Raw genomic sequence first — 56,631 nt, forward strand, 5'->3', positions numbered from 1 at the left:
CGACAGCTGCTGTGAAACCATGGTGGAAGGCATGATGGGGCATTTTCTCAAGGCCGCGGGCGCGCGCAACGTGGCGGAAGGGAAGGTGCCGGGTGTGAGCGGGGTGCTGAACCTGGAATACCTGATCAGCAACCCGCCGGACTACTATGTGGCGACCGCTATCGGCTCCCGCAAATACACCACCTCGGAATCCGACTACAGCTACGTGATGCTGGGCGCTGGTATCGATACGGCGACAGCCCGGGCTTCACTGGCACAAGCCACTGATCGACCCGGACTGCGAGCGGTAGAACCCATCCGCGAAGGCAGGGCCATGGCCATTTGGCACCACTTTTATAACACCCCCATGAACGTCGTCGCAGTGCAGGCACTGGCCCGCTGGTTTCACCCGGAAGCCTTTTCGGAACTGGATCCGGAGGCCACACTGGCGGAATTCTACCAGCGCTTTCAGCCGATCGAACTGGGTGGTATCTACTGGGTTCGCGCCCGGGAGCCAGCTGAATGAGTTCAGTGTCTCCGGCGCAAATGACTAAATTGGGCGACTCTGCCCCTCGCACAACACTGGCAAGCGAATACCGGCGTTTTGTCTTGCGCCGTGTTGTGTGTCTGGTGGCTTTGGCAGTGGTGGCGGTGGTGGCCTTGCTGGTGGACATAGCCAGTGGGCCCTCCATGCTGGGCTTGGCCGATGTGGTTCATGGTTTGTTGAACCCTGAAAGCATCGACGCCGGTACCCGCGTCATCATTGAGGACATTCGTTTGCCTTATGCCTTGATGGCCGTGGTGGTAGGGGCTTGTTTAGGCCTCGCGGGGGCAGAGATGCAAACGGTGTTGAACAACCCGCTTGCCAGCCCCTTTACCCTGGGTGTGGGGGCGGCGGCTACGCTTGGTGCGTCGCTGGTGATCGCCTTCAATCTTTCCTTTCTTGGGCTGGCGGCCCATATTTTGTTGCCGTTGTCGGCATTTGTGTTTGCGGCCGTGGCATCGCTGTTGATTCTGATTCTGTCGCGCTCTCTGGGCGCCTCGGTGCATGCAGTAGTGTTGTTCGGCATTGCTCTGCTGTTTGGTATTAACGCCGTGGTGGGGTTGATCCAGTTTGTTGCAGATGCCGAATCAGTGCAGCAAATTGTGTTCTGGACCATGGGCAGTCTGGCCCGGGCGAGTCTGGATAAAGTACTGATTGTGGCGTTGGTGCTGGCAATCTGTTTGCCCTTTTCATTGCGTAATGCCTGGGCCATGACTTTGTTGCGCAGCGGTGAAGAACAGGCCCGGAGCCTGGGTATTCGCGTTGAGCGGCTGCGCCTGACGGTGTTGATGCGCGTCAGCCTGCTCACTGCGGCAGCCATGTGTTTTGTGGGGGAAATAGGGTTTATTGGCTTGGTGGCGCCCCATATTGCCCGCCTGATGCTGGGCGAAGACCATCGGTTTTTGCTCCCGGGCAGTGCCCTTGCCGGTGCGGTGCTGCTGTCGCTGTCATCCATTGCCAGTAAATTGCTGGTGCCGGGCGTAGTGTTGCCGGTGGGCATTGTCACCGCATTGGTGGGGATTCCGCTGTTTATCCTGCTGATCATTGGCCGCAGCCGGAGGGTCGCCTTGTGACCCTGAAGCTGAAGTCCGTTACCGCAGGCTATCGAAATCACGCTGTATTCAGCAACCTGTCACTGCCGGAAATACCTGCGGGTGCATTGGTGGCCGTGATTGGGCCGAATGCGGTGGGTAAGTCGACATTGCTGAAGTCCATCGCGGGTTTACTGCCCATCTCCGGCACCATGACCTTCGCCGGGGAAAATCTGGCGGGGCTCACATCCCATCAGCGTACCCGCCGTGTTGGCTATCTGCCTCAGCCGTTGCCGCAAGCTATCCCGCTGGTGGCCTACGAAACCGTGTTCAGTGCCTGCCGCTCGGCCCGGGGCGACTGGTCCCGCGAAGAGACCGAACAGGCCATCGAAGAGGTGTTCGACACGCTGGGCATTCGCCAGCTCGCCCTGCGGCGGCTATCGGAAATGTCGGGAGGTCAGCGGCAAATGGTGGGCTTGGCGCAGGTATTGGTGCGCCAGACGCCTTTGATGCTTTTGGATGAGCCCACCAGTGCGCTGGACCTGCACTGGCAACTGAACGTGCTCAACGCCGTGCGCGATGCCACCAATCAAGAACGATCTGTGGCGTTGGTGGCGTGCCACGACCTTAACCTGGCGTTGCGTTATTGCGACCAGGTGTTGGTGTTATCGCCCGGCGGTCAGGCCGAACTCGGCACGCCGGAACAAGTGTTAACGCCGGATTTACTGGCCCGCACTTACGGCATTGAAGCCCGTATTGAACGCTGTTCGCAAGGCCAACCCATTGTGCTGGCGGACCGCCCCTTGCCCGCCGGTGTTCGCTGAATCCAAGGAGATTGTTATGCCGTTTATGAACGCTCAAGTATCCACTGCAAACCCCAGCCGTTTGATTAACCGCTTGTGCAAACATTTCAGCCACAAGATTGAAGCCGAGTGGACGGAAACCAACGGCTTACTTACCTTCTCCATCGGAGAGTGCCGGTTGAGCACTCTGAACGGAGCGCTGGCGCTGGAATGCCAGTCACCCACGGTGGAAGAACTGGAAGAGCTGGGGCAGGTGGTGGCGTCCCACCTCATCCGCTTTGCTGGCGATGAGGTGGCCGAGGTTCAGTGGAACCCCGCGACTGCCTGATGCTGAGTGCATTGCTCTGCCAGCACCTTGCGTAGCTGGCGGAGATCGCTGTTCAGTACCCGGTAGCTGTCTGCCCCGAACCATTCCAAAGACACGTCTAAGTCGATGCCTTCCGATTGCCAAGCCCCCAGCTCCGCCAGTATGGGGCGGTAGTCACACGCTCCCTCCAAGACCGGCACCATGCCCTCACGCGTACCCGCCGGCGAATACACGTTGGCCGGGGCAAACACGCCAAGCTGGCTGTGTTGTTGAATGTTCTTGAAGTGACAGTGGTGTACCCAGGGCGCCAGCTGCTTTAGCGCGGCCAGCGGGTTGGCACCGGATTCCCAAACGTGCAGAACGTCAAAATTGATCCCTAACGCCGGGTGATCGATGTCGCTTAACAGTTCGAGGGTGGAGCCCACGGTGTCGGCCAAGGTGCCCGGGTGAGTTTCCAGCATCAAAGAAAGACCTTCTTCAGCCACGTACTGGGTCAGCGTTTGCAGCCGCCGGGTCATAGCCTGGCGCTGGCTGGGCGAAACCTCGTCACTGCCCAAGGGCCCGGCAAAGGTGCGCACCTTGTTTGCGTGCCAGCGCTTTGCCAGTTGACAGGCCTCCCGGGTTTTACGAAGTGCTTCGGCTTCGCTGCCATCCAGCGGCAGATAATCGCTGACCATCGGAATGCGCAGCCCCTGGCGTTCTATCCAATGGCCGTCCAAAGCGGGTTGCCGGTCCAGATGGCGCGCGTGCACGGCCCAGAGTTCAATGCCGTCGAAGTCGTTGCGTTTGGCCCAGTCGGCCAGCTCCGGTAACGACACCAGATGGTGCCGGAACGAGATGGTACACAGGTGAAAACGGATCATCACAGCACCTCCAGATGGGCGTGTTCGGTATCGGTTCGTGGCACACCGATGTTGCGGTAACGCTGCCAGTCATCGAACAATCCCAGCAGGCTGGCTTTGATGGCGAACTCCCGCTCATCCTGTTCATTAAACAGTTGCTCAACACTGGCCAGCAGGTCGTTATTGCCGGACATCACCAGCTTCAAGGCGCGGAATTGGATCTGCGTGTAGGTTTTCACGAGCCGTTCGATATCTTCACAGATCGATTCAAACCAGGGCGCGCCTTCCGCTTGTTTGCCTTGGTCTTCGAGTAGCCAGGCGAAGGCGTGTTCATAGGCGTACTTGCGAATCGCCATCACCGGAATTTCCCGGAAGGCGTGGGGCAGGTTTGCCAGCGGTTGGCTGGCGTCTGGCCCGGTATGGGCACGAAGGATGCGCCGCAGGGCATCGGTGAACGGGTTGTGGTTGGTCTTCATGCATTGCGCGAAATAAGCGGCAACGGTTTCCGCCGGGGTGTGACGTATGGCCAGGCCATCAAAATAGAAGCCACCGGCGGCAGCCGGAGACCGCACTGACTCCAGAATCCGGGCTTTTGGCAATACCCCTTCCCAACGGAAGTCCGGGTCAGACATGAACCATTCATCGGGGTTGTCGGTGGTTTCCAGCATCACGTAGTGCGGAAACGGATTCTGGTGAAACTTGTTTTCCCGTTCGGGCAGCCGGTACAAGTCGAGCATCACCATCACCTGCCGATCCGAGGGCCGGTTTTCCACCAGCGACACCAGCGTTTGAATGTTGGTTTCTTTGTCGGCCTCATGGTTGTACCAAGGCTCAATGCTGATGCCGTACAACAGCTTGTACCAATCTCGGAATTCGTTATGGCGGGTGTGGGGTGAGTGGTACGACAGCTCCATGGCATCATTCACCGAAAAATCGGCATCCCAAACGCCGAAGTAAAACGGGCGGTGGTCTACCCCGGGCGTGCGTTTGATGATTTCGCACACGCAACTGACAAAACAGTGCACCTTGATCACAGGGACGGCTCCTTGTGGTCGTTAGCAACCAGCAGTCCGGCCAGATCATCCACGCTTTCCAGTTGGTGGGTCAGTAAGGTTTCCTCCGGCAGGTTGAGGCCGTGTTCCAACTCAAGATGCACGATTAGCTGCAACAGCATGATGGAATCAATGGCCAAGTCGGCGTTTAGCCGGGCACTGCCCGTGAAGGCGGACAGTCGCGCGTTGGGCAGATGCTGCTGGAGAACGGCCTTGATGGCAGCGTGGCGGTTGGTGCTCATGCGGGCACCTCCTCAGCAACGGTATTGGCGGGTGCTTCGCTCAGCAGCCGTCGGCTGACCTTGCCGTTAGGCAGGCGCGGAATGGTTTCGACCTGCTCGATGAAGGCGGGCACCTGATGAGGCGACAGGTGTTCACGGCTCCACTGTTTCAGCTGATCGATATCCAGTTCGGCATCGGCCACGAAACGCAGGCACACCCGCTCACCGGCAAAGCTGTCGGCTTGCTTATAGGCCACCGCTTCCCTTATGCCCGGATAGCTCAGGTATACGTCTTCCACCGCGCCGGGGTAAACGTTGATCCCCGCCACGTTAATGGTGTCGTCGGTGCGCGCCAGAAAGTGCAGTTGGCCGTGGGCGTCGAAATAGCCCAGATCCCGGGTATAAATCTGCTGGCCGCTGCCTTTGATGGTAATTAGCACCTCGTCGGGCTGCTTTGCGGAGGTGCCCGCAACCATAGAGACATGGGGCAGGGGCGTGCCCAGCAAGTCGGGCTCGGTCACGTTCGCCGTGAGCGCAACACAACCGGCTTCCGAGCAACCGTATTGCTGGCACAGCCGTTTGCAGCGATCCCTGAGCTGATTCAATACCGGGGCAGGCAAAGGCGCGCCGGACAGCATCACGGTATGCAGCGTCTCGCTGGGCGGCAGTATGCGGATCAATAAACTGACCAGTGTTGGGGAGGCGTAAAGCAGATGTTCCGGCACCGAGCGCAGCCGGGACAAAATGAACCGGGGGTTCAGATTGGTCACCACATGCGGGGTGGCACCCCGTTCCAGTGCTGCTAATACGCCACAGATCAAACCGTAGGAATGGGTAACCGGGCAGGCCACCACCGGTGTGAGTGGCTGGGCTTCGGTGAAGTGGTCAACGTAGGCCGTAAGCTCTCGGTCAATATCCCGCCAGGAGCGGGTAATGGTCTTGGGTTTACCGGTGGTACCAGAGCTCAGCTGTATTAACTCGCCACCGTTGCTTTGGGTCGGATTCGTGGGAGCTTCTAGGGCCTCGGGAGTGGCATCGCGCAGGTTGTCCCCGAACAGGAAATGGCTACAGCCGGTGTCGATGGCCAACGCTTTTGCCGCTTGCCGGGGCGTGCCCGGATGAATGGGCAGCACGCTGGCGCCTAACGGTTTCAGCCAAAGGCATAAGGCCAGCCAGTGGGCGGTGTCTTGCAGGCACACCGCCAAGCGGCAGTTGGTGGGGTCTTGAAACGGGCCGGAGTCAGCCAGTGGCGCCACAATACGGTCGCAATCGTCTTGGCTGTAAGGGGTGTTATCAACGTAAAACAAAGTGTTGGTCACGATAGCCTCGCTTGCTGGTGATCTGTGAAAGGCGTGGGGGAGCCGGTCAGGGTGATGGCCAAGGGGTTGGGTACCCAATGGCTCTGGTTGCCGGTGTCCGGCTGCAGCTTTCGGGTTAATAACGATTCGGTTTTCAGTCTTGGCTGGTCCCAGCCAAGCTGCGTCAGTCGGTGCTGAAGTTCCGGGTGGTGTTGGGCGTATTGGTCCAGCAGCCTGCGAACCCGCGCCCAGAACCGGGTTTCTGCAAACCCGTAAGCGTCTTCGAGCAGCAGGGCCAGTTCGCTCAGGTTGTAGATGAACAGAGTGTCCACGGCCAGCTCCCGCAGGGCTTCGGGGCCGGTCATGCGGTAATAGAGATCATCCGGTGCCTGGTCGTAACCGGCTTGGCGTTCGCCCAGATCCGGCTCTGGCGTGGTGGATGGTAGATAGTTGCGGGCGTACTCCACGCTGTCGTGAAAATCCCGAAGTAAGAGCGCGTTGGGCCAGCCGTCTCGCATCACCAGAAGGCTGTTTTGCGCGTGGGCCTCCAAGCCAGCGCCGTGGGCGACCAGCATGTGCCAGACCGGCAGAATCAGAGCCGAAAGCGTGGCGTTCAGCCAAGGTTCAAAGCCGTAACGTTCTACCCAAGGCTCAATGAACGGCTGGCCGTCTGGTTGCCATTGAAACAGCGCGTTCAGCGGCACCGCCTGTTCGCCCTCGTGCAACCGCGAACTGAGGCTGGTGCGCCAGATGGCGGCCAGCTCGCCTTCAAGCGGGTGCTGCCCGGGCAGAGTGCCGGGCTGCGCGGTAAAGCTCAGGCTGGCGTATTCCGGTAACAGCCGCAGCGGGTAATCCCCGGAAAGCCTTGGGTCTGATTCAACAATCGCTTCCAGCCAGCGGCTGATGGCGGGAGCCGACGGCACCGAATGCGGCTCCAGATGCCGGCGCGACGAGGTGTTGTGAATGCCCAGTGGCAGCTTGAGGCAGGCCTTCTCGGGGCGGTTCATATTGAACAACGAGCGCAGGGACTGGCTGGGCTGGTAGCGGTCGCCCAATGGCCCGAGATCGCGTATATCGAAATCCCCAAGCTGTTTTGTCAGCGGCCCGGTACTGAGGTGTCGCCATTGCCACGGATGCATCGGCACTGCACCGTAGTCTTGCCAATTAATACCCACCCGATGAAACGCTGCGCGCAGCAAAAAGGCGGGTTCCTCGCCTAGCTCCGCTTGCCAGAATGCCAGATCTGGCGCGGGCAGCTGGCTATCCAGATAGCGGCGGGGTACGGCCACCCAATACAGCCGGAAACCGGGGCTGGTTTCCGGGCTATAGCGCATCAAATCGTCGGCGCCAAAGCCCAGCCGGCTTTTGAAACACGGGTGGTAGGGGTGCCCTTCATGAATGGCCCGGTCCAGCGCTTCGCCGTGCAGCGAGCGCCGATTGTGTAACCTGAGGGTTTGATGGCTGTTGCGAAGCTGTTCTTCGTTCGCGAGGGTGGCGGCCAGTTCTTCCAACAGTATCTGGTGCTGTGAGCGGGAACCGGGTAACTCGTGAATAAGTGCTGGCAGGTCTACCGTTACCGGACGCTCATTGCGGTAAAAACTCAGGGTGTCGATGTCCAAACGTACGCGGCTGAAGCCCCGCACCCGGCCTCGGCAGTGGGCCTGCAAAGTGCCCACCGGAAAGTTCAGCCACTGCCAGCCCTCGCTGCGGAAATCGGTGTTGCAGCAGGGAGTAATGCCTTCAAACAGCAAGGCTTCCAACAACTGCCGAAGCACCCGTTGCCTGGGTGATTCCGAACGCGCAGGTGTCAGGGCCGCCTCGGCAACCGGGTTACGCAGCGCCATGGTGCACCTCAACAGATCGCTTGCGATGTTCGCTGGGCGATGCGGCTTGGGTGCGACGGCACAGCGGGTTGGGGATGCTGGTATACACTGCCATCTCCAGTTTGGCATTCAGCTCATCAACATCGTGCACGCGGGTCAGCAGGTTGCCTTTGTAGGGTAGGCAGCTGGCTTCGAGCAGCATGGCCACCAAGGGGCGCGCCGGACCATCAAGCCGCAAAAGTTCCGACTGCAGGAAGCCGCGCAATTGCCGCAGCAGCGCCGCCTCAGAAACCAGCCCATCTACACCAAAGCGTGCGATCACTGAAAACAGCTGATTCACGATCAAGTAGTAGCAAAAGCGGTCGCGAATCATCGCGTCCCTATAGAAGAGTTCCGGGGTGTGGCTAACATCCGGGCAAAGATCGGTCAGTAATTCGCGACGGCTTTCCGACAAGTAGTAACCTTGGTTATCCCGGTAATAATAGGTGTCCGGGTAACCGCCCCGCAGGTCAAGAAGGCTGTTCTGTTGGTGGGCTTCCAGCGCGATACCGTGCTCGTCATAGAGCCGAAGAGCGGGTGCGATGGCGCAGGAGAAGTAATGCTGGAACCAGTCCTGACTGACCGACGCCAGGCTTCGGTTTTCATTCAGTGCCAGGCCTTCGATCAGGCTTAACAACCGGGAATTGCGCCCCGGGAGCGGGTCTTGCGTCAGGGCCGCAATGCTGATCACATCCTGGTTCTGCCCCTCAACGAACGGGTTTTCCCGAAAAATCACTTCAAATCCGCTTTCGGCCTGCCCGGGGAGGTTCACCGTTAAGTAGGCTGGGTCTTGCAGGATACGGAACCCAGGCTCGCTTTCGGCAAAGCCGGTTTGTGCCAGCAGCCGGGCCATCACTACGCCAGCGCGAAGTTCGGGGACCTTGTTCACCCGCAAGGAGTTGGTCACTTTGACCGGAATGGAGAACTTCAGCATCCAGTCCGTTTGCTCGCTGTACACCGTCCGCACGGAAGACGTTGCAGAGAATTCCGGCCCCAGCGCCCCTAGAGGGAAAATTACACCAGCTTGAATGGCGGCTTGGACAGCGGGCTGTAGCAATAACCACTGGGCTTGCAGCGGGTGGGCGGGTATCAGAATGTGGTTGTCGGGCAGGTTCAGTGTGGGGTGGCCGCCGTTGATCAGCATCTCAGCCATCGCGCTAGCTGGCACAGCGGCTGCGGAATCTTCCACCACGCAGGATTTGTGAGCCATGAAGTAATGCAGCTGAAACTGGTCCGCCAATTCCGGGGCGTAAGCGTCTTGCTGCCATTCCGACATGCCTTGCCGGCTTTTTGGGGTGGGATGGCTGGCGTGGCCGAACAGCAGGGATTGTTCGGTCTCAAGAAAGCGGTTCAGGTAAAGGCGTGGGTCGTGCTGGCGTTTGGCAATGTAGCGGGTCATCACGCCGTAGCTGTCGGTCAGCCGGTGCAGTAGCTCCAGTTCCCGCAGTTTGCGGAGCTCTGGCACCATGCCCGCCGAACGAGCGTAGAGCTCCCGTACCAGCAGGCACATGGCCTGAAAAGGTTCAATCTCGGCCCAGCAATAACGGCCGTTCAGCCACTGGTGCACCTTGCCGTAGCGGTGGCGACCCAGGTCGGAATGATAAAGGATATCGATGGTGAGGCGGGAGCGCTGGGTTTCAAGCGACAGCTCGCAAGTCCATTGGCCAGACTGGCGAGTTGAAATGGTATTTTCCCGCCACTGGCCGGGGTCTATCTCTTGCAGATAGCCATGAAGAAAAGCCTGCAAGCTGGCTTGTTCGGCAATCGCGCGGGCGGACGGTCCCATGTCGACACTCCAAAGTCAGAATTTGGAGTAAATCTAAATGAGAACCATGCGCAGTTGAAACTTATTTACATCTTTTACATTTGGTATCAGGCCGTGGGTGACATGATCAAACGCTGGGGTCGAAAACGAACAAACAGCGCCAACGCCAGGCCAAAGGTCAGCCATTCCGCTATCGGCAGCGCCAACAGCAGTGGCCAGTCCGGCGCAAAGCGGGCGATGCCCACCAGTAACAAAGCCGGTAGAACCAGGCTGCGGGAGAAGGCCACCACCGCGGAGGGCAGGGGTTGGTGGGTGGCAGTGAGATACACTGATAGCAATACATTGATGCCGTTCACCAGGAACAGCGGCCAGAGGATGACCAGGTACTGATCGGCCAGCTGCGCCGTGGCCGGGTCTGCGGAGGTGTCGAGGAACAGGCGAACGACATCATTGCCGAATAGCCAGACAGTGCCCACCAGTGCCAGGGCCAGAGTTATAATCACCGTGGCACCGCAACCCATAAACCGGCGAATGCGCTCGGCGTTGCCGGCCCCCAGATTGTGGCTGATCAACACGTGCATGGCGTCTGAAATGCCGTAAAACACCATCAAGCTGAGGAATATCAGGTAATTCACCACGGTGAACGCGGCTACACCGGCCAGCCCCTGCGAACTCATCAGCAGCCAGTTTATCAACAACATCACCAGCCCGACCGACATCTCGTTGATCCACTCTGATACGCCATTGGCGAAGGCTTTGGTCACTTCGCGCCAGTTCTGTTGCCGCAACCGGAACGTCAGTTTGCGCGCGGGCTTGGCAAAGTAAAGCGCCAACACGGAGAGCTGCAGCACCTGGGCTATGCCGGTGGCGATGGCTGCGCCGCGCAGGCCGTAATCGAGATACCCTACCAGCAACGCATCCAGTGCGATGTTGGCCGCCGCACCCAGCACCAGTGCCGTGGTGGCCAGCCCTGGAAAACCGTCTACCCGCACAAAGTAATACAGCACCATGGTGAACAGCTGCAGCACCATCACCCAGATGATCACCAGATAGTACTCGGACATCAGCGAGAAGATGTTGGGAGAAGCCCCGAGCAATCGATAAATGGGTTCATGGAACAGCAGCCCGACGAGTGCGCCGGTTAAAGCCAGCGCCAGAGTTACCGTTATACATTTGCTGAAGATTGCAGACGCGGCAGCCCGGTTCCCTTCACCGAGATAACGACCGGCCCGCACAGTGCCGCCAATGGCCAGCGCCAACGCCAGCCCGAACATTAACGTAAACCAGGGAATCTGCAGGTTTAGCGCCGCGAGCGCGTCAGCACCGGCAAAGTTGCCGATGAAAATGCCATCCACGATGCTGGCGGTGGTCAGCGCAAGCAACCCGGCCACTGAGGGTAGGGCATAGCGGAAAAAGGCCGGCCAATAGGGGCCGGCCAGGATCGGATCGTTGGCTTGGTCGCCAGGGTGAGTCATGGGGTTGCCGTGGTTCGATGAATCAGCTGAACAGCTCTTGCAGCTTCTCGCCGGGTTCCGGCGCACGCATGAACGACTCGCCAATGAGGAATCCGTAAATACCGCGCTCGGTCATGGCCTGCACGTCTGCGCGGGTCATAATGCCGCTTTCGGTAATGGCCAACCGGTCAGGGCCAATGCGCTGATGCAGATCGAAGGTGGTGTCCAGCGACACGTCGAAGGTGTGCAAGTTGCGGTTGTTGATGCCCACCAACGGCGTACTGAGGGTCAGGGCGTCATCCATTTCTTCGCTGTTGTGCACTTCGACCAGCACATCCAGCCCAATTTCATGGGAGATACCTTCCAGTTCCTGCATCTGGTCTTTGGTAAGGCAGGCGGCAATCAGGAGGATGCAGTCGGCGCCAATGGTGCGGGCTTCATATATTTGATAAGACGCGACCATGAAGTCTTTGCGGATGACGGGCAGGCTGCAGGCGTTGCGGGCGGCTATCAGGTAGTCTTCGTGGCCCTGGAAGAAGTCGTGGTCAGTGAGTACTGACAAGCAGGCGGCGCCGCCTTTTTCGTAGCTTTCGGCGATTTTGGCGGGCTCAAAGGGGTCGCGAAGTATGCCTTTGCTGGGTGAGGCTTTTTTGATTTCGGCAATGACGGCTGGTGTGCCGGCTTCGATGCGCCGGCGCAGGGCGTTGGCGAAGCCCCTTGTCGCAGGCTGGTCGCCAGACATGGCCTTGAGATCTTCCAGGCTCGTTTGCCGTTTGCGAAAGTCGATTTCTTCCCACTTTGTTTCTACGATTTTGCGCAGGATGGTGGGGGTTTTGTCGTTTTGCTTGTTCATTAGAATTTCCTGGCTCAGAAGCAGTGTGAAAAGTCTGCCAGTTCCGCGAGTTTTCCGGCCGCCAGGCCAGAGCCCATTGCGTCCAAAGCCATTTCCACGCCCATTCTGGCGGTCGGAGCCAGGCCGGCTACATAGATGGCTGCGCCGGCGTTCAGGGCGATCATGTCGCGGGCTTTTTCGGCCATTTCATCGTGGCCTCGGCCGAAGGCGGCTTTGATCAGGTTCAGGGACTCTTCTGCAGTATCCACGGACAGCCCCACCAGAGTTTGGCTCTTTATGCCGAGGTCTTCCGGGGTGATCTGGTATTCGGTGATCTCGCCATCTTTCAGTTCTGCCACATGGGTAACGCTGGCCAGGCTGATTTCATCCAGGCCGTCTTTGGAGGCCACCACCATAATGTGTTCGGAGCCCAGCTTGTGCAGTACTTCGGCCATGGGGCGGCAGAGGGCTCGGCTGAATACACCAACCAATTGCCGTTTAACGCCCGCCGGGTTGGTCATGGGGCCCAGTATGTTGAACAGAGTGCGGCAGCCCATTTCTTTGCGCGGGCCCACGGCGTGTTTCATTGCACCGTGATGGCTTGGGGCGAACATGAAGCCGACGCCGATTTGTTCTACGCAGCGGGCGACCTGTTCAGGCGTGAGGCTCAGGTTGATGCCTGCTTGTTCAATCAGGTCGGCACTGCCGCTTTTGGAGGACACCGCGCGGTTGCCATGTTTGGCAACAAAGCCGCCAGCGGCAGCAACAACGAAAGCGGAGGCAGAGGAAACGTTGAACAGGTTGGCGCCGTCACCGCCGGTGCCCACGATATCAACCAGTGGCTCGGCTTTGATGGTTACGCCGGAGACCAGCTCGCGCATGACTTCCACAGCGCCGGTGATTTCATCAACGGTTTCACTTTTTATCCGCAAACCCATGAGCAGGGCGCCGATCTGGGCGTCGGTGGCTTCGCCGTTCATCACGATGCGCATCACGCTTTTCATTTCTTCCCGGGACATGTCGAGGTTTTCGGCAACCCGGTTCAGTGCGTCTTTCATGTTCATTAGCTGTTGCCTTCTTATTGGGTTCGCAGGAAGTTGCGCAGCAGTTCGTGGCCCTGTTCGCTCATGATCGATTCCGGGTGGAACTGCACGCCCTCAACGGCCAGGGTTTTATGGCGCACGCCCATAATCTCTTCCATGCTGCCGTCGCTGTTGCGAGTCCAAGCGGTTACTTCCAGGCAGTCCGGCAGGGTGTTCTGATCAATCACCAGGCTGTGGTAACGGGTGGCTTGCAGCGGGTTATTCAAACCCCGGAAAACGCCCGTGTCTTTGTGATAAACCGCGGACACCTTGCCATGCATCACGCGCCCGGCGCGAATTGTATCGCCGCCAAATACCTGCCCTATGGACTGATGGCCCAGACAAATGCCCAGAATTGGAAGCTTGCCGGCAAAATGACGAATCGCTTCCATGGAAATACCCGCATCGTCAGGTGTGCAGGGGCCGGGTGAAACCACCAGCCGTTCCGGATTCAGTGCCTCGATTTCCTCAATGGTGATCTCATCGTTCCGGTACACCTGAACGTCGGTACCCAGCTCGGCAAGATACTGGACAATGTTGTAGGTGAAGCTGTCGTAGTTATCAATCATCAGCAGCATAGCGATCGGGACCGTATGTTCTAGCAGTGGATGTGTTCGCCATGCGGGCGGCGCTGTTTAAAAGGAGATATACAGCGCACCTTGCCTGAGGTTTGGCGCAAACAAGCAGAGGATTATTGCAGTCCCCCGCCTTGGGTACAATATCGGGCGGGGTGGGAGGCCTTTATTAAGCCTGCGCCTGAAGAGCAAAATGCCGTGCTTAAGCGCACCGTGTTCGCTGGTGGGCATGATGAACGCGCGAGCGGGTGCAGGCGTGGCAATTCGCACCATGCTGGTTGCCTCTGGTGAAGGTTACTGTATTGGTTGGGAGCCAGTTCTCAGGCTTTACTGAAAAAAGGCGTCACTGTTAGTAAGCTTTTGATATGGTTGCTGGAGTGAAGCGCTGGTTCGAATTTGGAGGGGCGGAGTTATACGAACGCATTCGCAAAACTCCAGAACTAATCAGGGGAAAATACGGTAACTAGCTGATAGGGATTGAAATTTGAAACGGGAAGGGTGGAATTATACGGCCATGGTGGATTCGGTAGTAGCTAATAAAGGGCGTATAAATCCGGCGGCAGTCGTGATGGCAAATCCTCAAGTGGCTGTTTTAATTGAAGAAGGTTTTGTTTTTGGGCGTGCGTTCTAATGGGGTTTTACGAATGCGTGATATAAGAACTCGTTCGTATAATTAGCTGTTAATCAACCAAACGGAGGAAGGTTTGGCAATTTCAGACCCGGACACCAAAATGCTATGGGGAAGAGCCGCAGGCATCTGCTCTAATCCCACTTGCAAAGCTGACTTAACCGGCTTGGTTGAGCAGGGAAACTACAATGTGGGAGAAATGGCTCACATTATCGCCAAGAGTGCAAAAGGCCCGAGAGGAGCGGGTGCGGGCGGGAGTGACTCTTATGACAATCTGATTTTGCTTTGCCCCACTTGTCATCGCCACATTGATAAATCACCAGATGGGACGTACACGGTCGAGCAACTTCATGCTTGGAAAAAGCAGCATGAAGACACGATCAGAGCTCAAGCTTCTGAGCTCCGATTCTCTGATCGTAATGAGCTTGTAGAAGCGGTTTCAAGGCTATTAATTGAGAATCGCAGTATCTGGATGGAATACGGTCCGGAATCCATCCCGGCCCAGAATGATCTTGGCTCGAATGCTCATAGAATTTGGAACTTACGAAAGTTAGACACTGTGATTCCAAATAACAATAAAATCATCAACATGATTGAAAATAACTCTAGCCTGATAGATGCCGCTGACTACCAAGAATTTATAAACTTCAAAAATCATGCTAAATCTTTTGAGCAGAATCAATATACTAGGTTGGATCACTACGTAACATTTCCTCAAAGTTTTGCAAAGGCTTTTAGTTTATGAACAACGGAAGTAATAACTGGAACGTGCCCTACAGCCAGATTACCTGGTTTTCAAGTTTGCTCGATTCGCATGGTAATGTTGAAGATTTCGAGCGAAGCCAAGATATTGTTTTTGACGTCAAACGGAAAAACCAAAAGGATTCGATTAGGATAGTTTGTCTAAATAAATATACCATGGGCCAGACTATGGTTTCGCGAATTTTAAATGAATTCGAAGGAGTGAATATCATTTACATAGGCGGAAATTGGAACGGTTATACATCGGAAGCGAAGGAATTTTGCGTTGATTCAAATATAGGTATTTACGTTTCAGGTGAGATTAGTGGCGCACTTTGGAAAAATGAATTTTGGTCATATTATAAAAAAGATGAAGATGGAAATAGAGTCATGTTTATCCGAGAAGAGTAACTTATTGGCAGTGTATGGATTCGGCTCCTTTTTTCGAGGAAGTAACTCGTATTCCGATATAGATCTATTGGTCGTCTGCCGAGATAACTCTGATGATGCTCTGGAACTTTATTATCATGTACTACGTAACCTTCACTTCAAAGAAATTTCCACAGGCGTTCCGATTGATATTACGTTTTTATCACTTTCAGAATTTGAGTCCCAGCCGTTGAGAGATATGGCTGAGTTGGTGCCTTTATGGCGCCATCAATGATTAACAAGTGGCTGTTGTCGGACGCACCTACGCTGGCGCTTCGGTGCGCCGCAAAGCCAAGCGTTATGCACCAATCAGGAATTGAACATATGTGGGTGAACTAGAGGCAGGCACAAGCAAAGAAGAACGCTTCATCCGGTAACCTGGCTTGGCGGTGATGCCTAGCCCGCGTTCGCGCCGAGGCCGGCGCTCCCGGCTTTTATCAGAACGCCCAGAGCGACAAAGGAAAAGGAAGACCACCGATGCACCCAACCAACCGAACAATAGCCCGCCTGCCATCTTTGCTGATTATCATACTGCTGGCATTGCTGGTCAGCGGCTGTGAAAGGCCCTCAGAAAATCATGATGATGTGCTGGCAGAGTTGGACCGGCGCGGAATCAGCATCGATATCGACGGTATGAAAGCCGCGACAAGAACACGCAGCAATGACGGCGCCTTTCTGTTTGATGAGATCGGCTTTTTCGACAATATCAATGATGCTGACCTGAAGGAGACGTTGATCCACGCCGTCAAGTCCCGCAATTTTGGGCTAGCCCGGGTGCTGGAACGCCTCGACAACAATGTACAGTTCGACGCGAAAGAATTTCAGAAGAGCCTTGATAATACTGTCCAGAGCGGCTCTGCTGCGCTGACCTCCGCGTTACTCAGGCATGGTGCTCGGCCCGGGTCTGAGACCCTGTTCCGGGCTGCTTATGCTGATGATTACCAGCAGGCAGAGATGCTACTGCAGTACGCCCCCCACTTTACCGGTGAGCAGAACAGTGAAGCCGTGAGAATGGCAGCGCGCCTGGGCAACCTGCAGACGCTCAAGGCGTTTGTCGAAAGTGGCAAAGCCCCCGATGAGCAGATCTATCCGGCACTTCTCATGGGCGCCCTGACTGAAAAGGGTGCGGTGGTCAGGTATCTGGTGGATTGGGGGGTTCCGGTAGACTACCCCGACAGCGACGGCTGTACCGCTCTGCATTATTTAGCTCAAGACGGCTTGGTAGAGGATGTGCGCTATCTGGTCAAGCAAGGTGCGACGGTCAACCCAAACTGTCGCGGCAAGGAAACGCCTCTGAAGTGGGCCCACTACGGCAAGAACCAACCGGTGATTGATTATCTGCGCAGCGTCGGCGGTATCCAACGGTAAACGCTGGCAAAACGGTACGGAGAGAACCGAGACAGGCATCTATGAACACGTCGTTCATTGCCTGATTTGCGTCAATTGATCGCAAGTGATGTGCGAACAACAAAGCAGCTGTGGATCAGGCTCTGTAGCAGTCATTGGCTAAACCAATGCTATTCAGGGCATAAGAACATCCGGCGCTCCTACGGCCGGTAGCTCGATCAGGGCGTAGCTGTTATTGGCACTGCCTATTAGTGCTTTGACCAGTAGCTTGTAGGAGTCCAGGTCAAAGGTGACCGACTGGCCAGACAGGGAGAGATCATAGAGCTCTTGTTCGTCATGCACCGTGGTCACGTGAATCCAGTTATAGATCACCAGAATATCGGGCTGAGCCCCGTCATCCCGATTCTCCACGATAGCGACCGGCCCTTTCCATGGCCAGGTTTGCAAACGCAGTTGATGAAAGGCGATCTGTGCCCTGAGATTGTAACGGGTCACATCTTCAATCCCTTCGCAGGCTCCTTTGCACCGCCCTAGCGTGCGCTGAAAACAGGGGCCGTCACGTTCGGGCTCCAAGCCTAGCAGTTGATTACACAGTTCGTTTTTTGTGGCAATGCCGGTTAAGGCTCGCTCGGCATCGCGTTTGCTTCGAAACAGGCCGTAATAACTGGCAAGCCGATGCGGTTCTATTTCCCGTACCAGCCGCGCCTGCAGGTAACCGGAATTGTTCGGTGCCAGCTCGATGCTCACCAGGTTTTTCGCTGCGCGTGATCGCCGGTTGAAAAGCGGGCTGAGGGTTTTGATCTGTCGAAGCTCCAGCAACAGTGCTCCGAGTTCGCCGGCGGTTTCGGTGTATTCGATCCGACGCAAGCTTTCGGAAATGCGCAGGCCCTTGCTGGTGTTGTGATCGCCGGAAAAATGCGAAGCCACTCGTTGGGCAATGTTGGTGCTCTTGCCCACATACAGAAGCACCTCGTTTTCGCCGTAAAATCGATAAACCCCTGGACCGCGTGGTAAATCACTCAGGGTGTCCGGCGGCAGGTGTGAGGGAATGCTCGGCCTTTGCAGCAGAGTGGCAATGGCCGCCTCCATTTGAGCGTCGCCTTTTTCCGCCCGTGTGTGGGTGAAAAACTCGAGCATGGCTGCAACATCGCCCATGGCCCTGTGTCGCTGCACCTGTGCCAAGCCATGGCGTTCAATCAGCGTGTCCATGTTGTGCCTGCGAAACTCCGGATACAGGTGCCGGGACAGCTTCACCGTGCACAGAACCCGCGCTGAAAACAGCCGCCCGAGCCGGCGGAACTCCGATTTTATGAACCCGTAATCGAAGCGCGCGTTGTGGGCAACAAACACTGTGTCGCGCAACTTCTCTTCGAGAGTATCGGCTATGGTTTCAAACGCGGGTGCATCGGTGACCATCGCGTTGGAAATGCCGGTCAGTTGCTCGATAAAGGGGGAAATGCGCATGCCTGGATTGAGCAGTGTTTGCCACTCGCCCACAACCTCACCCGCGCGCCAGAAGCGGATCCCTATTTCAGTAATACGGTCGTGGGATGAGTTCCCGCCAGTGGTTTCAATGTCGAGAAACGCAAACGTGGTTTGTTCGAGATGGTTGGTTGTCATTGTCTCAAACCACGCGACCGGCAGGTGTTCCGTTTATGATATTAGTGATCGTAATCGTTGTAGGTCATGGCAACCGCCTTGAAGATGGCCCGGCCCTTATTCATGGTTTCTTTCCATTCCATGCGGGGAACCGAATCGGCCACAATGCCCGCGCCGGCTTGAATGTGCAGGGTGTTGTCTTTGATCACGGCGGTGCGGATTGCTATGGCGGTGTCCATGTTGCCGTTGAACGACAGGTAGCCCACCGCTCCGCCATACACGCCACGTTTTACCGGCTCCATTTCATCAATGATTTCCATGGCCCGAATCTTTGGCGCGCCGCTCAGTGTGCCTGCGGGCAGGGTAGCGCGTAGTACGTCCAGGCAACTGGTGTTTTTGTCGAGGCGGCCGGTCACGTTAGAGACAATGTGCATCACGTGGGAATAACGCTCCACGATCATTTTGTCGGTCAGGCGCACGGTGCCGGTTTCGGATACCCGGCCGGCGTCGTTGCGGCCCAGGTCTATGAGCATCAGGTGCTCGGCGATTTCTTTCGGGTCGGCCAGCAGCTCTTTTTCCAGTGCCTTGTCTTCAGCATCGGTGGCGCCACGTTTGCGGGTGCCCGCAATGGGTCGTACGGTAACTTCTTCGTCTTCCACCCGCGCCAGAATCTCCGGTGACGATCCAACAATGTGGAATTCCTCAAGGTCGAGGAAGTACATGTACGGCGACGGATTGAGCACCCGAAGCGAGCGATACAGGTTCAGAGGAGGGGCTTCAAACGGGATGGACATGCGCTGGGAGATGACGGTTTGCATCACGTCGCCGTCCAGCACGTAGCCTTTGATTTTATCCACAGCTGCTTCGAACTTGTCTTGCGAGAAGCCAGAGACAAAATCGCTTTCGTCCACGGTTTTACCACGCAGGTGTTCCGGTGTACGGGGCGCGTTGGCGGTGGTGCGGTGCAGCTTGTTTTCCAGCTCGTCGATGCGGGCCTGAGCTTGTTCGTAGGCCCCTTCCACGGCCGGGTCAGCGTGTACGATCAGGTGTAATTTGCCGCGCAGGTTGTCGAACACCACAATTTCGTTCGATACCATCAACAGAATGTCTGGCGTGCCGATTTTGTCGGGCGGGCAGCTCTGGCGCAGGCGCTTCTCAATGTAACGCACTGTGTCGTACCCGAAGTAGCCTACCAATCCGCCATTAAAACGGGGTAGCTCAGGCAAGTCTGGTGCGTTGAAGCGATTCTGGTATTCGTCGACAAAGGCGAGCGGGTCTTCCACCTCGGCCTGCTCCACCACTTTGCCGTTCTGGCTTACTTCGATGCGATGGTCGTAGACTTTCAGCACTTCACGGGAAGGCAGGCCGATGATGGAATAACGGCCCCATTTCTCGCCGCCCTGAACGGATTCAAACAGGTAGGAGTAAGGCCCGCTGGCGAGTTTGAGATAAGTGCTTAATGGGGTGTCCATGTCCGCAAGTACTTCACGATACACGGGGATACGATTGAAGCCGGCTTGTGCCAACTTAAGGAATTGCTCGGAGTTCATGGTCGGGTTTCCTGGGATCTGATCTGCGTTCGAGCAGGCAAACAGTATTGTAGGTTTGGCCTGTCGGGTGGTGGTGTTGAGCGGGCAGGGGCGCGCTTTTCGCCGGGCTGAGTATTTTCAGCCGGTACGCCATCGCCACCATCGTGTTGCGCGGGTAGTTAGGACGCCTCGCGCGGCAGTCAGATTCAGTCCCTGCACGGCAGGAATCTCCCGAATTGAAAAAAATTAAAGTCCAAGAGCTGAGAGGTTACAAAAGCTCGCTCAGGGAATCAACTACGGCGTCTGCACCCAGTGTCTGCACCGAACGGCCAAAGTTATAGCCATAGGTGACGGCAACGCAGGGAATGCCCGCAGCTTGAGCGGCACTGACGTCCGCTGCAGAGTCGCCAATCATAACGGTGGTCCCCCGGCTGCCGTTCAAGGCTTTCATGGCATGGAGCAAGGGGCCTGGGTCTGGCTTTCTTGTTTCCAGGGTGTCGCCACCGATCACCAGTTTGAAGTGGTGATCCAGCCCCAACTGCTTTAATAGCGGCCCAACAAACTGTTCTGGCTTGTTGGTCACCACGGCCATAGGGCAGTTGCGTTCGCTCAGGGATTCCAGACAGGCTTTCACACCGGGGTATACCGCAGCATGTTGGCCATTGAGCTCCTGGTAGTTGGCATAAAATAACGCCAGAGCATCGTCAAACAGGGCTTCATCTGCAGGGCGCGCAGGCTCCCAGTCAGCTTTGCCGGCCAGGGCACGCCGCATCAGTATGGGAGAGCCGTGGCCCACCCATTGGCGCACTTGTTCAAGCCCGGCGGGTTTGCGCCCAAGCTGTTCAAGGGTGCGATCAACCGCCGCTGCAAGGTCCGGCGCGCTGTCCACCAGGGTACCGTCAAGATCAAACAGGGCAACCCCGGGCCAGCGGGCATTAAACAGGCCGGCCAGGCTCATTGGTTTGGCACCTGGTGGCCCAGTGTGTTGCGGGCCTGCTCCAGCTCCTGACGCATGGCGTCGATGGTGGCTTTGTAATCGTCGGTATTGAAGATGGCAGAGCCTGCAACAAAGGTGTCTGCGCCGGCTTCGGCAATTTCACGGATATTGTCGACTTTTACGCCACCGTCGATTTCCAGCCGGATGTTGTAATTGCTGGCATCAATGCGCTTTCGGGCTTCCCGAAGCTTGTCTAGGGTGCCGGGAATAAACTTCTGACCACCAAAGCCCGGGTTGACCGACATCATCAGTACCATGTCGAGCTTATCCATCACGTGGTCCATGTGATGCAGTGGCGTGGCCGGGTTGAACACCAGACCTGCTTTGCAGCCGCCCTCGCGAATCAGTTGCAGGGAGCGGTCAATGTGCTGGGACGCTTCCGGGTGGAAGGTGATATAGCTGGCACCGGCGTCTATAAACATGCGGATCAGATCATCCACCGGCGACACCATCAGGTGCACGTCGATGGGTGCGGTAACACCGTGTTTACGGAGGGCTTCGCATACCATGGGTCCAATGGTCAGGTTGGGCACATAGTGGTTGTCCATAACGTCGAAGTGCACCACGTCGGCGCCTGCGGCCAGTACGTTATCCACTTCTTCGCCCAAGCGAGCAAAATCAGCAGACAGAATCGATGGGGCAATCAGATAAGGATTCATCACGATTCTCGCAAACAATTGGCAGCCATTAATAATAATGACAGTCTAACAGTACCAGAGCGTGTTTTCGTAGCCAGAGGAGCTGGAACTGTGCGCCGAATCAGAACAATTAGTAAAAGCATGTATCGCTGGCGCATTTCCGGTTGCCTGTTGATCGTTATGCTGGCAGTTGGCAGTACACCCACAATTGCGCAGGATCAGGGCGCCGATGCTGAGCCCCCGTCATCCGCAGCGACCGAAGCGCGGGGTGTTGTTTCGTCCGGATTGGGTGAGTGGGGTCTGAGCCAGCGTTTTCCAGACTCTGCGCTCTGGCTTGAGATTGAGGACGGCGCCCGCACACTGTCGCTGTTCTGGCCCGAGACGGACACGCCGGCAAGAGGTGCCGTGATCATTCTGGCGGATGAAGGCGAGAACGCGGAATCCGGTCTTGCTGGGGCTTTGGCTCGGGAATTAGCCCATCGCAAACTGGCGGTGCTTAGCTTAGGTTTAGAAGCACCTCCAGCCGCCCTCGAAAAGATACTGGAGCGCCCGCAGCTTGCACCCGAGGCCAAACTTGAAGGGCAGGGCTCGAAGTCTGGTGTTCCTGCCACGATTGACGTTATGGCTGCGGAGGCCCCGGGGGATCAGGAAACTGCCTATCGGGAGCGTATTCGCGAGGAGCTTGCGGCCGGAACCGCGGAGCTCAAAAAACGTGAATATGAGGTGGTGGCCCTGGTCGGTATAGGGCGGGGCAGTAATCATGTGGTGACCTACGCAGCGGAGCTGGGAGCGCCCCCTGCGCTGATCTGGGCGGGGCCAAAGTTTTACCCAAGCGATGCAGGGCGGCTGTCAGCCACACTGGAGAAAGCCGCTGTGCCGCGTATTCTGGAGTTATCTTTATCCGTTGAAAGCGGGGAGCGAAAGGCGAGCTTGGCTAGGGCCGGGGTACAAGGTTTTAGTCTGCAGGCTGTGGGTTCCGGCACGGAATTTTTGCCACGGGATGGAAAAGCGCTTGCGGGCAGGATAGCTGCCTGGTTAACACCGGATGCACGACAATAGCGGATGCTGAGATATCAGAGGCGACGCCGAATCAAGTCCCAGGCCTGCTGGTAGGCTAGCAACCGCTCTTTGGCCAATGCCCGTTCGGTGGAGGTGAGTTGCTGTTGTGCCAGCTTGTCCGGGTGGCACTCGGAGACCTTTTTGCGGTATGCGCGCTTGATGGTTGCCACCGGGTCTCGCCTTGTAACACCCAGCAGGGCGCAGGCCTGTTCGAGGTTGACTGGTGTGGAAGGCGCATTGTTGATATCACCCCATACCCGGCTGGCGTAGCTGTCGAAAATGTCTTCGCTGATGCTGACCGGCATACCAATGTGGTCAATGGTATCCTCGCAGCGGTAACGGCGGGGTTTGCCTGGTCGGCCTTTGAGTTGGGCAGCATGGCACAGGCAAATGGCCATCTTCAGCGCAGGGGTGGGCCAGGCACGATGGCTGAGCCTGAGTGTCAGCCCGGTAAGTGGCGGCAGGTTTTTCGATGCTTTGCCGTGCTGGAAGCTACTGATGGCCTTGTGTCTTTGGCGCTTTGACAGTCTTAGCGCCGTAATAAGGTTTTCTGCAAATTCTATGTCCTGCTCCGAAACCCGACCCTCTGCTTTTGCAATGTAACCCAGAAGGAAAAACAGAGGGCGCCGACACCAGCGGGGCAGGTTGGTTTGGCCAATCAGGGTGTGTGCCTGGTGGCTGGACGCTGAAAGTTTGTGCAGCAGGGTGGAAAATTCGGCTTCCATTCGCGGCGGCAGGGCGGGTTGCGCTGAATGAGTCGCCATCGGGCTAAGACTCCTGAGCCGCCAGTTGCTGATCCAGCGCCCGTAACCGCTCAGGCGTTCCGACATCAACCCAGCTGCCAAGATGGTGCAGGCCGGCTACCCGGCTTTTTGCCATGGCCGCTCGCAGAACGGGCCCAAGCTTGCCAGCTTGATCAGTCAGCCCCTCAAACAGCCGTCTGTGCAGGAGGCTGATGCCGGTAAAGGTCAGCGTCTCACCCTCCTTGCCGGCGCACTTTTCGGAAAGCAGGCCGTTGTCGTTCAGACAAAAATCACCCTTTCGGTGATGCACCGGGTTGTCTGCCATCACCAGAATGGCGTCGAGAGAAGACTGATCGCCGGGTGCCGGCGGCTGTAACCGGGTCAGGTCAAAGTCGGCCCAGATGTCGCCATTGATAACCATAAACCACTGGGTGTCGTCGGATGCGAGTAGCGGCAAGGCGCGAACGATGCCGCCGGCGGTTTCCAGTGGCTCGCCTTCCCGTGAGTAATGCAGCGATAAACCGAACCGTTCGCCGTTGCCCAAGGTGTACTCGATTTGCTCGCCGAGCCAGGCGTGGTTGATGACCACGTCGCGGAAGCCGGCACGGTTCAGATGCTCAAGGTGATGTTCAATGAGCGGTTTGCCGCCTGCGCTAAGTAAGGGCTTTGGGGTGGTCAGGGTGAGTGGTCGCATGCGCTCTCCCTTGCCGGCTGCTAGAATCATCGCTTTCACTGAATATGCTCCTGAGCCGGAATTGGGCCAATCAGCTCTTCAATTCGCGGTACGGCGATTGCAGCCAGCCAATCATGGAAATGCCTCAATGCAGGTTGCTGCTTGCTGGCGGTGAGCAGGTAGCCGACAGTGCGGGGAATGTCCTCAAGATAGCGAGTCTTGCCGTCACGCATGGCCAGGCGGGCAAAAATGCCGGCGGCTTTCAGATGGCGCTGCATGCCCATCAACTCAAACCACTGGCGGAAGGTATCCTGGTCTGCACGGTGCACCCCTGCTTGCTGGCTTTGTTTGCGGAAGATTTCCAACCACTCACAAATACGCTCTTCAGGCCACTGGATGTAGCAGTCCTTGAGTAGCGATACGGCGTCGTAAGTCACCGGTCCGGATACAGCATCCTGAAAATCAATCACACCGGGGCGAGTGCCCTGTTCCCGCACCAGCAGGTTTCGGGAATGGTAATCCCGGTGTACGGTGACCTCCGGCTGGGCCAGAGCACTCTCGCGGAGCAATGCGAAGGTGGTGTCGAGCATGGATTTCTCGATGTTGTCGAGCTCCAGTCCCAGGTAGCCTTTCAGCAACCAGTCCCGGAACAGTGCCATTTCACGGTTCAGCAGTGCTGCATCATAGGCTGGCAGAGGGTAGTCCGGTTGTGCGGGAATCTGCTGGATCAGCACAAGCTCGTCCAGCGCACCCTGGTAGAGGGAATCTGCGGTATCCGGGGTTAACTGGCCCAACATCAACTGGTCACCAAAGTCCTCCAGCAAGAGAAAACCGCGCACCGGGTCGGCTTCAAAGATCCGGGGAACGGCAATACCGGACTGACGCCAATACCTGCCGATGTGAACGAATGGCCCGCAATCCTCCAGTTCAGGAGGTGAATCCATAACAATAAATGGGGTTTGGTTGCCGCTTGCATCCGTTTTGCAGACCCGAAAGTAGCGCCGGAAACTGGCGTCGCCGGAAACGGGTTGGGCTTCGGCGTTCTCAAAGCCGGGGAACTGGCTGACCCAGGCGGTCAGCATCTGCAGGCGGTTATCCATAGCTCGGGCAGTTATCCTGGAATAGTGTGCATTGAAACATAGCGTTGGTTAGCCGGAGTTGCGCCGATAAGATGCGCTCTCTTGTTGGCTCCTTTGGAAGGAGTATAAAGAGGCTAAGCCGGATTTGCAGCGGAGTTTCGCTTATCCGGCCCCGTTTCCGTTAACAAGCCTCCGGGGCACGTGTAAACTAGGCCGCTGTTGTGTGTGTTTAGATGCCCTGTTGCGCTATTCACACGCCTTCACGCATCTGGAACAGGAACCTTGCTACCGTGCCAATGTCCGACAGCTATCTGCAGGCGCAGAAAGGCACATTGCAACGCCGGTGTGCGAGCCTGTTTGCGGGGCTTGCCCTGATGTCAGCAACCGGAGTGTCTGCTGAGGCGCTTGCTCCGTCTGCGGCAGAGCTGGATTGGCGCCCAAAAAATCAGCTCCCGGATGCGGTCAGGAATTCATTGCCAACCTTTTGCTCAGGTGGGTATTTGCCATCGGGTGGCGACGAAAACGGTTCGGCCGTTTTTGGAGGTAGCGCGGATGAGGCTGAGGCCCTGCAAGCCAGCGGCCTGAATGCCCGTTATGAAATTGACAGCGAGCTGTATCTGCAAGGCGATGTAAAGGTGCGCCAAGGCAACTTCCGGGTGACCGGTTCTGAGGCGCGGTACAGCCAGAGTGCCGGCCAGCTTACGATTGAAGGCCCCTTGGTGAGCCGTGGCGAAGGCTTTTTATTGACCGGCGAGCGCGCCGAATACAGCGTGGATTCCGGGCGATTCGATATCAATACGGCGACCTTTCTGCTGCATGGTCCGGAAATGCGGGGCAGTGCCGGAAGCCTTTCCCGGGTGGATGATTCCCGGGTAGAAATTCACGACGGCATGCTCACCACCTGTGGCCCGCAGAAAAACGACTGGGCGATTGTGGCCTCCGAAATCGAGCTGGATCAGACCGAAGGCTTTGGAACCGCCAAGCACGTTCGCCTGGAGGTTCTGGATGTTCCGGTGTTTTATTGGCCCTACGCCAGCTTCCCCATTGATGACCGACGCAAAACGGGTTTTCTGTACCCGCAGTTTGGTTCCTCCAGCGCAGGTAGTGGTGCATACATTGCCACGCCTTATTACCTGAATCTGGCACCCCATTACGATGCTACGTTCACGCCGCAGTACATCCATGGCCGCGGGTTGTTCAATGAGGTGGAAGGCCGATACCTCAGTGGGCTTGGCGAGACTACCTTGCAGGTGGGATATATAGATAACGATTCGGCCTATGCAGATGACAACCCTGACGAATCCGGCCAGCGCTGGGCGTTGGATGCGTCCACCCGGGCAGAGTTTGGGAGTGGCTGGAACGGCTATGGCGATTTTTCTGTGGTCAGTGATGAAGACTATCTGAGCGACCTGAACCGTAGTCTGGCAATAAATCAGGCCACGCACCTGCAGCGTATTGGAGGCGTGCGCTATCAGGGGCCAAACCAGTATTTTGATGTGTATCTCAATGATTATCAGACCGTCAGCGACCGAATTGCCCAAGCGGATAGGCCATACGCTCAGCTGCCGGATGTTGTGTATGCCGGAACCGCCAAAGCCGGCTTGTTTGAGGCCGGTCTGGAGAGCCAGTACACCTGGTTCTATCGCGACAACGATACGCTGACGGGGCTCGACAAAGCGAATGGTCAGCGCTTTCGTGCACGGCCAGAATTGGCATTACCAATGCGCGCCCTATGGGGTTATAGCCGCCCATCGGTGAGCCTGGACTACACCCGCTACGAGCTGGAAGATTATAGCGCCGGAACGGAAGGGTTCGACCGCACGGTGCCTGTGGTGGAGTGGGACAACGGCCTGTATTTTGATCGCCAGACTAATCTGTTTGATGTGCCCTACAACCAGACCCTTGAGCCCCGGCTGTATTACGCCTGGGCTGATGCAGAAGCAGATCAGAACTACATCCCGTCGTTTGATACCGCAGTGCAGACCTTTCGCTTTGAGCAACTGTTCCAGCCTGATCGTTTTGTGGGCGGCGACCGGGTAGGCGAAGCCAACCAGCTCACCGTGGCGTTGACCAGCCGGTTCAACGATTTGCTTACCGGCGCGGAACGGGCTCGCTTCAGCATTGGTCAGGTTCAGTACTTCGAGGATCGTGAGGTGACGCTGTTTGGTGAAGGCGGAAGTGATCGCAGCCGTTCGCCGCTTGCCGGAGAGGTGGTGTTGAATCCTTTGCAGAACTTGCAAATCCGGTCTTCGGGGCTCTGGGATCCTGAAACCGGTGATACGGAAGAGGGTCGCAGCCAGCTGATCTTCCATTCGCAGGACTACCGGTATCTGGCGAGTGTTGGCCATACTTACAGCAAAGGGGAGCTGGACCAGTCTGATATTGCGGCGGTTCTCCCGGCAACAGACCGTGTTAGTCTGATCGGCCGCTGGGTGTACGATTCGGATCTCGATCGTACCGTCGGCTCTTTGGCAGGGATCGAGTACAACAATTGCTGCTGGAGTGTTCAGGTGGTTCACCAGAATTACCTGACAGATGATCAGCAGCTGGACAGCCGTATACTGTTCCAGATTCAGCTAAAAGGCCTGGGTGGCAGTGGCGGGTCCTCTTCGTCGATCTCTGAAGCTATATATGGGTTCGATGAGCGCGAGCAGCGCCGTTTCGGAACCCGCTGATTCGTTTTGCCCTGACGGCAACTGTGCCATTCCGGTACCTTATCCGCAGGCTTATTTCTTCATTATGAGGTGATTATGAAGGCGACGATTCGCCAAGGTTTTCAGACACTGCTGATGCTGTTGGCAGTGGCGCTGTCTTTTTCGGTTCAGGCTGAGCGTAAGCTGCTCGACCAAGTGGTTGCTATCGTGGATGACGATGTGGTTCTTCAATCCGAGCTGGAGGCGCGAGTCAGCACCATTACCGGTCGTCTGGCGGCTCAAGGCACAGGCTTGCCTCCACGTCGCCTTCTTGAGGAACGGGTTCTTGAGCAGTTGATTACCGAGTCTGTTCAGTTGCAGATGGCCGATAAAATGGGCATGCGCATCAGTGATAACGAGCTGAACGAAACCCTGGCCAACATTGCCAAGAATAACGGTATGAGCCTGACCGAGTTTGAGAACCAGCTGGCAGCGGAAGGCGTAAGTTACCGCCAGGCACGGGAACAGATTCGTCAGGAAATGCTCTCAGGTCGCGTTCAGCAACGGCAGGTTGGCAACCGTATTCGTGTAACAGACAGGGAGGTTGAGAACTATCTTCTGGCGCTGGAATCCGGCGGCGGGAACGACGCGGAATATCGACTGGCCTATATTTTTATCGAACTGGATAACCCCGCTGATGATGCCGCGGTAGATGCTACCCGCGAGAAAGCTGAAGCACTCCGCACTGCCATAGTGAACGGTCGCGATTTCCGTGAAGTGGCCGTTGCGGAATCCGATGCCAGCAACGCTCTTGAAGGCGGAGATATGGGTTGGCGTGCCGAGCGCCAGTTACCATCACTGGTTGCGCCGGTTGTGCCAGCGCTTGAAGTAGGCGTGCCCTCGGAGGTTCTCGAGAACAACAGCGGCTTCCATATGGTTATGGTGATGGACAAGCGCGGTGGTGCCCAGAAGCAGGTCATACAGCAGAACCTTGTGCGCCATATCCTGATTCGGCCTTCTGGAGCGGTAACGGATGCAGAGGCGGAAGCCACTATTCGGGATCTCTTTCAGCAGCTGCAGGACGGTGCTGATTTCGCCGCGTTGGCAAAACAGTATTCAGACGACCCCGTGTCCGGTTCTGACGGCGGCAATCTTGACTGGGTAAGCCCCGGGCAAATGGTGCCAGCCTTTGAGCAAGCCATGCAGGAAGCCGAAGTTGGTGAGTTCAAAGGGCCGTTCCGCTCGCAGTTTGGTTGGCACATCCTTTTGGTTGAAGAGCGTCGCCAGAAAGACATCAGTGTTGAAGTGAAAGAGGCGGAGGCGCGCCAGACTATCTATCGCCGCAAATTCGACTCCGAGTTGCAAAACTGGCTCCGGGAAATCCGGGATGAAGCCTTTGTTGAGCTAAAAGGAGAGTATGCAACCGACACTACGGAAGAAGAGGCCGGTGAGTCTCAGGAAGCTGCGGAATAATGAGCGATGAGGTTGTACTGGCCCTCACGGCGGGTGAGCCTGCCGGCATAGGCCCCGAGCTATGCTTGCAACTGGCGGCAGCACCGTGTGATGCCGGTGTGGTGGTTGTCGCCAGCTTGCCACTGCTGGAGGCTCGGGCCCGGCTTCTGGGCCTCAACGTTGATCTGCATCCTTGGCAGCCCGGCATGGCACCAAAAAAAGATGCGGGTGAGCTTTCGGTGTTGCATGTTGAGGGTTGTGCATCGTTTCATGCGGGCAAACTGGATGTTGCCAACAGTCACTATGTGCTGGAAACCCTCAAGATTGCCGCTAAGGGCTGCCTTGCAGGTGATTTTGATGGCATGGTTACTGCGCCCGTTCACAAAGGCATCATCAACGAAGCCGGAATTGCATTCAGTGGCCATACCGAATTCCTGCAGGAGCTCTGCGAGGTTGAGCGAGTGGTCATGATGCTCGCCACAGAAGAGCTGCGAGTGGCGTTGGTAACAACTCACTTACCCCTGAAGGACGTATCCGCCGCGGTTACGCCGGAACGGATTACTCAAGTCGCGACCATTCTGAATGCCGACCTGAAAAAGTTTTTCGGCATTGAGAAACCAAGAATTCTCGTTGCCGGCCTGAACCCCCACGCCGGGGAAGGCGGCCATCTTGGCCGGGAAGAAATTGACGTTATCGAACCAACGCTTGAGAAGCTTCGCTCTGAAGGCATGCAGCTGATCGGTCCGCTACCGGCAGATACACTGTTCACACCGCATTGGCTTGATGATGCCGATGCAGCTCTGGCTATGTACCACGATCAGGGCCTGCCTGTGCTCAAGTTTCAGGGTTTTGGGCGTGCTGTAAACATTACTCTGGGTTTGCCCATTGTGCGCACATCGGTGGATCACGGCACTGCTCTGGATCTTGCCGGTACAGGCAAGGCAGATTCCGGCAGTCTGTACACGGCTATCCGGGTGGGCGGGCAAATGGCTCGCTCCCTCAAATCTGCGAATCGCAAAGCCCCCAACAAAGAGACATCTGAGTGAGTAAAAAAGCCGGACATCAGGCCAGAAAACGGTTTGGCCAGAACTTCCTTCACGATCCGGGCGTCATTGAACGCATTGTTCGCGCCATTCACCCAAAGCCGGACGATGCCATTGTTGAAATTGGCCCCGGCCTCGGAGCGATCACCGAGGAAATTCTGGCGGTTAATCCAAAACTGCAGGTTGTGGAGTTGGATCGTGACCTGATCCCTGTGCTGCGCACCAAGTTTTTCAACTACCCGGAATTCCGCATTCACGAAGCTGACGCGCTCAAGTTCGATTTCAACCAGCTTGTGGATGAGAAGCCTCTGCGCATTATTGGCAACTTGCCCTACAACATCTCTACGCCGCTGATTTTCCATCTGCTGGCCCAGTCGGGTGTGGTGCAAGACATGCACTTCATGCTGCAGAAAGAAGTGGTGCAACGTATGGGCGCTGTACCCGGCGATAATAATTATGGCCGGCTGGGGATCATGACCCAGTATTTCTGCAAGGTTCAGCCTTTGTTTGAAGTGGGCCCCGGTGCATTCCGCCCTGCGCCAAAAGTGGATTCCGCCATTGTGCGGCTGGTTCCCCATAAGGAACTGCCGCATCCGGCCAAGGATCTCGTCACATTGCAGGCGGTGGTACGAACCGCATTTAATGCTCGCCGGAAAACCTTGCGTAAGGCCTTGGCTGGCATGGTGACGGTAGAGCAGTTACAGGCTCTGGGTATCAATGATGGCCTTAGGCCCGAAAATCTCAGCCTGGCGGATTTTGTGAGCATTGCGGACTTACTGGTCACTGAAAAAGGCATTGATCCACCGGGTGTCCAGACCGGCGAAAATGATGCAGGAGACTTAAGCGGAGATAGCCATGACTGATTACGCCATAGGCGATATTCAGGGCTGTTATGACCGTTTGCAGGACGTCTTGGCGAAGGTGGATTTTTCGCCTTCCCGTGATCGCCTATGGGTGGCAGGTGATCTGATTAATCGTGGCCCTTCCTCACTTAAAACGCTTCGTTACATCGAAAGCCTGGGCGATTCTGCAGTGGTGGTTCTCGGCAATCACGACCTGCACCTATTGGCTTTGGCCCTTGGTGGCCATGAGCCAAAGCGCAAGGATACGCTCAAGGGAATCCTGAAGGCACCCGATCGCGATAAGCTCTTGGGCTGGCTGCGACAGCAGCACCTGTGTGTGCATGACCCTGAACGTAACCTCATTATGGCCCATGCGGGAGTGCCCCACATCTGGAGCATTCAGCAGGCCCTGACCAGCGCACGGGAAGTGGAAGAGGTGATTCGCGGGGAGCAGGCCGGGGAATACTTTGCGCTGATGTACGGAAACCAGCCGGAAGGCTGGAATGAAGACCTGACAGGCATGGATCGCTGGCGGGTGATCACCAACTATTTCACCCGAATGCGTTTTATTGCCCAGGATGGCAGACTTGAGCTCACCGCTAAAGAGTCTGTTGGCAGCGCGCCCGAGGGCTATGCCCCCTGGTTTGAATTCCCCCGCACGGATGACTTGCGCGTGATTTTCGGCCACTGGGCTGCGATTGAAGGTGAAACAGGCAAAGACCGCTTTATAGGTCTGGATACTGGCTGCGTTTGGGGCGGAGCGCTCACCATGATGAACCTGGATACTGGAGAGAAAATCCACTGTGATTGCTGAATCGGCAAAGCCATATACCTCTGGCCTTATGCGTCTGCCTATTATGATCGGAGCCTTCTTTGCGCTCACGGCTGTGATGGCCGGGGCGTTTGGTGCGCATGGCCTGCGTAACCTGGCGAGCGAGCGCAGCCTGGATGTTTTCCAGACGGCGGTTACCTACCAGATGTATCACGCCATCGCGTTGGTGTTGGTTGCTTTGCTGACAGGCTTTGGGCTTTCACGGCGGTTGCTCGGGCTGGCCGCAGGCTTTTTTGTGGCGGGCATTCTGTTGTTCAGCGGCAGCTTGTATACACTGGTGCTGACTGACATACGCTGGGTTGGCCCGGTTACGCCTATGGGCGGTGTCTGTTTTATGATCGGCTGGATATTGTTGCTGACCGCTGGCGTGGGCCAGCAAACGAATCAAGAGAGAGGTTAGGAGCGTTATGCAGGTTCAGGTAAATGGCGAAGCCAAGGTACTCACAAAAGGTGCCACCGTTTCATCATTGTTAGAAGAAATGGCACTGACTGGCAAACGGCTGGCAGTGGAAGTAAATGAGGACATAGTGCCTCGCAGCCAGCACGTCGAGTTTACCCTTAACGACGGAGATCGCGTTGAGGTGGTACACGCCATCGGGGGCGGCTAATCCCCATCTGGCTGGGCTGGAAGCCTGGCTGTGATATGCATTCTCATAAGATTACATCCTTACGTTTTACCAACCCGGAAACACTATGACCGACACACCAGAAATCCTCCTGCCCGAAGATAAACCGCTTGAAATTGCTGGTCGCATTTACCAGTCGCGATTGCTGGTTGGCACCGGGAAATACCGCGACCTGGCGGAAACAGGCCGTGCTATTGAAGCGAGTGGTGCTGAAATTGTAACCGTGGCGGTTCGCCGTACGAACCTGGGCCAGAATCCGGATGAGCCCAATCTTCTGGATGTGATTTCCCCGGACAGCTTCACCATCCTGCCCAACACGGCCGGTTGTTATACCGCCAAAGACGCAGTGCGTACCTGCAAACTGGCACGGGAACTTCTCGACGGTCGCGATCTGGTCAAACTGGAAGTGCTGGGTGAGCACAAAACCCTGTACCCGAACATGCCGGAAACCTTGGCGGCCGCGGAAGCGCTGATTAAAGACGGCTTCAAAGTGATGGTTTACTGCTCAGACGACCCATTGCTGGCCACGATTCTTGAGGAAATGGGCTGTATTGCCGTAATGCCTCTGGGCGCACCTATTGGCTCCGGGTTGGGCATTCAGAACCGTTACAACATCCGGTTGATTGTCGAAAATGCCAAGGTTCCGGTGTTAGTAGATGCGGGTGTAGGTACAGCCTCCGACGCTACTATTGCCATGGAGTTGGGTTGCGACGGTGTTCTGATGAACACTGCCATTGCTCAAGCCAGAAACCCGATCAAGATGGCCAATGCCATGCGCCTGGCGATTGACGCTGGCCGAGAAGCTTATCTGGCAGGCCGGATGCCCAAAAAGCTCTACGCAAGTGCATCCTCGCCCCTTGATGGCACTTTCTTTTAATTTCTATTCTGATTAAGAGCGCTGCAGTATGGCCATAAGCGATCAGAAGCCCAGTCGCCGGGAGGCAATCCTCCACGCCCTTTTGGAGCTCCTGGAAAAGGACCCCGGAGCCAGAATCACCACGTCTGTTCTCGCTAAATCCGTTGGTGTGACTGAGGCGGCGTTGTACCGCCATTTTCCCAGTAAGCGGAAGATGTTTGAAGCGCTTCTGGAGTTTGCGGAAGATGCGGTGTTTTCCCGCTGTCAGGTAATCCTGCAGGAGCAGGACGATGTGCGCGTGCGATTGCAGCAGTTGGCGCATCTGGTTTTGGTGTTTGCCGAACGTAATCCGGGTTTGTGTTGTGTTCTCACGGGCGATGCGCTGATCGGCGAAAACGAGGCATTGCGCAAGCGTGCTTCCCAGTTTTTCGAGCGCCTGGAAACCCAGGTACGGCAAACCCTGAAAGAAGGCGAGATTCGTCAGGGCTTGCGGCCACGCACCAGTGCTACCCGGGGTGCGGACTTTGTTCTGGTGTTCATGGAGGGCCGCATTCAGCGATTTGTACGCTCATCGTTCTCCCGATTGCCCACAGCTGATTTTGACGAAAGTTGGGACTTGGTTGCTGAGGCTATTTGGCCTGAATAAGCCTCATTCGTAGCCAGAAGCAGAGCGAAGAATCTGGCGTATGGGCTCCCAGATAGCAGGCGCCGATATCAGAATGTCGCGCCCCCAAAGGTCGGCCGGATAACCGTCGGGCACTTCGCTGAAGTGGCCGGCTGTGGCGCCGGCTTCCAGTGCAATCAGGCGTGCGGCGGCAAAATCCCAGGGGCTGACGTTTTCGTAGTAGATATCCAATCGGCCGCAGGCTACCCAGCAGATGTCCAGGGCAGCCGAACCAATGCGGCGCAGGTCGCGGCACTCATGGATCATCGCGTTCAGACGGTTAACCAGAGGAGCCAGGTTGTCTTTGGTGTAAGGAAAACCCGTTGCAAACAGAGAATCCCGTGGAACCGTCGCACCGCTGTGGGAAATCGGATTACTGTTGAGCGTGGCACCGTCGCCGCGGGTTGCGCGGAAGGTTTCGCCGGGGAAAGGTGCATGTACCACGCCGGCCTGCACGCGGCCGTTTTCTGCGTAGGCAATGGACACAGCAACCTGCGGATGTCCGTAGGCGTAGTTTACGGTGCCATCAATCGGGTCAACAATCCAAAGAGGTGTTTCGAGGTTCTCGGCCTGGCTGAGGTCCGGAGTGTTTTCCTCTGACAGAATTCGATGATCCGGGAAGCGTTTCTGAATGGCGCTGGTGATGAACTCATCGGCCATGATGTCGGCGTGGGTCACTAACTCAGCCTGGTATTTGTATTCAGTACGGAGGGTGTTGTTGTCACGCTCCCGACGAATCAGCTCTCCGGCTTCAATAGCCAGATCTTCTGCGAAATCGGTAATGTCCCGCAGGGAAACAGAATCAGACATGGCGCCCCCTTTAAAACTTCTCTGAAGAGTGAGGGCGCCAGTCTACCACGGCTTGATCAGAGGCTGTTCAGCCAGGCTTCCATCTTGTCCATAGCCTTCACCAGGCGAGGGCAGGCTTTCTCGATGAAGTCATCCCCCAACTCTTGATCGGCCTGATCCTCACCGGCCAACTGCAGGGCACCAGCACCGTCAAAGTCGACGAACGCCAGGCGCGCGCCCAAGTGATCGGGAGCAAACCCGAAGTCACTGGCTGGCAGAATGGCCACGCCGGTGCTCTCCAGCAAAGACTGGCAAAACGCCTGGCTGGTTTTGATGTCTTTTCTTGCAAGCTCGTCCCGGAAGTTGGAGAAATCCGGGAACACATAGAATGCACCTTCGGGCTTTTGCACAACCGCGCCCATGGCGCTCAGACGGGTGTGTATGTACTCACCCACCACTTTCAGCACGCGGCGGGACTGTTTGAGGTATTCCTCAATATCATCGCCACCGTCAAACGCGGTAATCGCAGCATATTGAGTGGGCGCGCTGGTGGACGTGTAGGTTTCGCTGGCGATGATGGCCATGGCGTCCTGCAGGGCGCGCAGCTCCTTCGGGAAGATGAAGGTGCCCAGTCGCCAGCCTCCGGCGCCCGCCCACTTGCTCAGACCAGTGCTGATAATGGTGCCCTCCGGGTAGTAGCGGGCGATGGATTTGTGCTTTCCTTCGAAGTGCACTTCGCCGTAGATCTCGTCGGAGAGGAGGATGAGCCGGTATTTTCTGGCCACATTGGCAATGGCCAGCAACTGGTCGTCTGTGTAGGTACACCCGGTTGGGTTGGACGGGTAGTTGAGAATCAGAATACGCGGGCGCGAAGCGTCGTCCCGGCAAATGATGTCCAACTCTTCAGCGGTGAGCTGCCAGTTGTTTTCTGCATGGGTCGGTAGCCAGTGTACTGAACGGCCGATGATGCGTGCCTGGGGTGCGTAGGAAACCCAGCTCGGGCGTGGGATGAGCAGGTCGCCGTAGTAGGCCAGTTGCAATATGAACAACAGCTCCTTGGAGCCTGGGCCGATCAATACGTCTTCCCAGGTACATCGCATGCGCTCGCTGCGGTTGATATATCCGGCAATGGATTCACGCAGGCTTTTCAAGCCCTTGACCGGCAAGTAGTCCTTTTCGTGGGCGTGCTCTTTCAGCGCATCCACTACGCGCTGGGGGACTGGAAAGGGGGATTGCCCGAGCCCGAGCTTGATGATGTCCTTGCCTTCGGATTTGAGCTGGTTGCTTAGCTCGTTGATCCGAAGCGTGGCGGAAGGCTGTATGCCTCGAACGTTCAGGTTAATCGCAAAGCGCTGGTCGTTATGGATGTCCATTGTCTCAGTCTGTTGGTTGGGAGTGGCCCCGACAGTATAGGAAACCCAAACATATCTGTGGGTGCTATAAGGATAGGTGATTGCCGAAGCATAGCGTCACTTAGCGGTCGCGAACCCATACCTCTACTCGCCCGTTTCGCAGTTGGCCGCTTTCACCTCCTGAAGTGCCCACCGGCATGTAGTGCCCGTAGCCGGTGTAGCTGACATCAAGAACGTTTAAGTTGTGCAGAGCTTTGCGCACTGAAAGGGCTCGTAATTCCGAGATCATCTGTGCTCTCAGCTCGTTAGTTTGTTGGTCGGCGAAGCCGATCAGCATCAGGTCATCGGGGCTGCGGTTTTCCCTGATCAGGAATTCAGCCACTCGCCTTAAATCTCTTTGCGCCTTATTGTCCAGTTTGGTGCGTCCCTCCGAGAACCGGAAGTTGACGGTCAGCCGGCTGTAGTTGTGTGTCAGCAACTTGAAGGTGGCTGGGGTGCTGTCGTCCAAATCGGGTTTGATCGCGAGTGGGTTCTGGGAAACAAACCCCGACCTGGAGACGATAGTCTGGCCTTCGGCACTCAACGCGAAATCCACGAAGTCTTTCACTATGGCGGCTGCGTTATCACCAGATGTGTACATGAAAAGGCGTCTGGCCAGCGGGTAGTCTTCGCTGGCCACGGTCAGCCTGGAGGGCTTCAATGCGGGTGCCTCACCATCTGCGATTGCCAGCAGCTTGCTGCTGCGTACCGAAGCCAGCCCGGAGAATCCAATGCCGCCCGGGTCGACACTCACATCGTCAGAAAGCTGGTCGTTCGATTCGTAGCGTCTGGCCGATGCGTGGAGCGGGTATTGCTTGCCCAGAACCAGGCTCTTGAAGGTGTCCCAGGTTCCGGAGCGGTCATCCCGTGCGTACAGGGTAATGGGCAGATCGGCGCCGCCGACCTCGGACCAGTTACTGATTTCACCCGAAAATACCTTGGCCAGAGTGTTGGTATCCAGCTGGTTAATCTGATTTGACGGGTGAACCAGCACCGCGAGGCCATCAATGGCAATTACATGCTCGCTTTCAATGCTCTTCAGGTTAGCGTGCCCCGCCATTTGCTGCACTTCTGCTGGTTTGACAGGGCGTGATGAGGCCCACACATCTGCAGTTTGGGTTTGCAGCGCCTTGAATCCTGTACTGGAGCCGTGGGCGGCAACCAGAATTCGAAGTGCGGAGCCATCCTGATTGCCGATCAGAAGTTTCTCGTTATCCGTCCCGTTGCTAAAGGAGCCTACAGGGCCTTGACCACGGCTTTTCAGGAAACCTTCAACAAGCATGGGGGCGAGTTCTGCGCCAATGGTATTGGAGCCGTGAATCTCCATATCTTCGGCGTGGCTGGCAGGTGCATTGACAATAGAAAGCAGGTAGAGCACTCCCAGAAGGGTGCGCTGCAGATGGCGTCGGCGGAGTTGAATCATCGGAAAGCCTCATAGCAACAGATAGTTAGCGTTGCACGAAGAATGCTACAAAACTATTACAGGAATGTTTCAGTGGGAGTGGGTGGTTGTAATAATAGGGGGCCAATTCAGGAGCGTCAGGAAAAGCGGTGAGGGTCCAGTTCCATTTGCAATATGCGCGGGCCAAGCATGATAATCCGTCCGCTATAGCGCTCTTCGCCCGTGGATGTGAAATCGAACATAAAGCGCCGCCAAACGCGGAGCTGGCCTTGGTCATCCCGTTTGAACCAGATGCCGCGCAGATAGATAGCATCGTCAAGCAGCATGACGTCCATGGTTTTGCAGTAGCGGTGAGCGGCCTGGAGCACCGAGTCCTTAATGGCCTTGGCTCGCCACCAGTACCAGATGGCAAAGCCAGCGGTAAAAAGCCAGAACAGTGTTCCTAGAGTCATGATAACAGCACGATAGTGACAGCTTTCCGAATTGTGTAACGGATTAGAGTTTAGCCTATCTTAATTGTGGGGGCATGGGGAATTACTATGGTTTTGATCGAACACGGGCCTGCAGCGGGCGGCGCCCCGCTGTACTGATTGGTGCGCAGATGAGACCATTGTGGACTAGAAGTACCAGGAGCATGTGATTTATGCCGATTGAGCAACCCCACGATTTTGAGGCTTTAGTTGCGCAGTATCCACGCGCAATCATGATTGCCACTAAAGAGCCCAGAATTACCTATGTAAACCACATGTTCCATACTATCACCGGCTATCAGTCTGACGAGGTGGTGGGGAAGACCCCTTCTGTTTTGAGTTCCGGGCTCCATACGCCTGAGTTCTACCGTGAGATGTGGCAGTCTCTGGCCAATGGTGAGCGCTGGGAAGGCTTGATCTGGAACCGGAAGAAAAGCGGTGAAGACTACCCGCAGTGGCTCAGCATTTATGCCATGGAAGACAGAGGCCAGCAGGTTTATGTCGGAATGTTTATGGATATGGGGGAGAGAGGCGGGGCAGATGAGCGCCTGGCGTCACTTGCTTATTATGATCCGCTTACGGAACTGCCCAACCGCTCGTTATTCAAGGAGTTTTTAAACGCTCGCGTCAGCCGGCGCTCGCGTGGTGATACCAGCTTCGCCGTTCTGTTTGTGAATCTGGATTTTTTCAAGATGATCAATAGCCTGCATGGGCATGAGCGTGGCGATGGGGTGTTAAAGCAGGCGGCAAGTTGTATTCAGAGCGTGGTGGGCAAGGATGACATAGTGGCCCGGCTTTCAGGTGACGAATTTGCCGTCATTGTGGAGCTTCAGGAATACGACATGTTGCATGAATTATGCGAGCGCTTGATCCAGGCATTCCGTGCACCTGTGATTGTTGGCGACCGCGAATGCTTCATTTCAGCATCTGCAGGGGCAGCGGTATATCCGGTACACGGGGAAATTGGTACAGAACTTTTGCAAAATGCAGATCGTGCCATGCATATGGCGAAGCTGGCAGGGCGTTCCTGTTATCGCATATACAGCGAGGCAGACGATGAGAAGGGCCGCCGTGAGCATGAGCTCTCGGAAGCTCTGACAGTCTCTCTTAAAACCGCATCGGATGAGTTCCATGTTGTGTACCAGCCGCAGTACGACCTCTGCTCAGGTCAGATTGTGGGCGTTGAGGCTTTGTTGCGCTGGCAACACCCTGAATTTGGAGCGGTGTCCCCTGGCGATTTTATTCCTTTGGCAGAACGCCGTGGCCAGATCCATGAGATCACCTATCAGTTGGTGCGAGGGATTATGGCGGATTTGCGCGAGGCACCTCCGCCCTTGCAGGGCCAGTGTGGCCTTGCAATCAACATATCTGCCCGCCAGATCACGGATGCGCGGCTGGGTGTAGCGATTGGTCCATTGTTTGATCGTATTCGTGAGCTCGGTTGGCGCCCGGAAATAGAGATCACAGAGACCCACGTAATGAACCTCTCTGAGCAAAGTCTGAAAATACTGAGAGCGTTTCAGGAGCAGGGCGTGGGGATAGCGATTGATGATTTTGGAACCGGTTACTCATCACTGGCTTATCTGCAAAACCTTCCAGTGCAAGTTCTGAAAATTGATCGCCAATTCATTAGCCGTCTTGGTGGTCAAGGTGGTGGCTCGCAGATTGTAACGGCGATCCTCGGAATAGCGGAGGCCCTGGGTCTTGAGGTTGTCGCAGAAGGCATCGAAACTCAGGAACAGTATCAGGAACTATGCGAGTTGAGGTGTCAGCGCGGGCAGGGCTTTTTGATGGCTCGGCCCCAGCGCTGGCAGCAACTACAAGACATGATTTCTGATCCCTATCGTAATAGCACGGGTTGAGTTGTAGCTGCCACCGACGGCATTGCCGCTCTCTCGTGATCAAATTGTGCTCATAAAAAAACCGGCTCACCATTCAGTGAGCCGGTTTTTTCAACCTTATCCGCTACCCGTTACGAATTCGCGGGTAACGGCTTTGGGCTAACGTCCTGCTCTTCTTTCCCTTCGTGGTGATCGCGAGCCAGCAAAATGTAGAACGCGGGCAGTACGAAGATCGTGAACAGAGTGCCTATACCAAGGCCAGCGGTGATCGTCAGACCAATAGCAAACCGGCTCTCGGCGCCAGGACCCGCTGCAATGAGCAATGGCACCATGGCAAAAATCAACGCCAATGACGTCATGATGATTGGCCGCAAGCGAATGGCAGCTGCTTCAATAACCGCCTCCACCTTGTTCAAGCCCTTATCCCTCTGCAGCAGGTTGGCAAACTCTACAATCAGTATGCCGTTTTTCGAGACCACCCCGATCAAGGTAATCAAGCCGACCTGCGTGTAGATGTTCATGGTTGCGTAACCAAGCACGATAAACGCCATGGCGCCCGCAACGGACATAGGCACAGAGACCAGAATGATGATTGGATCTCTCCAGCTTTCGAACTGCGCGGCAAGCACCAGATAGATAACCAGCAGCGACAGGAAGAAGGTTACAATCAACGCACTCCCCTGATTTGCCAACTGTCGGCTTTGGCCAGTGTAGTCGTAGGTGAAGCCTTGCGGGAATACTTCATCCGCAGTTGCTTCAATATAGTCCATGGCTGCACCCGCAGAAACGCCTGGCATAACAACACCTTCCAGTGTCAGGGAGTTCTGCTGGTTGAACTGGGTGCGGTCTGAGGGCTCTACACTGTGTTCAAAGCTTACAACGCTGCCCAGCGGCACAAGGTCGCCCTTGCCTGAACGGATATAGTAATCATTGAGTGCCTGCTCATCCAACCGGAACTCCTGATCCACCTGAGGAATAACCTGGTAAGACCTGCCTTCCATGCTGAAGCGGTTGATATAGCCACCGCCTAGCATGCTTGAAAGTGACTGCCCTACGTCTTGCATAGAGAGCCCCAGGTCGGCGACCCGGTCGCGATCCACTTTGATGCGCGTAACCGGGCGATCAAAGTTGATGGATTTTTTCAGGAACATGAAGTTACCGCTACCCATTGCCTTGCCTAGCAGCTCATCGGCCACTTGGTCGAGTTGCTCGTAGCTACTACCGGTAGTGACAACAAACTGGAAGGGCAACCCACCACCTGACCCAGGCAGTGCAGGCATTGCGAATGCCGCAGTTTGCAGGCCAGTTACATGTTTCAGTTCGGCATCCAATTGCGGCTGTACTTCAAACTGGGAGATATCCCGCTTGCTCCAGGGCTCCATTTTGAAACCGCCAAACACCGCGTTGGGGGCAGTGATGCCGATGATCATGAAGTCTTCCTGATAGCCTGGTACCGTCGCAATGCGGTTCTGCACTTCGCTGCCGTGCTCGGTCAGATACTTCATAGTCGCTGTTTGGGGGGCGAGGCCCTGATAGAAAAGAATGCCCTGATCTTCCGTTGGGGCCAGCTCGTTCTGGCTCATCATCACCATGAAGTAAATCGAGCCCAGCACCACCAGCGCAAAGAACACGACCACTGACTTGGTTTGCATCAACGAGCCGAGAATGGCTTTGTAGCCGGAGGAAATGCTGTTGAACGTGTTTTCAACCAGAGTTTCGAACTTGCCGGGGTTGCCGTGGGGCTTGAGCACCATGCCAGACAGCATGGGTGAGAGTGTCAGTGCAATGATGCCCGAAATCACAACCGTGCCCGCCAAGGTGAACGCAAACTCGGTAAAGAGCGAGCCTACAAGACCGCCCATAAAACCGATGGGCGCATACACAGCAACCAGCGTGGTGGTCATGGCAATAATGGGCACCGCCATTTCCCGTGCGCCATGTAGCGCGGCGTCAAATCGTGACTCACCTTCCGCAATGTGCCTGTGGATGTTTTCCACCATGATAATGGCGTCGTCTACCACCAGACCGATGGCGAGAACCATGGACAACAAGGTGAGCAGGTTCAACGAGAACCCGAACATCAACATGATAAACGCACCACCGATCAGCGATAGTGGTACCGCGACCGAGGGCACAATGGATGCCCGAATGGAGCCCAGGCACAAGAATACGACCACGAGCACGATGCCCATGGCTTCAATCAGGGTGCGAATAACTTCGTTGATAGAGTCTTCAATAAAATCAGACGCGTCATATGCGAGCCGAACATTCATACCCGCAGGCAGCTGGCTTTCGATATCTGGCAGATCGTCTTTAACCAGTCCGGCTACCGTCAGAGGGTTTGCACCGGGTGCAAGATCAACTGCTACAAACGTGGCCTGCTTGCCTTTGTACAGTGCCAGCTTGTCGTAGGTTTGAGAGCCCAGCTCTACCCGTGCAATATCCTGAAGGCGAATCTGGGTGCCGCTTTTTTCCTTGACAACCAGATTCCGGAACTCGTTCGGGTCAGACACATCTGTGTCACTGGTCATACTGATTTCGGTATAGGTGCCCTTGGTATTACCGACGGCGGCCTGGTAGTTGTTAGCTCGCAGTTTTGCGACGACTTCCGTAGGCGTCATATCCACGGCGGCCAGGCGCTCTGGATCAAGCCAGATCCGCAGTGCAAAGGGGCTACCCAGTATGTTTGCTTTACCAACGCCGGCTAAAGCCTGGATTCTGGGCTGAACAACCCGTGTCAGGTAATCGGTAATCTGCGGAACATCGAGATCCTCACTGTAGAAGGCGATGTACATCAGTGCCGTTGAGTCACCTGTTGTGGAGGTGATAACCGGATCCTGAGCTTCCGCAGGTAAAACGTTACGCTGACTGGCCACTTTTGCCTGTATTTCTGCCAGTGCGGCGTTAGCGTCGTAGTTCAGGTTCATTTTGGCCTGGATGGTGGAAAGGCCCTGAGAACTGGTAGATGTCAGGTAGTCGATGCCACTGGCTTCAGCAATAGCCTGCTGCAAAGGCGTGGTGATAAAGCCTTTGATCAGGTCTGAGCTGGCTCCGGGATAGGCCGTCGTTACCGTAACGGTGGTGCTCTCAAGCTCCGGGTACTGCCGGATTTCCATTTCCATGGCTGCCCGAACGCCGAGCAGTAGAATAAGAAGGCTAACCACCGTCGCCAATACGGGACGATGGACGAAAATGTCAGTGAATCGCATTACTCAGATGCCTCCTGCGGCTGCTTCTGTTCGCCATTTTCGTCATCCTGAATGGTGACCCGCTGGCCGGCACGGAGTCTCAGCAATCCTTTGGAAACCACTTGCTCACCGGCTTCAAGGCCGGAAGTAATAGCGACCTGCGTATCCCTGGTTTCGCCGGTTTCGACAGAACGGCGATTAACGATCAAATCACCTTCGTCGTTTTCTTCAATAACAAATACGAAGTCGCCATAGGTGTTATAGGAGATCGCAGTGAGCGGTATGGTAACCACGTCTCTATCGTCTGGCTGAAGGGTTTGAATGGTTGCGAACATACCCGGGCGTAACAGTTTTTGTGGGTTGTCCAGAGTGGCGCGTACGCGCACAGTGCGTGTTTCCGGGTTGACGGACGTGTTGATGGCACTGACTTTGCCCTTGAACTCCTGTTGCGGCACAGCGGCAACTGTCGCGGAAACATCGTAACCCCGGGCAACGCTTTGCAGGTTCTTCTCAGAAAGCGTGAAATCCACGTAGATCGGATCAAGCATGTTGATTTCGACGATGGGCGTGCCCGTGGGAACGTATTGGCCTTGGTCTACCATGCGAATACCCAATGTGCCGTCGAAAGGTGCACGGATGACCTTTTTGCTCAGCTGTGCTTCAGTTTCATTAACGCGGGCCTGGGCCGCGTCAAAGTTTGCCTTGGACTCGTCATACTGGGCCTGGGAAACAGCGCGCTTTGGTAGCAGATCGGAAATGCGCTTGAATTCCTGCTCGGCCAATTGTGCTTCGGCTCGGCGGGTGCGCACGGAAGCTTCTATGATCGAGGCGTTCAGGCGAATAAGAATATCGCCTTGCTTGACAGTGTCGCCGGACTCAAAATTAATCTTCTCGATGACGCCGGGCACCTCGTTTGCCACTTCGATGCCGTTAACAGCCTTTATGCTGCCTACAGCCTTGATAGAGGGTGTCCATTGCTCAGTGCGAGCCTTGGTAGCGGATATCTCCGCGGGTGGTTGAGGCTGGGAGAGCATTTCACCCATTTGGCCAAATTGATAAAACTTGTAGCCGAAGATGCCACCAAGCACCACACCGAGGAAAATAATTGCAATCAGGAAGCGGGAAGCAGTGCGCATAAGTCTGGTCCTGGAAATCTCTGTTTGGATGCGGGAAGGATTGATTCGCGACAAAACATAGCATGCTACAAAATTCAGGGTGCTGTTGTCACCGGTTTGTAGGTACTTTTGGCGAACATTGTCGTTACACTAGGTGCCAGAACTACGTTCTTTCAGCAGTAAGGGATCATTCATGCATTGGATACTGGGAATTGCGCTGGCGGCGGCCGTCTTTGTAATTCTGAAACAGTGGGGCAGATTGTCGGCGGAAAAGAAGAAAGCTGCAACCTGGAAGCTCGTACTTATTGTTGGCGGTGTGCTTCTGCTGGTAATGGTTTTAACCGGCCGAGTGCACGTGCTGACTGCCGCCATTGCAGCGTTAATCCCGCTGTTGCGGAAGTTGCCCGAGCTCGTTCGTTTCTTTCCGGCGCTGAATCGGCTGTTTACCGGAAAAGATAATACTGGCGATGCTGGATCAAATGAAGGGCACGCCGGAGCTGGGCAAGCACCCTTTAATGGAATGACAGAGCGAGAGGCCTGCGAAATCCTCGGCGTTACAGCAGCGTGTTCGAAAGCAGACGTCGTGTTGGCGCACCGCCGCCTGATACAGAAGCTGCACCCGGATCGTGGCGGGAGTGATTATCTGGCCGCAAAAATTAACGAAGCCAAAAGTGTATTGCTGCGCACCAGGGAGTAAATGTTAGTGGATGACGTCTACCTTGACCTCAAAACTTCGGTTATCCGACCGGCTGCTATTTACGCTGTAGGCAATGCCTGACTGCTTGCTGGTAGATTCCGTTGACGTGCTACCCAGGGAAATCCACTGTCCAGGTTCTACTCTGCGAATGGTGACGACCGCTTGGGTATCATAACCCTTCAGCTCAGCAGGGTCGGCTTCGAAAGATACGATGTTCAGTTCTACCGAGCGATCTGAAATCACCTGTGGGCTAACCACAAATCCGCTGCGCGTTTCGACTTGGGTCAAGATGGCGGCGGGGTTTCGGCCACCGCGCACTGCGAAGGGCAGAGTGCGTACCTGGCCCGAGCTGATATGAGCAGATTGCCCGTCCATAACTACAAGGCTTCGTTCCCGGGAGCCGCCGGTGCTGGTAACCCTGTGCTCTGCAGTTACGCCAATCTCGTTACGTGTTGAGGTGACACCGGCGCCGGAGCGCTTGCCACCAATATCTTCTGTAGACCGCACTGTGATCCGGAGTTGAGCCGGAGCCACATCGAGGGTGTTTACCAGGGTAGCTATTTCATCCAGCAGATGTTGCTCGCCGCGAACGACCACTTTTTGCCCTTGGGCGGTAATGGACACAGGTTCGCCCTGATAAAGCTCTCTGACCTGGTTGGCAACATCTGCTGCGGGCCGGTTGTTGAGCTGATACGCCCGGGATTCAGCGAGTGCCGAGCCTGCGCCCGAAAGAAGTGCCAGCGCAGATATAAAGAGGAACAGCACGCTGAGATTCCGTAAATTCAGTGTCATAGTTGGTTCCCATCTTTCTGATAAATCCGGTTTGTTTGTTAAATAATCCGGTTTACGGGTTGCCAAGTTGAAAACCCGGGGTATATATTGATAAGCATGAAGACGACACAAGCGATCTGTCAATTGAATGTTCTGCAAGCTTTCGGCCGAAAACCGTTGGCGGCAGTCGCTGCTGTGTTTTTTTGGTGGTTTGGTTATGGCTATTTTAGCCAGAGCCAGGGCCGCCCATAACATCTTCACCAAACGAACAACGAGGATGGCAGCCCGGCGAAAAACCAGGCTGCCGTCGGAATCAAAAAGCCCCGACTGTAGCCCAGCCGGGGCTTTTTTGATTCTGAAGCAAGGAAACGGGAACACAGACATGAACATGCCTTTAAACACTGCCGGGGAACGCCAGATGGACCAGGCGCAGAGTGCCGCCGCAACACACCGACAGGAAACTGCATTGCCAACGCCGGCTGAGCTGCGCCAGCGCTTACCTGTGGATGAGCGACTTGCACGGCAGGTGGAAAGGCACCGCCAAGCTGTCCGGGACATTCTGCACGGCGTAGATGATCGTACGTTAATTGTGGTGGGGCCTTGCTCGGTTCACGACGAAGTGGCTGCGCTGGAGTATGGCGAAAAGCTTAAAGTTCTCGCCGACGCCGTCAGCGATCGGTTTTTGATTGTTATGCGGGCCTACCTGGAAAAACCAAGAACCACAGTGGGTTGGAAGGGGTTGCTGTACGATCCGGAGCGCACTGGGGCTGGCGACCTTAACGAAGGCTTGCTGCGCTCGCGCCGTCTGCTTCTGAACCTGGCGGAAATGGGATTACCGCTTGCCACTGAGGCTCTGAGCCCTTTCGCCATGGATTACCTGGGCGATCTGGTGAGCTGGACTGCCATCGGAGCCCGTACCACCGAATCCCAGATTCACCGCGAGATGGTTAGTGGTTTGCCCATGCCTGCCGGGTTCAAAAACGGGACCGACGGCGGAATCAATGTTGCGATTAATGCCATGCAGTCTGGGGCACACCCACACCATCATCTGGGAGTGTCCAGCCATGGCGCACCAGTAATGGTCAGCACCCGGGGTAATCCAGACACACACCTGGTGCTGCGTGGCGGCCGGGGTATTACCAATTACGACGAAGTGAGCATTCAACATGCCACGCAAAGCCTGGCTGATGCGGGTGTGTGTGCCGCAATCATGGTGGACTGTAGCCATGATAATGCCTGCAAACAGTCAGAACGACAGATCGACGTAGCCCGTGAAGTGATGCGACAGAAGCATGCTGGCAATACCGGAATTCGTGGGCTGATGCTGGAAAGCTTTCTGGAAGCAGGCCGGCAAAACGATGGCGACGACCTGCGTTACGGCTGTTCTATTACTGACCCATGCCTGAGCTGGGATCAGACGGAGGCTCTGCTCCGCTCACTGTAGAAAGCAAGAGCTGCCCCGCCAGTAGCAACAGAACACCGCCCATGAGCCGGTCGAGCCAATGGCCGAAGCGGTTAAAGTTTTTGCGTACGGCAGGCAGCGTGAAAAACACCGCAACCAGGGTGAACCAAAGTCCTGTTGCCAGTGCCATGTATGCGCCATAGCCGGCCTGGATGGCCACCGGCGTGCCAGGGCTGATGACAACCGAGAACAGCGAAACGAAAAAGAGCGTTGCCTTCGGATTCAGGGCATTGGTCAGAAAACCCAACCGGAGGGCAGCAAACCCTGTCTGTTGGGAGCTGCTTTTGGTGTCCACGTAGATTCCGCCTGCCTTGGCTCTCAGGCATTGTACGGCGATCCAGGTGAGGTAAAGTGCGCCCGCAATTTTGAGAACGGTAAACAGCAAAATCGACTGTTGGATGATCAAGCCAATACCCAACAGTGAATAGCTTACGTGCACCAGAATGCCGGCCCCGATACCGGTTGCTGTAAGCAGAGCGTTTTTGCGACTTTGGCACAATGCCTGCCGGAGCATCACAGCAAAATCTGGCCCTGGGCTCGCCACAGCGAGCAGGTGGACGAGCGACACAGTAAGGAATTCTGGCCAGTAACTGTTCATACGGAAATTTCTCTCTAGGTTGGGTATCTGGGCTAGGCTGTATTAAGCATCAGAGTTTGTCAGAACTTTTACCGGCCTGTCAGCATAAATCCAGTCGTCGGTTTTTTCACGTACCGAATTAAATGATCCCGGCTTCTATACTGGTGGAACTACTATTTAGAAATTCACCCCGGTTCCCGGCTTGCGGGAATTACGTTCTGGAGACTGTTTTATGGAAAAGCGAGAAGTTGACGTTGCCATTATCGGTGCAGGTACGGCGGGAATGGTTGCCTACAGTCGTGTTCGAAAGGTCACTGATAGCGTAGTGCTGATTGAAGGCGACCAATACGGCACTACCTGTGCGAGAGTGGGTTGTATGCCAAGTAAGCTCCTCCTTGCCGCTGCAGACAGCGCGTATCAAATGGCGCAGGCAGGTCAGTTCGGAGTGTCAGCGGGCAAAATTTCGGTGGATGGTAAACAGGTCATGGAGCGGGTGCGTTCAGAGCGCGACCGTTTTGTTGGTTCGGTTATCCGCACAGTGGAGGGGTTTCCCGAGGGACATAAGATTAAGGGTCATGCTCGCTTCGCTGGGCCCAACCGCCTCATCGTCGATAACAAAATCGAAATCAGCGCACAGCGCATTATCATCGCAACCGGTTCCCGCCCGAATATCCCAGGTTTTCTGAAGGAAGCGAAAGATCGCCTGGTGGTTAACGATGATATTTTTGATTGGCAGGACTTGCCAGAGTCGGTGGTGGTGTTCGGGCCAGGGGTGATCGGACTTGAGTTGGGTCAGGCACTCAGTCGCCTGGGGGTTCGGGTGCGCATGTTCGGAGTGGGCGGTGCGGTAGGCCCAATCCAGGACGACAGTATTCGAGAGTATGCACTCAAACGCTTCAATGAAGAGTTTCCTCTGGACCCGAATGGAGACGTTAAGCGGGTCGAACGTGTGGATGGTGGAGTGGCTGTCACATATGTTGATGGTGATGCCGGCGAAAAAACTGAAACCTTTGAGTATCTGCTTGCTGCCACGGGCCGTAGACCTAACGTAGATAGCCTCGACATACAGAATGCAGATATAGAGTTGGATGACAAAGGCATGCCTTTGTTCGACGCGCACACGCTGCGCTGTGGCCAGAGTCACATCTTTATTGCCGGCGATGCCAATAACAATCTGCCACTGCTGCACGAAGCCGCCGACGAAGGGCGTATTGCCGGCAACAACGCAGCGTCTTATCCGGAGGTAAGGGCCGGTAAGCGAAGCACACCCCTTGCTGTTGTGTTTACTGACCCTCAGATAGCGAGTGTGGGTTTGACGATCGATGAGGTGGATAAACAGTGCGGTGGCTGCTTCGCCGTAGGTGAAGTGTCTTTCGAAAATCAGGGGCGTAGCCGGGTAATAGGCAAAAACAGCGGCTTACTTCGGGTCTATGCCGAACATGGCAGCGGGCTATTTATGGGGGCCGAGATGTTTGGCCCGGCGGCCGAGCACATAGCGCACCTTTTGGCCTGGTCGGCACAACGGCGGTTGACGGTCAGTGAAATGCTGGAAATGCCGTTTTACCACCCGGTGATTGAAGAGGGTGTGAGGACTGCATTGAGAGACCTCAACCGAAATCTCAATATTGGCCCGGCTCCAGAGGGCGACTGCACCGATTGCGGCCCTGGCGTTTAGGTTGTTGCTTTCTAAGATTGATTCCCGCTATGGCGTGTATGCGATAAGTTAACTTCACGCACACCTGAAGCCTTGGTTATATTGGTTTCAGGTTCGAATTAACAGCCACGAAGGAGATGTACGATGACTAAGAATTTTATTGGTCTGGATAAAGAAAAAACCGTAAAACTGGCCGACTCTCTTAATGATCTGCTGTCCAACTACCAGATTTTTTATATGAACGTGCGCGGTTATCACTGGAACATCAAAGGCGATAACTTTTTTGAGCTGCACGTGAAATTTGAGGAGTTGTACGACGATCTGCTGCTCAAGATTGATGAAATTGCAGAGCGTGTTCTTACGCTGGGGCACCGTCCTTCCCACGCTTACAGCACCTATATTGAGCGGTCGGAAATTCCGGAGCAGAAAGACGTTGCTGATGGCAAAACGGCCATGAACAATATCGTCGATAGCTTTGCCAAGCTGATTGGCAAGCAGCGGGATTTGCTGAATCTTGCAGGCGATGCTCAAGATGAAGGCACAGTGGCATTGATGAGCGACTACATATCCCAGCAAGAAAAAACGGTCTGGATGTATCGCAGTTACCTGGGGCACTAAGCTCAGGAAGCGACTGCGAGGCGGCCAATCGGCCGCCTTTTTTATGCCCGATATTTTTACAATCGCCTACAGTGGGTGTATCACGAATTTGCAGCCAGAGCTGGTACCTCCTGGTGCAGGAACCACTTTTCAGTCACCACCCTGCGCGTAAACCAGTGGGATCGCATCAAGGTGCCTGCAAGCGGCATTTTGATCCAGTCCGGCACCTGAAAACCCTCTTCGGTAACAGATCCGCGGTGGCCAAAGCGCGCTGCTATTGCATCGCCATAGGCCTGCAAGGAGGCGGCGGAGAAGTCCTGTGCATCCCGGATGACGTCGGCCGCCAGTAGTGCGGACTCAATCGCCGGACGAATCCCTTCGCCACTTTGGGTATAGGCAAGCCCCGCCGCATCGCCAATAAGCAGCAGGCCATCGTCTACCAGCGCTCGTGCTGCATGATCATAGAGTAAATACGCATGACCCTTGAAGCGCCCGGGCAGGTCGGAAGGAATCCTGCCTGCCGCTTTCATACTCTCTACAAAATCCTGTAGATGCTCCGTGAGTTTGTGGTTGTCTTCGCGGCCCAGGCCAATGTTCAGGAAGTTACCTTTGCGAAATACCCATGCGTATCCTTTGAGGTCTTTGCAGAACCAGAGCTCGGGTGTGTCTCCTCGGGCTTTGCAGGCTTTGGCCTGCTCCGGGGTCATTTCGAATTCGATTTCCTTGGCGGCCACGACAGTTTCATGGCCTCCCGGGCCATCGCCAATCAGCTTCGCAACCGGGCAGAAGTGCCCGCCGGCACCCACCAGCAATGGGGCGCTGAAAGTGTTGTTGATCAGCCAGTAATCATCGTTTCGAACAATGCTTTTTACGGGCGTGCCAAGCTGTTTCGGCACGCTGGTTCTCGCCAAAAGGTAATCGTCAAACTCACAGCGCCGGATACCATAGCTGATGGTACTACCATGATCGTTTTCCACTGCAGGCTGCCCCATCATTCCAATTCGGAAGCGGCGTATAGGCTGAAGCGTTCGAGCATTTCCGTATTCAATCAAATCAATGTCGAGGGCTTCAATAACGGCAGGAGTTACCCAGCCGGCGCAGGTTTTGTCCCGAGGGAAATCCTGCTTATCAACCAGCAGAATACGCTTGCCACTATTTTCCAGAGCTTTGGCCAGAGTCGACCCCGCCGGGCCGCCGCCAACTATAATCAGGTCATAAGTCTCCATAGCCGGTAACCTCAAACGTTTTCGGGGGCCGCGGGGAAGTGGTACAGGTCCTGTCGGGTTGCTGGCAGTTGGTGGTTGTCGCCGTGGGTGAATACAACCTGGAAAAGCTGCAGTGAGCCAGCTCGAAAGGCGGCAATGGATCCGGCCAGATACATTCGCCAGGCACGGGTGAAATGCTCGTCGTACATATCAGCGATATCCGCCTCTGCCGCATTAAAGCGTTCCAGCCAAGCACTTAGGGTGTGGGCATAGTGGAGGCGGAGGTTTTCTACATCGAGCACGGAAAAACTGCTGTGTTCACACAGCGTCATGATTTCCCCAATACTTGGGGGGTAGGCCCCGGGGAAAATGCGCTTTTCAATCCAGGCGTTCATCAGCATGGGCGTGTTTCGACCAATGCTGTGAAGCAGCGCCATGCCGTTGGGACGGAGTGAACGCTTTATCAGTTCGGATAACGCGAGGTAGTTCTCCTTGCCTACATGTTCCAGCATGCCCACCGAAACGAATGCATCGTATTGTCCCCGGATGTTTCTGTAGTCGTCTTCGATGTACTCAATCTGGCTTTCTAATCCATGCTGGCGCGCTTGTTCGCGCGCATAGGCGATCTGTTCTCTGGAAATGTTGTAGGCGTGAACGGTTACCCCATAGTTCCGAGCCATGTAGCGTGCAAGCCCGCCCCAGCCACAGCCGGCCTCAACCACAGTCATGCCCGGCTTGAGCCTGAGCTTTCTGCACACATGCTCCATCTTTGCCAGTTGTGCCTGCTCCAAGCTCAGCTCGGGCCGCTCGTAGTAGGCGCAGGTGTACTGCATTTCGGCTTGATCCAGCCAGAGCCGATAGAAGTCGTTACCCAGATCATAGTGATGGTGAATATTGTCACGAGCTTCCATCAGGCCGGTTGAGCGGGGGTTGTGGTTTCGCCATAAGGCTTCAAGCCATCTAGGCCATTTTTGCCGGGCTTGATGGATAGACTGGTAGATCGCGACCATGAGTTCCGGCAGATCGCCCTCAACATCCAGGCGCCCGGCGCTGTACAGGTCTCCAAAAGCCAGGTTTGGATTGGTAACCAACGCATAGAGCGCCTTTGGGTCTGAAAGCGTTATGGTGAAACGGGCCGGTTGCTCCGGCGGTTCAATCACATCGCTGTTCCATAGCTGGAAGCGGACCGGGGGAGACCCAGCCATGCGCAACAGCTTGGCTATCAGCCAGCGCTCGTGGGTGTGGGGTGCGCGCTCTACATGAGTGTCCTTTAAAGGAAGGTTCAGGACATGACGCTGATTGGAATGTTCATTTGGCCCAGTGGATAGAGTGTTACGTTTAATGCTCTTTGGGACGCTGTTCTGGTTCACGGACTCTTCCTCTTTACCTTAACATTGCTGTTCAGGCCGGCAGCTCGCCGCCAAGGCTAATCCCGAATACTCATCTGAGAATGTTTGATCGTTTGTTCAGTATAGAAAATGTTTTGCGTTTGTCAGGTCGGTGCGGGGATAAGAGTAACAGCCGGGTCGGGCGACCCGGCTGCAGAAAGGCTCAGTAAGACGAACTCATACCAAACCACTCCGGGAATACCACGATCATCGCGAGTACCAGCACCTGCAGCAGGATGAACGGCAATACCCCTTTGTAGATGTCGACGGTTCGAACGTTTGGCGGCGCGACCCCTTTGAGATAGAACAGGGAGAATCCGAAAGGCGGGGTGAGGAAGCTGGTTTGCAGGTTCATGGCGATGAGTATGGCGAACCAGAGCATGTTGATGCCCAGAGCTTCCGCCACCGGCGCCAGAATTGGCACGATGATGAAGGAGATTTCCACAAAGTCGATGAAGAAGCCCAGTACCATAATCACCAGCATGGCGAGAATGATAAAACCCCACTTCTCGCCCGGAAGCGCCAGCATCCATTCTTCCAGCAAGTAATCGCCCCCGGTGTAGCTGAAGACCATTGAGAAGGCCGTTGCACCGATCAGTATAGCGAACACCATGGCGGTTACTTTAACCGTATCTTTCGAGGCGTCCCACACCATCTGGAATGAGAACTGACGATAGATGATGGCCAGAATAATGGCGCCAACGCCGCCCAATGCGGAGGATTCTGTGGGTGTTGCGATACCGGTAAAGATTGAGCCAAGCACGATAACAATCAACGCCAGCGGCGGTATGATCGCCAGCAGGGCGTTCATGATTTCCTTTTTGCGGGACACGCTGTTGTCTTTCGGCATGGCCGGGGCAGTCTCCGGCTTGAAGCGGGTCATGACCAGGATATAAACAATGTAGAGGCCGATAAGAACGACGCCCGGCCCGACAGCAGCTTTGAACAGATCGCCAACGGGAAGCCCAAGCACATCGCCCAGGATGATCAGGATGATCGACGGGGGAACTATTTGTCCCAAGGTTCCCGCCGCACAAATAGTGCCGGTTGCCAGGCGCTTGTCATACTTGTGAGCCAACATGACAGGCAGAGAGATCAATCCCATGGCAACCACACTGGCCCCTACAACACCCGTGGAGGCGGCAAGCAGCGCGCCCACTAGAATGGTCGATATGGCCAAACCGCCAGGCAGGCCACCAAACAAACGGCCCATGGACGTTAACAATTGCTCTGCCAGGCGTGTGCGCTGCAGAACAACGCCCATAAAGATAAACAGGGGCACGGCCATCAACACCGTGTTGTGCATAACGCTCATGATGCGATAGGGCATGAAGGCGAATAGCTCCATGCCTTCTGCAAACACACCAAAGAACAATGCTACGCCGCCAAATGTAAACGCAACAGGGAAGCCCAGCATCAGCATGAACAGGGCGACGAGGAACATAATCATGCCGATCATGCGAGGCCACCTCCGCTGTTTTCAACATCGTACTGTTTGTCGCCCGCCATCACGCGCAAGGCAAAAGTGGCCATGTTAAGGCCGGCAATAGCGATAAAAAACGCCGATAGCGGGATCACAGATTTGATGATCCACCGATGGGGCAATCCCCCCGGATCGCCACTGCCTTCGCCCATGGCGTAGGCGTCCAACGCAAAATCATACCCGTAAATCCCTATCAACCAGGCAAATGGCACAACGAATAGTAGGGCGCCTATCAGGTTCACCCAGGCTTTGGCCTTGCCACTCCAGCGTGTGTAAAACACGTCAACTCTTACGTGGCCGTCAGTGCGTAATGCGTAAGGGATGCCGAGCAGAAATACCACTGAGTAAAGGTGCCATTCCATTTCTTGCATGCCGATGGATACTTCATTGAACGCGTATCGAGCGACAACATCGTAAAACACGTTGCCCGTCATCAGTAGCATTGCGACGCAGGCAATCCAGCCGCAAAAAATGGACACACGGGCGAGGCCCTCATCCAGCTTTATAATCCACTGCATTCACTATCCTCCGCCTGGGGGCTGGCGATTTTGCTGTTGCTATAAACAATAAAACCGGGATCACCTTCAGAGCGATCCCGGCTCCTTTTCAGACGCTATCTTACTGCACTGTGCCCATAGTGTTCAGGTAGGCGCGTTCAGAAATATCAGTATAAGCGCGGCTCTGTTCCAAATAGTCCTGCTGGGATTTTACAATTCTGGCTGCCTGCTCGTTGCTTTCAGATGCTTCTTTCAGGAGCTTCTTGTTGGCATCGTACATAGCCTGGAAAATGTCCTGCGGGAACTGTTTGATTTGCACGTTCGGGTAGTCTTTCTTGATGTTGGCCCAGGCTTCCGCGTTGGCGTGCTGAGAAAGCACCAGCATGTCGTAGGACGCGGTGCGCATGGCGACACGCAGGATTTCCTTAAGATCAGCCGGTAGCTTTTCCCAAACTTTCTTGTTGATCAGGAACTGCAGCTCGGTGGAGGGCTCGTGCCAGCCGGTGTAGTAGTAATCGGCAATCTGCTGGAAGCCAAGGCGCAAATCCAGGGCTGGGCCTACCCACTCAACCGCATCAATGGTGTTACGCTCAAGCGCGGTGTACAGCTCGCCCGGTGCAATGTTGGTGGGGTTCACGCCCACTTCCGCGAAGACTTCACCGGCGAAGCCCGGGATGCGCATTTTCAGACCTTTCAGGTCATCCAGTGATTTGATTTCCTCGCGAAACCAGCCGCCCATTTGAACGCCAGTGTTACCGCCGGGGAAGGAGAGCATGTTGTGAGGGCTGTACACTTCCTGCATAAGCTCCATGCCACCGCCATGATAAAACCAGGCATACTGTTCCATGGCATTCATGCCAAAGGGCATGCTGGTGAAGAACAGAGTTTCGGGAACCTTGCCTTTCCAGTAATAAGAGGCGGAGTGACCCATGTCGTACTGGCCAGCCTTCACCATATCAAATACGCCCAGAGGCGCTTTATGTTTGTTGGCAGAATCTATGCGAATCTTCAGGCGGCCGTTAGACATGGCCTCAACGGACTTGGCGAAGTTCTTGGTGGTGTCGCCAAAAATCGGGAAGTTAGGGCCCCAGGTTTCTGCCATTTTCAGGGTGAAAGTGTCTTGTGCAAATGCTTGTGCTGAGGTGAGCGTAGCAGCTACGGCGAGTACGGCTGCCGATAGAACAGAACGAATTTTCATTGCTCTTGTGTCCTTTTGTCATTGTTATGGATCGAGCCGGACCTTCTTTGGAGAGGTCTTTCAACTAGTTTACATTATCAAGTAACTCACCACAGTAAAATGAAAAACAAACCCGGTACGACATAGGTCGTAGGGCGGCTTCAAAGGTCGGCCATTCGCCCGATCTGGCTGGAAAGCTGCATGGCTTCGTGTTGCTCAAGGGCGAGTAAGTCCTCAAGTAGTGTTTTTGCGCCTTCGATTTCCGCCTTGCCAATGAGTGTTTTGTACAGCTCCATAACCTCATCGTGGAAGGCAAAGACTTCTCTGGCTATGTCATCAAAGCTCATGGTGGTGAGCCGAGGGTCGCAGGCCGCTCCAGGGGTAAACGGTGTGTGCTTCTGATAATCATAAAGGCGCGTTTGCATCACGTTGGGGTCGGCCTGCTTTTCGAATTCTACAACCGCATTTGCCAACCGGGTTTCATGGCTGGCAACGTAATCCATCAGCGCACTTGCGCGCTCATTGCTGTGCTTTTCCGCTGCATCATGCAGGCACTTTGCCAAGTGGGAGTGCAGTTGGCGAGTCCAGTCAATCAGGTCTTCAAAGGTTTTTATTTCCATGGTCGAACTCCGTTAATCGGGGGTTTGTTCAAGCCAGTGATCACAGATTAGCCTATTCGGCTACTTTTGCTGCGGTGCCGATTGTCCGCGCTGTGCTATTGCGGTTGCGCCAGCTTCTGAACCGACGCTGCGCGGGTTTCTCAACGGTGTAATGAATCAGTGAGGCGAGCGCGATTGCTGTGCAGAGCGCAAGAGCTACGCCCAACCATCCCGGCAGGCCTGCGCTGTAGCTCCAGCTAATCACCCCATA

Annotated in this window: 55 protein-coding genes (2 of these 55 only partly in view); 23 read left to right on the forward strand and 32 right to left on the reverse strand. The window is 55.7% G+C overall.

Going from position 1 to position 56,631, the window contains the following annotated elements; genetic code table 11:
• The 4 genes in view from RG807_RS09570 to RG807_RS09585 are tightly spaced (at most 16 nt apart) and all read left to right on the forward strand, a layout consistent with a single transcriptional unit that may run on beyond the window.
• Positions 1-505, forward strand: partial view of a TroA family protein gene (locus RG807_RS09570; protein ID WP_309044712.1) — the final stretch only. Its footprint begins 644 nt before the window's first position; only the last 505 of its 1,149 coding nucleotides appear in the window; its start codon lies off the left edge, out of view; the stop codon is at positions 503-505.
• On the forward strand, positions 502-1,596 hold the full coding sequence (locus RG807_RS09575) for a FecCD family ABC transporter permease (RefSeq protein WP_435404664.1): 1,095 nt from the start codon (positions 502-504) through the stop codon (positions 1,594-1,596). Before RG807_RS09570 ends, RG807_RS09575 begins: the two co-directional genes overlap by 4 nt.
• On the forward strand, positions 1,593-2,378 hold the full coding sequence (locus tag RG807_RS09580; protein WP_309044713.1) for an ABC transporter ATP-binding protein: 786 nt from the start codon (positions 1,593-1,595) through the stop codon (positions 2,376-2,378). Before RG807_RS09575 ends, RG807_RS09580 begins: the two co-directional genes overlap by 4 nt.
• 16 nt (positions 2,379-2,394) lie before the next feature.
• Positions 2,395-2,685 (forward strand): DUF2218 domain-containing protein, encoded by a 291-nt coding sequence (locus RG807_RS09585; protein ID WP_309044714.1) that lies wholly within the window; start codon positions 2,395-2,397, stop codon positions 2,683-2,685.
• On the opposite strand, the gene RG807_RS09590 is transcribed toward RG807_RS09585, so the two are convergent.
• The 10 genes from RG807_RS09590 to RG807_RS09635 all read right to left on the reverse strand — a co-directional run bounded on the left by RG807_RS09590 (position 2,661) and on the right by RG807_RS09635 (position 13,650).
• A complete protein-coding gene (locus tag RG807_RS09590) occupies positions 2,661-3,527 on the reverse strand; it encodes a sugar phosphate isomerase/epimerase family protein (protein ID WP_309044715.1) in 867 nt (288 codons plus the stop codon). The genes RG807_RS09585 and RG807_RS09590 overlap by 25 nt on opposite strands.
• Complete coding sequence (locus RG807_RS09595; RefSeq protein WP_309044716.1) at positions 3,527-4,540, reverse strand: DUF6005 family protein; 1,014 nt, start codon at positions 4,538-4,540, stop codon at positions 3,527-3,529. Before RG807_RS09595 ends, RG807_RS09590 begins: the two co-directional genes overlap by 1 nt.
• Positions 4,537-4,800, reverse strand: a complete 264-nt coding sequence (locus RG807_RS09600) for a phosphopantetheine-binding protein (RefSeq protein ID WP_309044717.1) — start codon at positions 4,798-4,800, stop codon at positions 4,537-4,539. The genes RG807_RS09595 and RG807_RS09600 overlap by 4 nt, the downstream gene beginning before the upstream one ends.
• Positions 4,797-6,098: an AMP-binding protein gene (locus RG807_RS09605; protein ID WP_309044718.1), complete on the reverse strand. Its 1,302-nt coding sequence runs from the start codon at positions 6,096-6,098 to the stop codon at positions 4,797-4,799. The genes RG807_RS09600 and RG807_RS09605 overlap by 4 nt, the downstream gene beginning before the upstream one ends.
• Positions 6,095-7,921, reverse strand: a complete 1,827-nt coding sequence (locus RG807_RS09610) for an IucA/IucC family protein (protein ID WP_309044719.1) — start codon at positions 7,919-7,921, stop codon at positions 6,095-6,097. Before RG807_RS09610 ends, RG807_RS09605 begins: the two co-directional genes overlap by 4 nt.
• Positions 7,908-9,725, reverse strand: coding sequence for an IucA/IucC family protein (locus RG807_RS09615; protein ID WP_309044720.1), 1,818 nt, complete (start codon positions 9,723-9,725; stop codon positions 7,908-7,910). The genes RG807_RS09610 and RG807_RS09615 overlap by 14 nt, the downstream gene beginning before the upstream one ends.
• A gap of 86 nt (positions 9,726-9,811) precedes the next feature.
• The gene (locus RG807_RS09620; RefSeq protein ID WP_309044721.1) at positions 9,812-11,179 is read right to left on the reverse strand and encodes an MATE family efflux transporter; all 1,368 of its coding nucleotides are present in this window, start codon (positions 11,177-11,179) and stop codon (positions 9,812-9,814) included.
• A gap of 22 nt (positions 11,180-11,201) precedes the next feature.
• The gene (gene trpC, locus RG807_RS09625; RefSeq protein WP_309044722.1) at positions 11,202-12,011 is read right to left on the reverse strand and encodes an indole-3-glycerol phosphate synthase TrpC; all 810 of its coding nucleotides are present in this window, start codon (positions 12,009-12,011) and stop codon (positions 11,202-11,204) included.
• 14 nt (positions 12,012-12,025) lie between these two features.
• Positions 12,026-13,054 (reverse strand): anthranilate phosphoribosyltransferase, encoded by a 1,029-nt coding sequence (gene trpD, locus RG807_RS09630; RefSeq protein ID WP_309044723.1) that lies wholly within the window; start codon positions 13,052-13,054, stop codon positions 12,026-12,028.
• A 14-nt stretch (positions 13,055-13,068) separates the two neighbouring features.
• On the reverse strand, positions 13,069-13,650 hold the full coding sequence (locus RG807_RS09635; RefSeq protein ID WP_309044724.1) for an aminodeoxychorismate/anthranilate synthase component II: 582 nt from the start codon (positions 13,648-13,650) through the stop codon (positions 13,069-13,071).
• A 701-nt stretch (positions 13,651-14,351) separates the two neighbouring features.
• On the opposite strand from RG807_RS09635, the gene RG807_RS09640 reads away from it, so the two are divergent.
• From RG807_RS09640 to RG807_RS09650, 4 genes are all read left to right on the forward strand, one after another.
• Positions 14,352-15,020 (forward strand): HNH endonuclease, encoded by a 669-nt coding sequence (locus RG807_RS09640; RefSeq protein WP_309044725.1) that lies wholly within the window; start codon positions 14,352-14,354, stop codon positions 15,018-15,020.
• Positions 15,017-15,427 carry a hypothetical protein gene (locus RG807_RS09645; protein WP_309044726.1) on the forward strand — a complete coding sequence of 137 codons (411 nt, stop codon included), beginning with the start codon at positions 15,017-15,019 and terminating at the stop codon, positions 15,425-15,427. The genes RG807_RS09640 and RG807_RS09645 overlap by 4 nt, the downstream gene beginning before the upstream one ends.
• Positions 15,393-15,680, forward strand: coding sequence for a nucleotidyltransferase domain-containing protein (locus tag RG807_RS17730; RefSeq protein ID WP_353962124.1), 288 nt, complete (start codon positions 15,393-15,395; stop codon positions 15,678-15,680). The genes RG807_RS09645 and RG807_RS17730 overlap by 35 nt, the downstream gene beginning before the upstream one ends.
• Positions 15,681-15,922: 242 nt before the next feature.
• Entirely contained in the window at positions 15,923-16,813 is an 891-nt protein-coding gene (locus RG807_RS09650) for an ankyrin repeat domain-containing protein (protein WP_309044727.1), read from the forward strand.
• Positions 16,814-16,966: 153 nt separating this feature from the next.
• On the opposite strand, the gene RG807_RS09655 is transcribed toward RG807_RS09650, so the two are convergent.
• The 4 genes from RG807_RS09655 to rpe form a co-directional block, all read right to left on the reverse strand.
• Positions 16,967-18,412, reverse strand: a complete 1,446-nt coding sequence (locus RG807_RS09655; protein ID WP_309044728.1) for an exonuclease domain-containing protein — start codon at positions 18,410-18,412, stop codon at positions 16,967-16,969.
• Positions 18,413-18,453: 41 nt separating this feature from the next.
• Positions 18,454-19,941: an anthranilate synthase component I gene (gene trpE, locus RG807_RS09660; protein WP_309044729.1), complete on the reverse strand. Its 1,488-nt coding sequence runs from the start codon at positions 19,939-19,941 to the stop codon at positions 18,454-18,456.
• A gap of 247 nt (positions 19,942-20,188) precedes the next feature.
• Entirely contained in the window at positions 20,189-20,878 is a 690-nt protein-coding gene (locus RG807_RS09665) for a phosphoglycolate phosphatase (RefSeq protein ID WP_309044730.1), read from the reverse strand.
• Positions 20,875-21,576, reverse strand: a complete 702-nt coding sequence (gene rpe / locus RG807_RS09670; protein ID WP_309044731.1) for a ribulose-phosphate 3-epimerase — start codon at positions 21,574-21,576, stop codon at positions 20,875-20,877. The genes RG807_RS09665 and rpe overlap by 4 nt, the downstream gene beginning before the upstream one ends.
• Positions 21,577-21,666: 90 nt before the next feature.
• On the opposite strand from rpe, the gene RG807_RS09675 reads away from it, so the two are divergent.
• Positions 21,667-22,614, forward strand: a complete 948-nt coding sequence (locus RG807_RS09675) for a DUF3530 family protein (protein ID WP_309044732.1) — start codon at positions 21,667-21,669, stop codon at positions 22,612-22,614.
• 14 nt (positions 22,615-22,628) lie between these two features.
• Here the strand turns inward: RG807_RS09675 and RG807_RS09680 are convergent, their stop codons facing one another.
• Genes RG807_RS09680 through RG807_RS09690 form a run of 3 tightly spaced genes read right to left on the reverse strand, consistent with a single transcriptional unit; the run spans position 22,629 to position 25,130 of the window.
• Entirely contained in the window at positions 22,629-23,378 is a 750-nt protein-coding gene (locus RG807_RS09680; RefSeq protein WP_309044733.1) for a co-chaperone DjlA, read from the reverse strand.
• 4 nt (positions 23,379-23,382) lie between these two features.
• Positions 23,383-24,090, reverse strand: coding sequence for an N-acetylmuramate alpha-1-phosphate uridylyltransferase MurU (gene murU, locus RG807_RS09685; RefSeq protein ID WP_309044734.1), 708 nt, complete (start codon positions 24,088-24,090; stop codon positions 23,383-23,385).
• Positions 24,087-25,130, reverse strand: a complete 1,044-nt coding sequence (locus tag RG807_RS09690) for an aminoglycoside phosphotransferase family protein (RefSeq protein ID WP_309044735.1) — start codon at positions 25,128-25,130, stop codon at positions 24,087-24,089. Before RG807_RS09690 ends, murU begins: the two co-directional genes overlap by 4 nt.
• 353 nt (positions 25,131-25,483) lie before the next feature.
• Between RG807_RS09690 and RG807_RS09695 the strand changes: the two genes are divergently transcribed.
• The 9 genes from RG807_RS09695 to slmA all read left to right on the forward strand — a co-directional run bounded on the left by RG807_RS09695 (position 25,484) and on the right by slmA (position 34,039).
• Complete coding sequence (locus RG807_RS09695; RefSeq protein ID WP_309044770.1) at positions 25,484-27,784, forward strand: LPS-assembly protein LptD; 2,301 nt, start codon at positions 25,484-25,486, stop codon at positions 27,782-27,784.
• A gap of 75 nt (positions 27,785-27,859) precedes the next feature.
• Entirely contained in the window at positions 27,860-29,215 is a 1,356-nt protein-coding gene (locus RG807_RS09700) for a peptidylprolyl isomerase (RefSeq protein WP_309044736.1), read from the forward strand.
• Positions 29,215-30,240, forward strand: coding sequence for a 4-hydroxythreonine-4-phosphate dehydrogenase PdxA (pdxA, locus tag RG807_RS09705; protein ID WP_309044737.1), 1,026 nt, complete (start codon positions 29,215-29,217; stop codon positions 30,238-30,240). Before RG807_RS09700 ends, pdxA begins: the two co-directional genes overlap by 1 nt.
• Positions 30,237-31,100: a 16S rRNA (adenine(1518)-N(6)/adenine(1519)-N(6))-dimethyltransferase RsmA gene (gene rsmA / locus RG807_RS09710; protein ID WP_309044738.1), complete on the forward strand. Its 864-nt coding sequence runs from the start codon at positions 30,237-30,239 to the stop codon at positions 31,098-31,100. Before pdxA ends, rsmA begins: the two co-directional genes overlap by 4 nt.
• Entirely contained in the window at positions 31,093-31,893 is an 801-nt protein-coding gene (locus RG807_RS09715) for a symmetrical bis(5'-nucleosyl)-tetraphosphatase (RefSeq protein ID WP_309044739.1), read from the forward strand. Before rsmA ends, RG807_RS09715 begins: the two co-directional genes overlap by 8 nt.
• 43 nt (positions 31,894-31,936) lie before the next feature.
• Positions 31,937-32,311 (forward strand): DUF423 domain-containing protein, encoded by a 375-nt coding sequence (locus tag RG807_RS09720; RefSeq protein WP_309044771.1) that lies wholly within the window; start codon positions 31,937-31,939, stop codon positions 32,309-32,311.
• Between the two features lie 7 nt (positions 32,312-32,318).
• Positions 32,319-32,519 carry a sulfur carrier protein ThiS gene (thiS, locus tag RG807_RS09725; protein WP_309044740.1) on the forward strand — a complete coding sequence of 67 codons (201 nt, stop codon included), beginning with the start codon at positions 32,319-32,321 and terminating at the stop codon, positions 32,517-32,519.
• Positions 32,520-32,604: 85 nt separating this feature from the next.
• Positions 32,605-33,414 carry a thiazole synthase gene (locus RG807_RS09730; protein ID WP_309044741.1) on the forward strand — a complete coding sequence of 270 codons (810 nt, stop codon included), beginning with the start codon at positions 32,605-32,607 and terminating at the stop codon, positions 33,412-33,414.
• 34 nt (positions 33,415-33,448) lie between these two features.
• The gene (gene slmA, locus RG807_RS09735; protein ID WP_353962125.1) at positions 33,449-34,039 is read left to right on the forward strand and encodes a nucleoid occlusion factor SlmA; all 591 of its coding nucleotides are present in this window, start codon (positions 33,449-33,451) and stop codon (positions 34,037-34,039) included.
• Between the two features lie 3 nt (positions 34,040-34,042).
• On the opposite strand, the gene RG807_RS09740 is transcribed toward slmA, so the two are convergent.
• The 4 genes from RG807_RS09740 to RG807_RS09755 all read right to left on the reverse strand — a co-directional run bounded on the left by RG807_RS09740 (position 34,043) and on the right by RG807_RS09755 (position 38,091).
• Positions 34,043-34,867 carry an inositol monophosphatase family protein gene (locus tag RG807_RS09740; RefSeq protein ID WP_309044743.1) on the reverse strand — a complete coding sequence of 275 codons (825 nt, stop codon included), beginning with the start codon at positions 34,865-34,867 and terminating at the stop codon, positions 34,043-34,045.
• A gap of 56 nt (positions 34,868-34,923) precedes the next feature.
• A complete protein-coding gene (locus RG807_RS09745) occupies positions 34,924-36,219 on the reverse strand; it encodes a pyridoxal phosphate-dependent aminotransferase (RefSeq protein WP_309044744.1) in 1,296 nt (431 codons plus the stop codon).
• 100 nt (positions 36,220-36,319) lie between these two features.
• Positions 36,320-37,660 (reverse strand): substrate-binding domain-containing protein, encoded by a 1,341-nt coding sequence (locus RG807_RS09750; RefSeq protein WP_309044745.1) that lies wholly within the window; start codon positions 37,658-37,660, stop codon positions 36,320-36,322.
• Positions 37,661-37,776: 116 nt separating this feature from the next.
• Entirely contained in the window at positions 37,777-38,091 is a 315-nt protein-coding gene (locus RG807_RS09755) for a DUF3301 domain-containing protein (protein ID WP_298452559.1), read from the reverse strand.
• Positions 38,092-38,282: 191 nt separating this feature from the next.
• On the opposite strand from RG807_RS09755, the gene RG807_RS09760 reads away from it, so the two are divergent.
• Complete coding sequence (locus tag RG807_RS09760; RefSeq protein ID WP_309044746.1) at positions 38,283-39,971, forward strand: putative bifunctional diguanylate cyclase/phosphodiesterase; 1,689 nt, start codon at positions 38,283-38,285, stop codon at positions 39,969-39,971.
• A 110-nt stretch (positions 39,972-40,081) separates the two neighbouring features.
• Here the strand turns inward: RG807_RS09760 and RG807_RS09765 are convergent, their stop codons facing one another.
• Both RG807_RS09765 and RG807_RS09770 read right to left on the reverse strand, forming a co-directional pair.
• On the reverse strand, positions 40,082-43,159 hold the full coding sequence (locus RG807_RS09765; RefSeq protein WP_309044747.1) for an efflux RND transporter permease subunit: 3,078 nt from the start codon (positions 43,157-43,159) through the stop codon (positions 40,082-40,084).
• On the reverse strand, positions 43,159-44,274 hold the full coding sequence (locus RG807_RS09770) for an efflux RND transporter periplasmic adaptor subunit (RefSeq protein ID WP_309044748.1): 1,116 nt from the start codon (positions 44,272-44,274) through the stop codon (positions 43,159-43,161). The genes RG807_RS09765 and RG807_RS09770 overlap by 1 nt, the downstream gene beginning before the upstream one ends.
• Before the next feature lie 172 nt (positions 44,275-44,446).
• Here RG807_RS09770 and RG807_RS09775 point away from each other — a divergent pair, with 172 nt between their 5' ends.
• Positions 44,447-44,950: a J domain-containing protein gene (locus RG807_RS09775; protein ID WP_309044749.1), complete on the forward strand. Its 504-nt coding sequence runs from the start codon at positions 44,447-44,449 to the stop codon at positions 44,948-44,950.
• A 3-nt stretch (positions 44,951-44,953) separates the two neighbouring features.
• On the opposite strand, the gene RG807_RS09780 is transcribed toward RG807_RS09775, so the two are convergent.
• Positions 44,954-45,742, reverse strand: coding sequence for a secretin N-terminal domain-containing protein (locus tag RG807_RS09780; RefSeq protein WP_309044750.1), 789 nt, complete (start codon positions 45,740-45,742; stop codon positions 44,954-44,956).
• Between the two features lie 361 nt (positions 45,743-46,103).
• Between RG807_RS09780 and RG807_RS09785 the strand changes: the two genes are divergently transcribed.
• Positions 46,104-47,165 carry a 3-deoxy-7-phosphoheptulonate synthase gene (locus RG807_RS09785; RefSeq protein WP_309044751.1) on the forward strand — a complete coding sequence of 354 codons (1,062 nt, stop codon included), beginning with the start codon at positions 46,104-46,106 and terminating at the stop codon, positions 47,163-47,165.
• On the opposite strand, the gene RG807_RS09790 is transcribed toward RG807_RS09785, so the two are convergent.
• Positions 47,110-47,781 (reverse strand): LysE family transporter, encoded by a 672-nt coding sequence (locus tag RG807_RS09790; protein WP_309044752.1) that lies wholly within the window; start codon positions 47,779-47,781, stop codon positions 47,110-47,112. The two genes, RG807_RS09785 and RG807_RS09790, sit on opposite strands and share 56 nt — an antisense overlap.
• Before the next feature lie 211 nt (positions 47,782-47,992).
• Between RG807_RS09790 and RG807_RS09795 the strand changes: the two genes are divergently transcribed.
• On the forward strand, positions 47,993-49,435 hold the full coding sequence (locus RG807_RS09795) for a dihydrolipoyl dehydrogenase (RefSeq protein ID WP_309044753.1): 1,443 nt from the start codon (positions 47,993-47,995) through the stop codon (positions 49,433-49,435).
• A 123-nt stretch (positions 49,436-49,558) separates the two neighbouring features.
• A complete protein-coding gene (locus RG807_RS09800) occupies positions 49,559-50,032 on the forward strand; it encodes a Dps family protein (RefSeq protein WP_309044754.1) in 474 nt (157 codons plus the stop codon).
• An 80-nt stretch (positions 50,033-50,112) separates the two neighbouring features.
• Here RG807_RS09800 and RG807_RS09805 read toward each other — a convergent pair whose 3' ends face one another.
• The 7 genes from RG807_RS09805 to RG807_RS09835 form a co-directional block, all read right to left on the reverse strand.
• Complete coding sequence (locus tag RG807_RS09805; protein WP_309044755.1) at positions 50,113-51,237, reverse strand: NAD(P)/FAD-dependent oxidoreductase; 1,125 nt, start codon at positions 51,235-51,237, stop codon at positions 50,113-50,115.
• An 11-nt stretch (positions 51,238-51,248) separates the two neighbouring features.
• Entirely contained in the window at positions 51,249-52,559 is a 1,311-nt protein-coding gene (locus tag RG807_RS09810; protein ID WP_309044772.1) for a class I SAM-dependent methyltransferase, read from the reverse strand.
• Positions 52,560-52,767: 208 nt separating this feature from the next.
• Entirely contained in the window at positions 52,768-54,063 is a 1,296-nt protein-coding gene (locus tag RG807_RS09815) for a TRAP transporter large permease (protein ID WP_309044756.1), read from the reverse strand.
• Complete coding sequence (locus tag RG807_RS09820; RefSeq protein WP_298452593.1) at positions 54,060-54,605, reverse strand: TRAP transporter small permease subunit; 546 nt, start codon at positions 54,603-54,605, stop codon at positions 54,060-54,062. The genes RG807_RS09815 and RG807_RS09820 overlap by 4 nt, the downstream gene beginning before the upstream one ends.
• 100 nt (positions 54,606-54,705) lie before the next feature.
• The gene (locus RG807_RS09825; RefSeq protein WP_309044757.1) at positions 54,706-55,782 is read right to left on the reverse strand and encodes a TRAP transporter substrate-binding protein; all 1,077 of its coding nucleotides are present in this window, start codon (positions 55,780-55,782) and stop codon (positions 54,706-54,708) included.
• A gap of 140 nt (positions 55,783-55,922) precedes the next feature.
• Positions 55,923-56,381 carry an ATPase gene (locus RG807_RS09830; protein WP_309044758.1) on the reverse strand — a complete coding sequence of 153 codons (459 nt, stop codon included), beginning with the start codon at positions 56,379-56,381 and terminating at the stop codon, positions 55,923-55,925.
• A 52-nt stretch (positions 56,382-56,433) separates the two neighbouring features.
• Positions 56,434-56,631, reverse strand: partial view of an acyltransferase family protein gene (locus RG807_RS09835; protein ID WP_309044759.1) — the end only. It continues 864 nt past the right edge of the window; the window shows 198 of its 1,062 coding nt (coding positions 865-1,062); its start codon lies beyond the right edge, outside the window — the gene reads right to left on this strand; it ends in the stop codon at positions 56,434-56,436.

The organism is Marinobacter sediminicola, assembly GCF_031157525.1.
Taxonomy (GTDB): Bacteria; Pseudomonadota; Gammaproteobacteria; order Pseudomonadales; family Oleiphilaceae; genus Marinobacter; species Marinobacter sediminicola.

Bases quoted from the DNA above. Each gene is read 5' to 3' on its own strand.
- RG807_RS09575 (WP_435404664.1), top strand. From the start codon at position 502: ATGAGTTCAGTGTCTCCGGCGCAAATGACTAAATTGGGCGACTCTGCC.
- RG807_RS09585 (WP_309044714.1), top strand. From the start codon at position 2,395: ATGCCGTTTATGAACGCTCAAGTATCCACTGCAAACCCCAGCCGTTTG.
- RG807_RS09590 (WP_309044715.1), bottom strand. From the start codon at position 3,527: ATGATCCGTTTTCACCTGTGTACCATCTCGTTCCGGCACCATCTGGTG.
- RG807_RS09600 (WP_309044717.1), bottom strand. From the start codon at position 4,800: ATGAGCACCAACCGCCACGCTGCCATCAAGGCCGTTCTCCAGCAGCAT.
- RG807_RS09610 (WP_309044719.1), bottom strand. From the start codon at position 7,921: ATGGCGCTGCGTAACCCGGTTGCCGAGGCGGCCCTGACACCTGCGCGT.
- RG807_RS09615 (WP_309044720.1), bottom strand. From the start codon at position 9,725: ATGGGACCGTCCGCCCGCGCGATTGCCGAACAAGCCAGCTTGCAGGCT.
- RG807_RS09620 (WP_309044721.1), bottom strand. From the start codon at position 11,179: ATGACTCACCCTGGCGACCAAGCCAACGATCCGATCCTGGCCGGCCCC.
- trpC (WP_309044722.1), bottom strand. From the start codon at position 12,011: ATGAACAAGCAAAACGACAAAACCCCCACCATCCTGCGCAAAATCGTA.
- trpD (WP_309044723.1), bottom strand. From the start codon at position 13,054: ATGAACATGAAAGACGCACTGAACCGGGTTGCCGAAAACCTCGACATG.
- RG807_RS09635 (WP_309044724.1), bottom strand. From the start codon at position 13,650: ATGCTGCTGATGATTGATAACTACGACAGCTTCACCTACAACATTGTC.
- RG807_RS09645 (WP_309044726.1), top strand. From the start codon at position 15,017: ATGAACAACGGAAGTAATAACTGGAACGTGCCCTACAGCCAGATTACC.
- RG807_RS17730 (WP_353962124.1), top strand. From the start codon at position 15,393: ATGGAAATAGAGTCATGTTTATCCGAGAAGAGTAACTTATTGGCAGTG.
- RG807_RS09650 (WP_309044727.1), top strand. From the start codon at position 15,923: ATGCACCCAACCAACCGAACAATAGCCCGCCTGCCATCTTTGCTGATT.
- RG807_RS09655 (WP_309044728.1), bottom strand. From the start codon at position 18,412: ATGACAACCAACCATCTCGAACAAACCACGTTTGCGTTTCTCGACATT.
- trpE (WP_309044729.1), bottom strand. From the start codon at position 19,941: ATGAACTCCGAGCAATTCCTTAAGTTGGCACAAGCCGGCTTCAATCGT.
- RG807_RS09665 (WP_309044730.1), bottom strand. From the start codon at position 20,878: ATGAGCCTGGCCGGCCTGTTTAATGCCCGCTGGCCCGGGGTTGCCCTG.
- rpe (WP_309044731.1), bottom strand. From the start codon at position 21,576: ATGAATCCTTATCTGATTGCCCCATCGATTCTGTCTGCTGATTTTGCT.
- RG807_RS09680 (WP_309044733.1), bottom strand. From the start codon at position 23,378: ATGGCGACTCATTCAGCGCAACCCGCCCTGCCGCCGCGAATGGAAGCC.
- RG807_RS09690 (WP_309044735.1), bottom strand. From the start codon at position 25,130: ATGGATAACCGCCTGCAGATGCTGACCGCCTGGGTCAGCCAGTTCCCC.
- RG807_RS09695 (WP_309044770.1), top strand. From the start codon at position 25,484: ATGTCAGCAACCGGAGTGTCTGCTGAGGCGCTTGCTCCGTCTGCGGCA.
- RG807_RS09700 (WP_309044736.1), top strand. From the start codon at position 27,860: ATGAAGGCGACGATTCGCCAAGGTTTTCAGACACTGCTGATGCTGTTG.
- pdxA (WP_309044737.1), top strand. From the start codon at position 29,215: ATGAGCGATGAGGTTGTACTGGCCCTCACGGCGGGTGAGCCTGCCGGC.
- RG807_RS09715 (WP_309044739.1), top strand. From the start codon at position 31,093: ATGACTGATTACGCCATAGGCGATATTCAGGGCTGTTATGACCGTTTG.
- RG807_RS09720 (WP_309044771.1), top strand. From the start codon at position 31,937: ATGATCGGAGCCTTCTTTGCGCTCACGGCTGTGATGGCCGGGGCGTTT.
- thiS (WP_309044740.1), top strand. From the start codon at position 32,319: ATGCAGGTTCAGGTAAATGGCGAAGCCAAGGTACTCACAAAAGGTGCC.
- RG807_RS09730 (WP_309044741.1), top strand. From the start codon at position 32,605: ATGACCGACACACCAGAAATCCTCCTGCCCGAAGATAAACCGCTTGAA.
- RG807_RS09740 (WP_309044743.1), bottom strand. From the start codon at position 34,867: ATGTCTGATTCTGTTTCCCTGCGGGACATTACCGATTTCGCAGAAGAT.
- RG807_RS09745 (WP_309044744.1), bottom strand. From the start codon at position 36,219: ATGGACATCCATAACGACCAGCGCTTTGCGATTAACCTGAACGTTCGA.
- RG807_RS09750 (WP_309044745.1), bottom strand. From the start codon at position 37,660: ATGATTCAACTCCGCCGACGCCATCTGCAGCGCACCCTTCTGGGAGTG.
- RG807_RS09755 (WP_298452559.1), bottom strand. From the start codon at position 38,091: ATGACTCTAGGAACACTGTTCTGGCTTTTTACCGCTGGCTTTGCCATC.
- RG807_RS09760 (WP_309044746.1), top strand. From the start codon at position 38,283: ATGCCGATTGAGCAACCCCACGATTTTGAGGCTTTAGTTGCGCAGTAT.
- RG807_RS09765 (WP_309044747.1), bottom strand. From the start codon at position 43,159: ATGCGATTCACTGACATTTTCGTCCATCGTCCCGTATTGGCGACGGTG.
- RG807_RS09770 (WP_309044748.1), bottom strand. From the start codon at position 44,274: ATGCGCACTGCTTCCCGCTTCCTGATTGCAATTATTTTCCTCGGTGTG.
- RG807_RS09775 (WP_309044749.1), top strand. From the start codon at position 44,447: ATGCATTGGATACTGGGAATTGCGCTGGCGGCGGCCGTCTTTGTAATT.
- RG807_RS09780 (WP_309044750.1), bottom strand. From the start codon at position 45,742: ATGACACTGAATTTACGGAATCTCAGCGTGCTGTTCCTCTTTATATCT.
- RG807_RS09785 (WP_309044751.1), top strand. From the start codon at position 46,104: ATGAACATGCCTTTAAACACTGCCGGGGAACGCCAGATGGACCAGGCG.
- RG807_RS09790 (WP_309044752.1), bottom strand. From the start codon at position 47,781: ATGAACAGTTACTGGCCAGAATTCCTTACTGTGTCGCTCGTCCACCTG.
- RG807_RS09795 (WP_309044753.1), top strand. From the start codon at position 47,993: ATGGAAAAGCGAGAAGTTGACGTTGCCATTATCGGTGCAGGTACGGCG.
- RG807_RS09800 (WP_309044754.1), top strand. From the start codon at position 49,559: ATGACTAAGAATTTTATTGGTCTGGATAAAGAAAAAACCGTAAAACTG.
- RG807_RS09805 (WP_309044755.1), bottom strand. From the start codon at position 51,237: ATGGAGACTTATGACCTGATTATAGTTGGCGGCGGCCCGGCGGGGTCG.
- RG807_RS09815 (WP_309044756.1), bottom strand. From the start codon at position 54,063: ATGATCGGCATGATTATGTTCCTCGTCGCCCTGTTCATGCTGATGCTG.
- RG807_RS09820 (WP_298452593.1), bottom strand. From the start codon at position 54,605: ATGCAGTGGATTATAAAGCTGGATGAGGGCCTCGCCCGTGTGTCCATT.
- RG807_RS09825 (WP_309044757.1), bottom strand. From the start codon at position 55,782: ATGAAAATTCGTTCTGTTCTATCGGCAGCCGTACTCGCCGTAGCTGCT.
- RG807_RS09830 (WP_309044758.1), bottom strand. From the start codon at position 56,381: ATGGAAATAAAAACCTTTGAAGACCTGATTGACTGGACTCGCCAACTG.